A 45,888-nucleotide genomic window follows, 5' to 3' on the forward strand; every position below is an offset into this window, starting at 1 on the left:
GATGGTACTGCACGGGGGACCGTGTGGGAGAGTAGGACACCGCCGGACAATTATTGGTAAATGGGCCTTGTGAGAAGGTTTTTCCTTCTCACAAGGCCCATTTTCTTGTGCTCTGTTGTGCCCTGGATCGTGCCGTGGGCTCACAGCCTGCCGGATGCCTTGAGGGACAGGTAGGCGTCGGCGACCGCGGGGGGCAGGTCCTCCGGCGGGGCCTCGACCACGGTGACGCCGAACCGGCGCAGCCGTGCCGTCGTGTGCTCGCGTTCCTGTGCGTGCTGGGCGGCCGCCGCCGCCTCGTACACGCCGGGGACCGTACCGCGCGTGCCCGCCATTTCGGCGATGCGCGGGTCGCCCACCGCGGCCACCAGCACGGTGTGCCGGTGGGTGAGCTGCGGCAGCACCGGCAGCAGGCCGGCTTCGACCGGGGCGCGGTCCAGGCCCGTGAACAGCACGATCAGGGACCGGCGCGGGGCGCCCGCGAGGGCCGCCGCCGACATGGCCCGCATGTCGGTCTCCAGCAGCGCGGGGTGGAGCCGGGTCATGGCCGCCACCGTGGCGGGCAGCATGTCGCCGCCCGTTCTGCCGCGGACCGAGGCCCGGACCGTTCGGTCGAAGGCCAGGAGGTCGACGCGGTCGCCGGCCTGCGAGGCGAGTGCGGTCAGCAGCAGGGCCGCGTCCATGGCGGCGTCGAGGCGCGGGGCGTCGCCGACGCGGCCCGCCGAGGTGCGGCCCGTGTCGAGCACGAGGAGCAGGTGCCGATCACGCTCCGGGCGCCAGGTGCGGACGGCGACCGTGCTCTGCCGCGCGGTGGCCCGCCAGTCGATCGAACGGACGTCGTCCCCCGGCACGTAGTCGCGCAGGCTGTCGAACTCCGTGCCCTCACCGCGGGTCAGCAGCGTGGTGCGGCCGTCGAGTTCGCGCAGGCGGGCCAGTTTGGCCGGCAGGTGCTTGCGGCTGGCGAACGGCGGCAGGACCCGCAGCGTCCACGGCACCGCGTGGCTGCCCTGGCGGGCGGCCAGGCCGAGGGGACCGTGGGACCTGACGGTGACGCGCACCGCCAGGTGGTCGCCGCGGCGCGTCGGGGAGAGCACGGTCGTCAGCCGGCGCCGTTCGCCCGCGGGCACGGTCAGCCGGTGGCGGGCCGCGGCGAACTGGGTGCCGGGCCGCCAGCTGCTCGGAGGCCAGGCGTCGCGCAGCTCGGCGCGCAGCGGGCGGGCCGCCGGATTGGCCACGGTGAGCTGGACTTCCGCGTCCTGGCCGAGGCGCACCGAAGTGGCGCCCGCGCGTTCCAAACGCAGGGTGCGGACCGGCGCGGCGCGGGCCAGGTCGTACAGGACCGCGGCGAGCAACGGCAGGGCGACGGCCAGGACGCCGTGCCAGCCGGGCAGCAGGCCCACGACGAGGGAGCCGAGCGCGGCGAGCAGCGCGGTGCGGCCGGTCAGGGCCATCAGCGGGGAACCGGTACGCGGGCGAGCAGGCCGGTGATGACGCTGTCGGCGGTGATGCCCTCCATCTCGGCCTCGGGCCGCAGCCGGACGCGGTGGCGGAGGGTCGGCAGGGCGAGCGCCTTCACGTCGTCCGGGGTGACGTAGGCACGGCCGGAGAGCCAGCCCCAGGCGCGGGCGGTGGCGAGGAGGGCCGTGGCGCCGCGCGGTGAGGCGCCGAGGGCGAGCGAGGGCGATTCGCGGGTGGCGCGGCACAGGTCGACGACGTAGGCGGTGACCTCGGGGGAGACCGTGACCTGGGCGACGGCGGCGCGCGCCGCGGCGAGTTGGTCCGGGCCCGCGACCGGCCGGACGCCCGCGGCGGACAGGTCGCGCGGGTCGAAGCCGGCGGCGTGCCGGGTCAGGACGTCGATCTCCTGGTCGCGGGCGGGCAGCGGCAGGATGAGCTTCAGCAGGAAGCGGTCGAGCTGCGCCTCGGGCAGCGGGTAGGTGCCCTCGTACTCCACCGGGTTCTGCGTGGCGGCGACCATGAACGGCTCGGGCAGCGGACGCGGGCTGCCCTCGACGGACACCTGGCGTTCCTCCATGGCCTCCAGGAGCGACGCCTGCGTCTTGGGCGGGGTGCGGTTGATCTCGTCGGCCAGCATCAGGTTGGTGAAGACGGGCCCGGCCTGGAAGGAGAACGCGGCGGTGCGGGTGTCGTAGATCAGGGAGCCGGTGACATCGCTCGGCATCAGGTCGGGGGTGAACTGGACGCGTTTCGTGTCGAGTTCGAGGGCGGTGGCGAGGGTGCGGACGAGGAGGGTCTTGGCGACGCCGGGAACGCCTTCGAGGAGGACGTGCCCGCGGCACAGGAGTGCGACGACGAGGCCGGTGACGGCGGCGTCCTGGCCGACGACGGCCTTGCCGATCTCGGCGCGCAGGGCTTCGAGGGCCGCGCGCGGGCCTTCTGGTGTCGGTGCGGTCACGAGCGTGGGTCCTTGCCTTTCCGGTTCGTCTGCGGTGTGCCGGTGCCGTTCGTCCGGGGAGTGACGCGGCGTTCGAGGGCGTCGAGGTCGTCCGCGAGGCGGACCAGCGCCGTGTCGTCCGGCGGGGGCGGGCCGAAGAGCAGCGCGTGCACGGCCTGCGGGGTGTCGTCCGTGTGCGCGGCGACGGCGGCGGGCAGCGCCTCGGGGGCGTGCGTCCGGTCCGGGGGGACGCCGACGAGCGGGGCGAGTCGGCTCCTGGCCGCGGCGCGGAGGGCGTCGGCGGCGCGGTCGCGGGCGCCCGCCTGGTGGTAGAGGCGCGCGTGCCCCTCGGTGGTTTCCGCGGCGCGCGCGGAGACGGGCAGGGGTTCGGTGAGGACGGGGCCGAGTCGGCGCGCGCGCCAGAGGGCGGCGAGCGCCGCGGCGATGCCGAGTTGCAGTGCGGCCCAGCGCCAGCCGGGGTCGAGGAGGCCGGTGAGGCTTTCCTCGTCGCCCGCGTCCGGGGCCTCGTCGGGGGTGGGCAGGTACCAGACGAGGTGGGTGCGGTCACCGAGAAGCTGGAGGGCGAGGGAGGCGTTGCCGTGCTCGTCGAGGTGTTGGTTGTACAGGAGTTCGGGGGAGCCGAGGATGACGGTTTCGCCGCCGTCGGTGCCCGAGGGGAGTGTGGCGAGCGTGGGCAGGGCCGCGGCGTGGTAGCAGGCCGTGGCGTCGGCGAGGGCCGGGGCGGCGGTGAGGTCGTAGCGGTGGCCGCCGAGGAGAACGCTGCCGGCGCGCCGGGCGGGGCCGGCGGCGCAGTCGGGCTCGCGTTCCTCGACAGGAACGGAAGCCTCGGCGGTGACGCCGGGCGCGAACGCGTCGAGCGCGGCCTGGCCGGGCCCGAGGAGAACGGTGCGGCCGCCGCTGTCCGCCGCGGCCGGGGCGAGCGTGGCGCGGGCGCCGTCGGTGAGGGCCTCGGGGCGGGCGACCAGCAGCGTGGTGTCGGGCCCTGCCGCGGCGGCGGCCTCGCGGGCGGTGGTGACCAGGGTGGTGTCGATGCCGCGGTCGTCGAGGAGCTCGGCGATGGCGCGGCTGCCGGTCTGGGTGGCGGAGCGGGGGTGGAGGGTGCCGCTCTCGCCCGCGCCGAACAGGGCGATGAGCAGGCCCGCGACGATCAGCAGGGCGAACGCGATGACGAAGCCGCGGGCGCGGCGCACCAGTTGGCGGGCGGTGGGGGAGACGGCCGTGTCCGTGGTCGTCATGGCCGCGCCCAGGAGGGGGTGGCGGTCAGGTCGGGTTTGGTGCGGGCGAGGTCCTGGTCGAGGGTGCGCAGGTGCTCGTAGTCGGCGGGTGCGGCGGGCTGTGCGCCGTAGGTGACGGCGTCGAACGCGGCGGCGGCCGTGTGCAGGGCGGCGGTGAGGCCGGGCAGCGGGCGGGCGGCCTCGTCGGCGGCCTCGTGCGCGGTGCGGCCGGGGCGGGGGTCGAGCAGGGCACGTTCCTCAAGGGAACGGACGACGGCGCGCATGCGTTCCTGCACCGCGGGTGTCCAGTGGGCGGCGCGGGCGTGCTCCTCCGCGGCGGCGCGGTGCTCGGCCGCGGTGCGCGGGCGGTCGGTGAACACGGCGCCCGGGCGGCGGCCGGCGGCGTTGCTCAGGGCGCCGAGGCGCAGGCGGAGGAGGATGGCCAGGGCGACGACGACGGCGGCGATGACGAGGAGGCCGACCCAGCCGCCGGGGGTGGCGAAGGCGGCCGATTCGAGGACGCCGAAGATCCGCTCCCACAGCCAGTCCCAGACGCGGCGGGCCAGGCCCGGCTCGTGCTCGGTGTAGATCTGCCGGGACAGTTCGCGTTCCGCGTCCTCGGCGGCCGGGGCGCGGTCCACGACGACGGGGGGTCCCGGATCGTCGGCCCGCGGCAGCGCCATGGGGTCAGCTGCCCTGCGGCGGGGTGCCGACGCCGGCGGCGCGCGCCAGCTCGATGTCGAGGCCCTCGCGGCGGATGCGCTGGTCGATGTAGAGCAGGGCGGTCACGCCGGCGCTGACGGGCAGCGTGATGGTGGAGGCGATGACCGCGCCGATGCCGGAGACCGCGAGGTAGGTCCAGGACATGTCGCTGACGGTGCCCTCGAAGAAGCTGTCCGCGCCGTTGCCCGCGACGATGCCGGCGATCATCGAGGTCGGGAACTCGATGATGCTGCCGACGACGGTGAGCAGCACCACGACGAGCAACTGGATGCCGAAGACACGCCACCAGGAGCCGCGGACGAGCTTGGCGGACCGGCGCAGGGCGGCGATGACGCCCTGGCGTTCCAGCATGAGGGCGGGCGCGGCCAGGGAGAGGCGCACCCAGAGCCACACGGCGAGGACGATGCCGCCGATGGTGGTGAGGACCGTGAATCCGGCGCTGCCGGTGAGGACGCCGACGAGTACCGGGACGGCGACGGCGAGCGCGGCGATCAGCGGGACGAGGAGGACGAGGCCGAGGAGGCGGAGCAGGCGGCTGCGGGAGTCCTGCCACGCCTCGGCGAAGGAGACGCTGCGGCCCAGCACGGCGCGGCTGACGACGATGGTCAGCATGGCGGTGGCCAGGACGCTGCCGAGGATGGTGATGAGGCCGGTGACGGAGCCGAACGCGGCCAGGTCGCCGAGCGCGTCGCGCAGCTGTTCGTCGGTGGGGTTGGGGTTGTCCTCGAGGGCGGCGAGGCCGGAGGAGTCGCTGACCCACAGGCGCATGGCGACGGCGGCGATCAGCTGGGTGACGATGGCGATGCCGAGGGCGATCGCCAGGACGGTCCGCCAGTGGGCGCGGGTGGTGGAGACCGCGCCGTCGAGTATTTCCCCCACGCCGAGCGGGCGCAGCGGGATGACGCCGGGTTTGGCGGCGAACGTGTGCGGGTGCCAGCCGCCCCAGCCGCCGGGCTGGTGCGGGCCGCCGCCCCAGCCGGGCTGCGGCTGGGGGTGGTGGGGCTGGTGCGGCGGGGGCGGTGCGGCGCCCCAGCCCTGCGGCTGGGCCGGCGGCTGGGACGGGGGTGGTGACTGGGCTGGGGGTGGTGACTGGGGCGGCTGAGGCTGCGGCGCCTGCGGTGGGCTGCCGTCCTCCGGGCCGCGTTCCGGCGGGGGGGAACCGGGGGAAGCCCAGCCCGGCGTGTCGCTCACGGTTTCTCCTCGGTCGCTTCGCACCTTTGTTGCCGTCAGGTTCCTGGGGCCCCATCGTGCCATGGCGCTCCGTCCGGTGCGTCCGTGTGGTCCTGCCGTGCCCTGACCTTCTCTCGGCACTGCCCGGCGGGCAGACTGGGCCAATGGCTGATCTGAGACTCCCCGCCCTGCGCTGGGCAGAGCCGCCCGAAGGGCCCGTTCTCGTACTGCTCGACCAGACCCGGCTGCCGGCCGAGGAGGCGGAGCTGGTGTGCACGGACGTGCCGGGGCTCGTCGCGGCGATCCAGTCGCTCGCGGTGCGCGGCGCTCCGCTGCTCGGCATCGCCGGGGCGTACGGGGTGGCGCTCGCGGCGGTGCGCGGCTACGACGTGACGGAGGCGGCGCGGCAGCTCGCGGAGGCGCGGCCGACCGCGGTGAACCTGGCCTACGGGGTCGGGCGGGCCCAGGAGGCGTACCGTTCGGCGGGCGGGGACGGCGAGGCGGCGGCGCGGGCCGCGCTGGCCGAGGCGCGGGCGCTGCACCGCGAGGACGCGCAGGGCAGCGAACGGATGGCCGGTGCGGGGCTCGGTCTGCTGAGCGAGCTGCTGCCCGGCGGGGGCTACCGGCTGCTGACGCACTGCAACACCGGCGCGCTGATCTCCGGGGCGCACGGCACGGCGTTCGCCGTGGTGCGGGCGGCGCATCTGGCGGGCGAGCTGCGGCGGCTGTGGGTGGACGAGACCAGGCCGCTGTTGCAGGGGGCGCGGCTGACGGCGTACGAGGCGGCGCGCGAGGGGATGCCGTACGCGGTGCTGCCGGACGCGGCGGCGGGGTCGCTGTTCGCGGCGGGCGAGGTGGACGCGGTGCTGATCGGCGCGGACCGGATCGCGGCGGACGGTTCGGTGGCCAACAAGATCGGCAGCTATCCGCTCGCGGTGCTCGCGAAGCACCACGGGGTGCCGTTCATCGTGGTGGCGCCGGTGAGCACGGTGGATCTCGCGACGCGGGACGGCGCGGCCATTCAGATCGAGCACCGGCCGGGGCAGGAGGTGACGGAGGTGCGTCCCGGGGTGCCGGTGGCGCCGGTCGGGGCGCAGGCGTACAACCCGGCGTTCGACGTCACGCCGCCGGAGCTGGTGACGGCCATCGTCACGGAACGGGGCGTGGTGGCGCCCGTCGACCATGGAAACCTGACGAATGTGTGTTCCGAAACACGTTCGTCCGAGTCGGGAACAGGCAGTGGGATGATGAAGGCATGAAGGGACGCGTACTCGTCGTCGATGACGACACCGCTCTGGCGGAGATGCTCGGCATCGTGCTGCGCGGGGAGGGGTTCGAGCCGTCGTTCGTGGCTGATGGCGACAAGGCTCTGGCCGCTTTCCGCGAGATCAAGCCGGATCTGGTGCTGCTCGACCTGATGCTGCCGGGGCGGGACGGCATCGAGGTGTGCCGGCTGATCCGGGGCGAGTCCGGGGTGCCGATCGTGATGCTGACCGCCAAGAGCGACACGGTGGATGTCGTGGTCGGCCTGGAGTCCGGGGCCGACGACTACATCGTGAAGCCGTTCAAACCGAAGGAGCTGGTCGCCCGGATCAGGGCGCGGCTGCGGCGTTCCGAGGAGCCGGCTCCCGAGCAGCTGGCCATCGGCGATCTGGTGATCGACGTGGCGGGGCACTCGGTGAAGCGGGGCAGCCAGACGATCTCGCTGACGCCGCTGGAGTTCGATCTGCTGGTGGCGCTGGCGCGCAAGCCGTGGCAGGTCTTCACGCGTGAGGTGCTGCTGGAGCAGGTGTGGGGCTACCGGCACGCGGCGGACACGCGTCTGGTGAATGTTCATGTGCAGCGGCTGCGTTCGAAGGTGGAGAAGGACCCGGAGCGTCCGGAGATCGTGGTGACCGTGCGCGGCGTGGGGTACAAGGCGGGATCCAGCTGAGGTGAGCGACCGGGTGTGGTGGCACAGCCCCCGGCTGCTGTCGGAAGGTGCGACGGGCAGCCGGGCGCAGCCCGCTATCCGGATATTCGGGCGCTGGGCCCGTGGGCCGCTGCTGTCGGTGATGCGGCTGTGGCGGCGCAACATCCAGCTGCGGGTGGTGGCCAGCACGCTGCTGCTGTCGATGGCGGTGGTGCTCGTGCTGGGGGTGGTGGTGATCGGCCAGGTGCGCAACGGGCTGCTCGAAGCGAAGCGGCAGACGGCGCAGAGCCAGGCCGAGGGTGGTTTCGCGGTGGCGGAGGACTTGAGCAGGGCGGCCGGCGAGGAGGGGGAGGGCGCCGGGCAGGCGGAGGACGCGGGGAACTGGATGAACCAGCTCGTCGGGCAGCTCGCCTCCGGCGGCCAGGGCGTGTTCTCGGTGGTGGCGATGCCCTCGGAGCTGTCGGGCTCGCCGTTCGCGGAGGAGCCGGTGTCCGCGCCGCGCGGGCCGCGGGTCTCGCTGGAGCTGAACCTGCAGGAGAGCATTTCCGAGGAGCTGCGGCAGGCCCTCGACGGCAACCGGTCGGTGCACCGGCAGTACGGGTCGATCGTGCAGCAGGACGGCAGCTCGCAGGCCGGTCTGATCATCGGCAGGCGGCTGACGGACAACCAGGGCAACCAGTACCAGCTGTACTACCTGTTCCCGTTCACGCAGGAGGAGAAGTCCCTCAGCCTGGTCACGGGCACGATCGCGACGGCCGGGCTGTTCGTCGTGGTGCTGCTCGGCGCGATCGCGTGGCTGGTGGTGCGGCAGGTGGTCACCCCGGTGCGGATGGCCGCGCGCATCGCGGAACGGCTCGCGGCCGGGCGGCTCCAGGAGCGGATGAAGGTCAGCGGCGAGGACGACATCGCGCGGCTGGGCGAGTCGTTCAACAAGATGGCGCGGAACCTCCAGCTCCAGATCCAGCAGCTGAAGGAGCTGTCGCGGCTGCAGCGCCGCTTCGTGTCCGACGTCTCGCACGAGCTGCGGACGCCGCTGACGACGGTGCGCATGGCCGCGGACGTCATCCACGAGACGCGCGGCGACTTCGATCCGGCCACGGCGCGGTCCGCGGAGCTGCTGCTGAGCCAGCTCGACCGGTTCGAGTCGCTGCTGGCCGACCTGCTTGAGATCAGCAGGTTCGACGCGGGGGCCGCGCACCTGGAGGCGGAGCTGACGGACCTGCGGGACGTCGTGCACCGCGTCGTGGAGGGCGCGGAGCCGCTGGCGGACCGCAAGGGCGGCCGGCTGCTGGTGCGGGGCGGCGCCGTGCCGGTGGTCGCGGAGGTGGATCCGCGGCGGATCGAGCGGGTGGTGCGCAATCTCGTCGTCAACGCCATCGAGCACGGCGAGGGCAAGGACGTGGTGGTGCGGATGGCCGCCGCGCCGGACGGCGGGGCGGTCGCGGTCGCGGTGCGCGACTACGGCATAGGGCTGCGCCCCGGCGAGGCGGACCGCGTGTTCAGCAGGTTCTGGCGGGCCGACCCGGCGCGGGCCAGGACGACGGGCGGCACCGGGCTCGGCCTGTCCATCGCGGTGGAGGACGCGCACCTGCACGGCGGCCGTCTTGAGGCGTGGGGCGAGCCGAACGGCGGCGCGCAGTTCCGGCTGACGCTGCCGCGGAACGTGGGCGGCGCGCTGAGCGGCTCGCCGCTGCCGCTGGAGCCGGCGGATTCGCGGGCCCGCAGGGCGGCCGCGGCCGGTGCCGCGCAGCGGCCCGCCGCGGTGGCGGCGGGCGGCGGAGGCGTGGCGCCTGGCGCGGCGGGCGGCCGGGACGGCAGGGAGGGCGGCCATGGGGACTGACCGGATCGGGATAGGCCGGGCATCGCGCCGGGGGCGGGGCCGGGCGCGCCGCCGCCGGGTGGCCGTCGGCCTGTTGGCCGCGGTGCTGCTGCTGACGGGCTGCGCGTCGATGCCGGGCAGCGGGCCCGTTCAGGAGGTGCAGGTCACGCCGCGGCAGGAGGGCGAGTCGCAGGTGCTGGTGTACGGCGTGCCGCCGGAGGAGGGCATGCTGCCGCAGCAGATCGTGCAGGGCTTCCTTGAGGCCGTCACCAGCGACGACGTCAACTTCGACACCGCCAGGCAGTACCTGACGCCGGAACGGGCCGGGGAGTGGGACCCGTTCGCGCGGACGACGGTGCTCGCGGAGGGGCCGCTGCCCAGCAGCCCGGGCCGTGACCCCGCCCGGGTGGAGCTGACGGGCGACCGGCTGGCCACGGTGGACGAGACGCACGTGTACTCGCCGGAGGAAGGCACCTACCGCGCGACGTTCGGGCTGCGGCGGGTCGACGGCGAGTGGCGGATCGACGCGCTGCCGGACGGGCTGGTGATGGGCGAGCCGGACTTCCGGCGCATCTACCGGTCGGTGGACACGTTCCACTACGCGAACCTGGGCAGCGAGCAGCAGCGCGTGGCCGAGGGCGGGGACGTGCTGGTGCCCGACCCGGTGTACGTGCGCCGCCGGATCGATCCGGTGGGGGATACGGTGCGCGCGCTGCTCGACGGGCCGGGCGCCTGGTACGGGCCGGTGGTCGAGTCCGGGTTCCCCGAGGGCACGTCCCTGGCGGACGAGCCGCCGTCGATCGACGATTCGGGCGCGCTGAGCGTGCGCCTCGACGGGGTGCCGGCCGACTGGCCGCGGGAGCGCTGCGAGCGGATGGCGGTGCAACTGCTGCACACCGTGCAGGAGGTGGCGTCGCTGGAGCTGACCGAGGCGCGGGTGCTGTCCGCCGGGGGCTCGCGGCTGTGCGCCGTGAGCCGTTCGGAGGTGCCGGAGCCCGGCTCGCTGGACGGTGACGTGGCCCGCGCGTACTTCCTGGACGAGGAGAACCGGCTGGTGTCCGTGGTCGAGGACGGCACCGCGGTCCGGCCGGTCAGCGGGGCGCTCGGCAGCGTCGAGGCCGAGCTGCGCAGCGCGGCCGTCAGCCGGGACGGCGACACCGCGGCGGGCGTCTCGCTCGACGGGGCGCGGCTGCACGTGGCGTCGCTGGCCAGGGGCGGCGCGGAGAGCGACCTGGTGCTGGAGAGCACGTCGACTGGGGAGGACGCGGGGCTGAGCGCGCCGAGCTGGGACGGGCTCGGCGATCTGTGGGTCGCGGATCGCGGCCCTTCAGGTTCGCGACTGCTGCGGCTCGACGGCGGCAGCGGTGAGGCGCGGACGGTGCCGGTGACGGGCCTCGGACCCGACGAGCGGATCGAGTCGCTGCGGGTGGCGTCGGACGGCGTGCGGATCGCGCTGCTGATCAGCGACGGCGACGGGCTCACCACCCTCCAGATCGGGCGCATCGAGCGGGCCGACGGGGAGGGCGCCGGGGAGAGCGAAGGACCGGTCGTCGTCAATGCGCTGCGCACCGTCGCCCCGCAGCTGGAGGACGTGACCGCGGCGTCGTGGGCGGGCGACAGCCGTCTCGTGGTCGTGGGCCGGCCGTCGGACGGCGTTCCGCAGCTCCAGTACGTGCTGACCGACGGTTCGTCGTCGAACGCGCCGGCGATTCCCGGGCCTTACGACGTGACGGGGGTGGCGGCGGCCGAGGACGAGTCGCTGCCGCTGCTGGCGGAGACCGGCGAGGACGTGGCGCAGCTGCGGGAGGACGCGCAGTGGAAGCTCATCACGAACACGGGTACCGGCTCGGCGCCGGTGTACCCGGGCTGAGCCCCACCCGTCCGGGTCGTACTCCTGCGGAGGGGGCGCGCTCCTGAGGGGATCTCACTCCTGAGGGGAATGGGCGCGGGCGTTCCGTTCCGGCAGGGTTGGCGGTGTGCTGCGGGGATGGTGGCGGGAGGTCGGCCAGCTGGTGCTGCCGACGGAGTGCGCGGGCTGCGGTGCCGCGCGCGGCGTGCTGTGCGCGGCGTGCCGTGCCGCGCTGTGCGGCGGCCCCGCGCGGCGGGTGCGGCCCGTTCCCGAGCCGACCGGGCTACCGCCGGTATACGCGGCGGCGTGGTACACGGACCAGCCGCGCGCGGTGCTGCTGGCCCACAAGGAGCGCGGGGCGCTGCCGCTGGTGCGCCCGCTGGGCCGGGCGCTGGCCCTCGGCGTCCGGGCGGCCGCGCGGGGCTCCGGCGCGGCCGGCGCCGGGGGCGGGCGGGTGCTCGGCCTGGTGCCGGTGCCGTCGGCGCGGTCCGCGGTGGCCGGGCGGGGCCACGATCCGGTGCGCAGGATCGCCCTGGCGGCGGCCGGGCAGCTGCGCCGGGAGGGGTGCGCGGTGCGGGTGCGGCCCGTGTTGCGGCAGGTGCGCCGCGTGGCCGATCAGAGCGGGCTCGCGGCGGAGCGGCGCCGGGCCAATCTGGCGGGCGCGCTTGCGGTGCGTTCCGGGGCGCTGACCTCGGGTGATGCGGTGGTGCTCGTGGACGATCTGGTCACCACGGGCGCCTCGCTCGCGGAGGCGGCGCGGGCGGTCCGCGCCGCGGGCGGGCGGCCGGTCGGCGCGGCCGTGATTGCCAGCCCTCCGATCGGGTGGATTTTGCGTACGCGTGGGTAGGGGTCCCGTTCCACGGCTCGCGGAGGTACGTTCGGTGGTAGGGAGCATGCTCGCCATTCCGGCATAAGTGCAGAGAGATCCCATTTCACACCTGACCGCCTTCCGATCTTTACCCCCGTGATGCAGGTGGGTGTTGATCTTCCTCTCGGGGGAAGAGGAGGTGAAAGTCGTAACCCCGTGGTAACGCCGGGTTGGCGCCGAGGACACCGGCGCCTCCGGACCAAGTGCACGAAGGGCGCGCCCGGCCATCGACGCCTGGGCCGCCCGGGAACGGAGTTCTGCGTGGACATCGTCGTCAAGGGCCGCAAGACAGAGGTGCCGGAGCGATTCCGGCGGCACGTGGCCGAGAAGCTGAAGCTGGAGAAGATCCAGAGGATCGACGGCAAGGTGACCCGCCTCGACGTGGAAGTGTCCAAGGAGCACAATCCGCGTCAGGCAGACCGTTCCGACCGGGTGGAGATCACGCTTCGCCACCGCGGTCCGGTCGTCCGGGCGGAGGCTTCGGCCGCCGATCCGTACGCCGCGCTCGACCTGGCCGTGGAGAAGCTGGAGTCGCGGCTGCGCAGGCAGCACGACAAGCGCCGCACGCGCCGCGACCGCACCCCGGCCAGCGAGGTCGCGGCGCTCATGCCGGACGCGGCCCAGTTCAACGGCAACGGTGAGCTGGCGGCGCGCGAGCCGGAGCAGTCGGCGCCGCGGGTGCGGCGGCAGGGCTCGGTGGTCGTCGAGGGCGATGGGCCCCTGGTGGTGCGGGAGAAGACCCACCGGGCGGGCCTGATGTCCTTGGAGCAGGCGCTGTACGAGATGGAGCTGGTCGGCCACGACTTCTACCTCTTCGTCGACAGCGAGACCAAGCAGCCCAGTGTCGTGTACCGCAGGCACGCCTACGACTACGGTGTGATCCACCTGGAGACCGACCCGCTGGCCGATGTCGCCCCTGAGCAGGCGGGAGGCGCGCTCGGCGGCTGAGCCCGGGCACGTCCCCGGGTGCTTCCCCTGGCCGGATCACGGGTCTGGCCAGGGGTGTCGCCATGGAATCATGGGGTTGCCGACGGTGGCGGTCGTGTAACGAACGGCAGGGGGAGGAACCATGGTGGACACCTTCGGACCCGCGATGTCCCAGGGGCGGCGGCACATCGAGCGTTCCGGTCCGGTGCGTGAGCAGCGGGAGCCGATCCGGGTCCTGGTGGTGGACGACCACGAGTTGTTCCGGCGCGGTCTGGAGATCGTGCTCGCGCAGGAAGAGGACATCTCCGTCGTCGGGGAGGCGGGGGACGGCGCGGAGGCCGTGGAGAAGGCGGCGGACCTGCTGCCGGACATCGTGCTGATGGACGTGCGCATGCCGCGGCGGGGCGGGATCGAGGCGTGCACCTCGATCAAGGAAGTGGCGCCGAGCGCGCGCATCATCATGCTGACGATCAGCGACGAAGAGGCCGATCTCTACGACGCGATCAAGGCGGGGGCCACCGGCTATCTGCTGAAGGAGATCTCGACGGACGAGGTGACCGCGGCGATCCGGGCGGTGGCGGACGGCCAGTCGCAGATCAGCCCGTCGATGGCGGCGAAGCTGCTCACCGAGTTCAAGGCGCTGATCCAGCGCACGGACGAGCGCCGTCTGGTGCCCGCGCCGAAGCTGACGGACCGCGAGCTGGAGGTGCTCAAGCTCGTCGCCACCGGCAAGAACAACCGGGACATCGCCAAGGACCTGTTCATCAGCGAGAACACCGTGAAGAACCACGTGCGCAACATCCTGGAGAAGCTGCAACTGCACTCCAGGATGGAGGCCGTGGTGTACGCGATGCGGGAAAAGATCCTCGACCTCGGCGGCGGCTAGGCCAGGCGACGGGGCCTGGCGGGTGGGAGCGGCCTGGTGCCGCCGGGCCGTGGTGCGTTTCAGATCGTCACGCGGCGCACCTCCCCGGACAGCGCGTCGTGCAGCTCGACGGGGGTCGTCCGTTCCACTTTGATCTCCGTGCAGCCCACCCAGCGGGCGGCCTCCGCCAGGGCCTCGGCCATCGCCGGTATCGATGTCGCCGCCCGGGCCGGCCCGCCCTCGAAGGCGGCGTGCCTGGCGACGAGCGTGGTGCCCTCGCGGGCCGGGTCCACCCGGCCGAGCAGCCTGCCGCCGGACAGCAGCGGCATTGAGAAGTAGCCGTAAATGCGCTTGGGCCTGGGGACGTACGCCTCCAGCCGGTGCACGAAGCCGAAGATCCGCTCCGTGCGCGGCCGGTCCCAGATCAGGGAGTCGAACGGCGAAAGCAGCGTGGTGCGGTGCCGCCCGCGCGGCGGGGTGGCCAGGGCCGCCGGATCGGCCCACGCCCGGTGCCTGCCGCCCCGCCCCTCGGGGCCGTCCCAGCCCGCCACATCGACGCGGACCAGGCCGGTGTCCTCGATCACCGACTCGACCTGCGCGGCCGACAGCCGGTGGTAGTCGGCGAGATCGGCCTGCGTGGCCACGCCCATGGCCGCCCCGGCCTGGGCGACAAGACGCCGCAGGCACTCCGCGTCGGTCAGTGTGTCGTGGTAGAGGCCGTCCGGCACGGCGCGCTCGGCCAGGTCGTACACCCGCTTCCAGCCGCGCCGCCGCATGCACACCACGTCGCCGAGCATCAGCGCCCGCTCGACCGCGATCTTGGTGTCGCTCCAGTCCCACCAGGGGCCGCCGTTCTTCGCGCCGCCGAGGTCGGTGGCGGTGAGCGGGCCCTCGGCGCGCAGCTGGTCGAGCACCCTGTCGTAGGAGCCGGCCGGCAGGTCGTCGTGCCACGGCCCGCGCGAGCGGTAGGCGCGGCGGCGGAACGCGAACAGCGGCCACTCCTCGATCGGCAGCACGCAGGCGGCGTGCGACCAGTATTCGAACGCACGGTCCCCCGACCAGTACGCCTCCTCCACCGCCTGCCGGCCGACCGCGCCGAGGCGGGCGTACGGCAGCAGCTCGTGGGAACGGGCGAGCACCGAGATGGTGTCCAGCTGGACCGCGCCGAGGCGGCGCAGCACGCCCCGCACCCCGGCTCTGCGGTCCGCGGCCCCGAGCAGTCCCTGGGCGCGCAGGGCGATCCTGCGTGCCTCGTCGGCGGCGAGTGGCAAAACGGCGGAAGTCATGCGAGGGATCGTAGAGCCGACCACTGACACTCCTTGCGGCACTCGCATACCATGGCCGGTGCGGCGGGGCCATCTCGCTGTACCCGCGCTTTCCCCCAGACCGCGCTAGGGCCTGTCGTTCGGATCTTCGTGGACCAGGTCGCGTTGTCAGGTGCGGTGCATCGCAAGGCGGAGGATCGCAGCTCGTACTTGGCCGTACTTGCGCGATGCGACAACGCAGCGAGGTGCCGTAGCTGGCAGCGCGGGCCCGCGAAGATCCGAACGACAGGGCCTAGGCCCGACCGGCAAGGAGACCAGCCCTCGTGTCCGTCTTCAACAAGATCATGCGTGCAGGCGAAGGCAAGATCCTGCGCAGGCTCCAGCGCATCGCCCGGGATGTGAACTCCATTGAAGACGATTTCCTCGATCTTTCGGATGCCGAGCTCCGGGCGCTGACGGACGAGTACCGGCAGCGTTATGCCGACGGGGAGAGCCTGGACGACCTGCTGCCTGAGGCGTTTGCCACCGTGCGGGAGGCGGCCAAGCGCGTGCTGGGCCAGCGGCACTACGACGTGCAGATGATGGGCGGCGCCGCGCTGCACCTGGGCTACGTCGCGGAGATGAAGACCGGTGAGGGCAAGACGCTGGTCGGCACCCTCCCCACATATCTGAACGCGCTGTCGGGCGACGGGGTCCACCTGATCACGGTCAACGACTACCTGGCGCAGCGCGACTCGGAGTGGATGGGCCGGGTGCACCGTTTCCTCGGTCTTTCGGTCGGGTGCATCACCGCGGGCATGACGCCGGCCAAGCGCCGTGAGCAGTACGCCTGCGACATCACGTACGGCACCAACAACGAGTTCGGCTTCGACTATCTGCGCGACAACATGGCGTGGTCGAAGGAGGAGCTGGTCCAGCGCGGGCACAACTACGCGGTCGTCGACGAGGTCGACTCCATCCTGATCGACGAGGCGCGGACGCCGCTGATCATTTCGGGCCCGGCGGACCAGGCGACGAAGTGGTACGCGGACTTCGCCAAGCTGGTGAAGCGCCTGGAGCGGGGCGAGCCGGCGGTGCCGACGCGGCAGGAGCCGGAGACCGGCGACTACGACGTGGACGAGAAGAAGCGGACCGTCGCGATCCACGACGCGGGCGTCACCAAGGTCGAGGACTGGCTGGGCATCGACAATCTCTACGAGTCGGTGAACACGCCGCTGGTCGGCTACCTGAACAACGCGATCAAGGCCAAGGAGCTCTACAAGAACGACAAGGACTACGTCGTCCTGGACGGCGAGGTCGTGATCGTCGACGAGCACACCGGCCGCATCCTGGCGGGTCGCCGCTACAACGAGGGCATGCACCAGGCGATCGAGGCGAAGGAGGGCGTCAAGATCAAGGACGAGAACCAGACGCTCGCCAAGATCACCCTTCAGAACTACTTCCGCCTCTACGGCAAGCTGTCCGGAATGACCGGTACGGCGATGACGGAGGCCGCCGAGTTCCACCAGATCTACAAGCTCGGCGTGGTGCCCATCCCGACCAACCTGCCGATGGCGCGCGCCGACCGGTCGGACCTGATCTACCGCACGGAGGTCGCGAAGTTCTCCGCGGTCGTGGACGACATCGCCGAGAAGCACGAGAAGGGCCAGCCGGTCCTGGTCGGCACCACCTCGGTGGAGAAGTCGGAGTACCTCTCCCAGCAGCTGAACAAGCGCGGTGTGCGGCACGAGGTGCTGAACGCGAAGAACCACGAGCGGGAGGCCGCGATCGTCGCCAAGGCGGGCCGCAAGGGCGCCGTCACGGTCGCGACGAACATGGCGGGCCGCGGTACCGACATCAAGCTCGGCGGCAACCCCGACGAGATCGCCGAGGACGAGCTGCGGGGCAAGGGCTTCGACCCGGTGGAGAACGCGGAGGAGTGGGCGGCCTCGCTGCCGCAGGCGCTCGAGCGGGCGCAGAAGGCGGTGGAGACGGAGTTCAAGGAGGTCAAGAGCCTCGGCGGGCTCTACGTGCTGGGCACGGAGCGGCACGAGTCGCGGCGCATCGACAACCAGCTGCGCGGCCGTTCCGGCCGCCAGGGCGACCCGGGCGAGTCCCGGTTCTACCTGTCGCTCGGCGACGATCTGATGCGGCTGTTCAAGGCGCAGATGGTCGAGCGCGTGATGTCCATGGCCAACGTGCCGGACGACGTGCCCATCGAGAACAAGATGGTCACCCGCGCCATTGCCTCGGCGCAGGGCCAGGTCGAGCAGCAGAACTTCGAGATCCGCAAGAACGTTCTGAAGTACGACGAGGTGCTCAACCGGCAGCGCGAGGTGATCTACAGCGAGCGCAAGCGCGTGCTGGAGGGTGAGGATCTGCACGAGCAGGTGCGCTTCTTCATGGACGACACGATCGAGGCGTATGTGCGCGCGGAGACCGTGGAGGGCTTCGCCGAGGAGTGGGACATGGACCGGCTGTGGGGCGCGTTCAAGCAGCTCTACCCGGTGCACGTGACGGTGGAGGAGCTGGAGGAGGAGGCCGGCGGACGGGACGGCCTGACGCCGGAGTTCATCGTCGACTCCATCAAGGAGGACGTCCACCAGCAGTACGACAAGCGCGAGGAAGAGCTGGGCTCCGAGGTGATGCGGGAGCTGGAGCGCCGCGTGGTGCTCTCGGTCCTGGACCGCAAGTGGCGTGAGCACCTGTACGAGATGGACTACCTCCAGGAGGGCATCGGCCTGCGCGCGATGGCGCAGCGGGACCCGGTGGTGGAGTTCCAGCGCGAGGGCTTCGACATGTTCACCGCAATGATGGAGGGCATCAAGGAGGAGTCCGTCGGCTATCTGTTCAACCTGGAGGTCCAGGTGGAGCGGCAGGTCGAGCAGGTGCCGGTGCAGGGCGGGGAGAAGCAGCCCGCCGAGGAGGCGCAGGACGCGGTGCCCGCCGGTGCGGGGCGCAGGGCCGCGGCCCCGGCGATCAAGGCGAAGGGCCTCGAAGTGCCCAAGCGGGCGGACCGGCTGCACTTCTCGGCGCCGAGCGTGGACAGCGCGGGCGGGGTCGTGGAGGGCGATTTCGCCGCGGATGCCGCCGCCGCCGAGGACACGGGCGCGAACGCGGGTGCCACGACGGGCGGGCGCGCGGAGCGGCGCAAGGCGCAGAAGGGCGGCCGTCGGCGCAAGAAGTAGCCGCCGGAGCGAGGACGGTGCGCGGCGCCCGGGGCCTGACGGTCCCGGGCGCCGCGCGTTGTCAGGGCACGGTGTCCAGCTCGACGGCGCAGCACTGCCAACGGCCGTCGCCCGGCCTGCGTTCGAGGCGGAAGGCGAGGGCCCGCGTGCGTTCCCCGGCGCTGATGCGGGCGAACGCCTCGATGGCCTCGTCGCTCGGCCGGCAGACGCCGACGCCGCCGACCGCGGGCGCCCGGCCGCCGGGGGGCGGGCGCAGGGGCGCATGCGGCGCGAGGGCGCTCAGCTGCTCGTACGCCGGCGCGCGGGCGTGGCCGAGGAGGACGTGCACGGGACGCTGCCCGCTGAGCACCAGAACGAGCTGTTCCGCGAACCAGTCCTGCGGTCCGCGGCCGCGCGGACGTGAACGGCGGCCTGGGCCGCGGGAGTCGGTGCGTGCGTCGGTGCGGCGCCGCGGTCCGCGGCTGCCGGGCTTGGTCATGTGTCCCACCCCGATTGAAGCTACCGGTCGGTAACTAGAGCGGAGTGTAATGATGCAGTCACGGAGAGGCAAGGCGGGGTTGCCTGGTACAGTGAGCCAGCTCTGGGGTCGGACAGAAAGTCGGACGGAAAGTCAGGCAGAAGGCAGTAGTTCATGCGCGTCTACGTTCCGCTCACGCTCTCCCTGCTCGCCCGGGTGCACAAGGACGGGCAGATCGGCCCGGCGCCGCTGACCGCGTACGCCGTCACTCCCGGGCTGCGCGAGTGGTACCTCTCGGGTAACGAGGAGGAGTTGGAGTACGCGGCCCTCAGCCGCGCCGCCCAGTCCTCGCTGCGGCTGCTCGCGATCGATCCCACGGTGCCGAGGCGGCGCGTGGTCGTCGCCGCGGACGTGCCCGACCGCACGGCGGCCGCCGATCCGGACCGCGCGCTCGAGCCGGACGCGCTGGGCGAGGTACGGCTGACCGAGCCCGTTCCGCTGGCGGTTCTCGCCGCCGTGCACGTGGACGCGCCGGATGCGGAGCCCGACGTCACCGCGGCCGCGGCGGCCGTGGGCGCGGCCGATCTCGGCGACGACGACGCCCGGTTCACGGTGGACGGCGCGGCCGACCACGAGCTGTTGTGGTACGGCGTGCAGGAGATCGACAGCCTGGTGTAACCCGTTGTCAGTGGCGCGACGTACCGTCTGCGGCATGGGTGCGCACATCGTCTGGGACTGGAACGGAACGCTGCTGCACGACATCGAGGTCGTGATCGCGGCCACCAACGCCTCGTTTGCCGAGATAGGCATGCCGTCGATCACCCTGGAGCGGTACCGCGACCTGTACTGCGTGCCGATTCCCCGCTTCTACGAGCGACTTCTCGGCCGTCTTCCCACGGACGAGGAGTGGGCGGTGATGGACGCCACGTTCCACCGGCACTACTTCGCGCGGGCCGACACGGCGGCGCTCGCCGAGGGCGCGGCGCGGCTGCTCGCCGACTGGCAGGCGGCCGGGCGCACTCAGTCGGTGTGCTCGCTCGCCCCGCACGAGCGGCTGCTCCCGTGGGTCACGCGGCTGGGTATCCAGGGTCATTTCCTGCGCGTCGACGGGAGCACGGGAGACAGCATCGTGACCGGCAAGGCCGCGCAGATGGCCCGCCATCTCGCGGCCCTCGGCGGCGTGCGCCCGGAGCACGTGGTGGTGATCGGCGATGCCACGGACGATGCGACGGCCGCGGCGCACGCCGGGGCGCGGGCGGTGCTGTACACGGGGGGTTCGCACAGCAGGCGCAGCCTGCTCGTGGCCGGGGTGCCGGTCGTCGACAGCCTCGCCGAGGCCGTGGCCGTGGCGGAGGAGCTGGCCGCCCAGGTCTGAGGCGCGCGCCGGGCGTGCGCTGCCCGCGCGGAGGGCGCGCAGCGGACAGTCCGCTTTTCATCCGGCGGTGAGGCGTTCGTCAAGCGCGGAGCGTAGCCTGGCCCAGTGATCAGTGCGATATCGGCCGCGACGCGGGCCGGAGGCGGCGCCGCCTCCTCTCGGTACCCGGTGCCATCCGGGCCGGCCATGCCGCTGGTCCGCATCTCCGGGCGGGGCCGATCCATGGACCAGCGCTGCCCGGTGACCGTTTCTCGACGTCACGCAACGGCGCGCGACACAGGAGCCAGAGGACAATGCACACCAAGCCGGATGAAGCCAAGTCCGAACTACTGACACGGGCCGCCCGCGTGGCGGAGCAGGGCACAGCAGGGGGGCCGCCCGGGCACGGCATGGACGCTTCGGCGATCCGCGCCTATCTCCAGCGCTACTACCTCTACATCCCCCTGGAAGACCTCGCCGACCGGGAGCCGGTCGACCTGTACGGCGCGGCCTTCGCGCACTACCGGCTCGCCGCCCACCGGCCGCAGGGCACCGCCGACGTGCGCGTGCTGACGCCGACCGTCGAGGAGCTGGGCTGGGCCTGCAGCCACACGGTCGTCGAGATCGTGACCGACGATATGCCCTTCCTCGTCGATTCCGTCACCAACGAGCTGTCCCGGCAGGGCCGTGGCATCCACCTCGTCATCCACCCGCAGATCATCGTCAGGCGGGACGTCACCGGCCGCCTGCTCGAAGTGCTCGACGCCGGCCGCGATCCGTTCGGTCCCTCCGCCACGAGCCACGATCCGGACGACCTCCCCGAGGACGCCATCGTGGAGTCCTGGATCCATGTGGAGACCGACCGCGAGACCGACCACGACGACCTGCGGCAGATCGAGGCCGATCTGCGCCGGGTGCTCAGCGACGTCCGCGAGGCCGTCGAGGACTGGCAGAAGATGCGCGGCACCGCGCTGCGCATCGCCGAGAGCCTGCCCGAGGAGGCGCTGCCGGACCGGCTGCCCACCGAGGAGGTCGAGGAGGCGGGAGAGCTGCTCCGCTGGCTCGCCGCGGATCACTTCACGTTCCTGGGCTACCGCGAGTACGAGCTGGACCGCGAGGACAACGGCGGCTCCGGCGACACGCTGCGCGCGATCCCCGGCACCGGGCTCGGCATCCTGCGCTCCGATCCGAAGCACGACCGGGACACCGACGACCCGGCCGCCTCCGCGGCCTTCGGCCGCCTCTCCCCGACCGCCCGCGCCAAGGCCAGGGAGCAGCGGCTGCTCGTCCTCACCAAGGCCAACAGCCGGGCCACCGTGCACCGCAGGTCGTACCTGGACTACATCGGCGTCAAGAAGTTCGACGAGCAGGGCCGCGTCGTCGGCGAGCGTCGCTTCCTCGGGCTGTTCTCCGCCGCGGCCTATACCGGCACCGTGCGACGCATCCCCGTCATCCGGCGGTACGTCGCCGACGTGCTGGCCGCGGCCGGTTTCGCGCACGACAGCCACAGCGGCCGGGACCTGTTGCAGATCCTGGAGACCTACCCGCGCGACGAGCTGTTCCAGACACCCGTCAGGACGCTGCACAGCATCGCGACCGCCGTGCTGCACCTTCAGGAGCGGCGCCGGCTGCGGCTGTTCCTGCGGCAGGAGGAGTACGGGCGCTACTACTCGGCCCTGGTCTACCTGCCCCGCGACCGGTACACGACGTCCGTGCGGCTGCGGCTGACCGGCATCCTCATGGAGGAGCTGGACGGCACCAATGTCGACTTCACCGCGTGGAATACGGAGGGCGTGCTCTCCCGGCTGCACTTCGTGATCCGCGTCGAGCCGGGCACCGAGCTGCCCGAGCTGACCGACGCGGACGTGGACCGCATCGAGGCCAGGCTGGCGGAGGCGTCGCGCAGCTGGAACGACACGTTCACCGACGCGCTCGTCGCCGAGTGCGGCGAGGAGCACGCCGCCGAGCTGGGCCGCCGTTTCCACGGGGCGTTCCCCGAGGGGTACAAGGCGGACTTCCCGCCGCGGGTCGCCGTCGCCGACCTCCAGTACGTGAACCGGCTGCGCACCGACGCGGACGGCGACTTCGCGCTCTGCCTCTACGAGCCGGTCAACGCGGGTCCTGGCGAGCGGCGGTTCAAGATCTACCGCACCGGTGAGCCGGTGTCGCTGTCCGCCGTGCTGCCCGTGCTCCAGTACCTGGGCTTCGAGGTCGTGGACGAGCGGCCCTACGAGCTGCGCCCCGCGGGCGGTGCGACGGCCTGGATCTACGACTTCGGGCTGCGCCTCCCCGAGCAGCTGGCCGGCGGTCTCGGCGGCGACGCCCGGGAGCGGCTTCAGGACGCGTTCGCCGCGGCCTGGACCGCGGCGGCGGAGAACGACGGGTTCAACGCACTGGTCCTGTCCGCCGGGCTGACCTGGCGGCAGGCGACGGTGCTGCGCGCCTACGCCAAGTACCTGTGGCAGGCGGGCGCGCGGTTCAACCAGGAGACGATGGAGGCCACCCTCAGGAAGAACGCGCACACCACCCGGCTGCTGGTCAGCCTCTTCGAGGCCAGGCTCTCCCCGCAGCACCAGGGCGCGGGACGCGAGCTGACCGACGGGCTGCTGGAGGAGCTGGACGGCGCCCTGGAGCACGTGGCCAACCTGGACGAGGATCGCGTCCTGCGGGCGTTCCTGACGGTGATCAAGGCCACCCTGCGGACCAACTACTTCCAGCAGGACAGCACGGGCCGCCCGCACGCCTACCTGTCGATGAAGCTCGAGCCCAAGGCCATTCCCGAACTGCCGCAGCCCCGCCCCGCGTTCGAGATCTGGGTGTACTCGCCGCGGGTCGAGGGCGTGCACCTCAGGTTCGGCAAGGTCGCGCGCGGCGGGCTGCGCTGGTCGGACCGCAGGGAGGACTTCCGCACCGAGATCCTGGGCCTGGTGAAGGCCCAGGAGGTGAAGAACACGGTGATCGTCCCCGTCGGCGCCAAGGGCGGGTTCGTCGGCAAGCGGCTGCCCGACCCGGCCGCCGACCGCGATGCCTGGCTCGCCGAGGGCATCGCCTGCTACCGCACGTTCATTTCCGGCCTGCTCGACATCACCGACAATCTGGTGGACGGCCAGGTCGTGCCGCCCGCCGACGTGGTGCGGCACGACGGCGACGACACGTACCTCGTGGTCGCCGCGGACAAGGGCACCGCCACCTTCTCCGACATCGCGAACGAGGTGGCCGTCTCCTACGGCTTCTGGCTCGGCGACGCGTTCGCCTCCGGCGGTTCCGCCGGCTACGACCACAAGGGCATGGGCATCACCGCCCGCGGCGCCTGGGAGTCGGTGAAGCGGCACTTCAGGGAGCTGGGGCACGACACCCAGACCGAGGAGTTCACCGTCGCCGGCATCGGCGACATGTCGGGGGACGTCTTCGGGAACGGGATGCTGCTGTCCGAGCGCATCCGGCTGGTCGCGGCGTTCGACCACCGGCACATCTTCCTCGACCCGGACCCGAATGCCGCGCGTTCCTTCGCCGAGCGCAGGCGCCTGTTCGCGCTGCCGCGCTCCTCCTGGGCCGACTACGACAGCGCGCTGATCTCCAAGGGCGGCGGCGTCCACCCGCGCAGCGCCAAGTCCATCCCGCTGACCCCGCAGGTCCGCGCCGCGCTCGGCATCGAAAGCCGCGCGTCCGCGATGACGCCCGCCGAGCTGATGCGGGCCATCCTCGCCGCTCCCGTCGACCTGCTGTGGAACGGCGGGATCGGCACCTACGTGAAGGCGTCGTCGGAGTCGCACGCCGACGCGGGGGACAAGGCCAACGACGCGATCCGTGTCAACGGCCGTGACCTGCGCGCCAGGGTCGTCGGCGAGGGCGGCAACCTGGGCCTCACCCAGCGCGGCCGCATCGAGTACGTCCTCGCGGGCGGCCGGTGCAACACCGATGCCATCGACAACAGCGCGGGCGTCGACACCTCAGACCACGAGGTCAACATCAAGATCCTGCTCAACTCGGTGGTCGGAAACGGCGATCTGACCGTGAAGCAGCGCAACGAGCTGCTCGCGCGCATGACGGACGAGGTCGGCTCGCTGGTCCTGCGCAACAACTACGCGCAGAACGTCGCCCTGGTCAACGGGGCGAGCACCGCGCCAGGTCTGGTGCTCGCCCACCAGCGGTACATCCGCAGGCTCGGCGAGGACGGCAGGCTGAACCGGGAGCTGGAATTCCTGCCGGACGACGACGAGTTCCGCGAGCGCCGCGCCGCCGGCCGGGGCCTGACCGAGCCCGAGCTGTCGGTGCTGCTCGCGTACGCCAAGCTGGCCGTCACCGAGGAGCTGATCGGGACCGACCTGCCCGACGACCCGTACGTCAGCCGGCTGCTGCACGCCTACTTCCCGAAGGAGCTGAACGAACGGTTCGCCGACCGCATCGACGGCCACGCGCTGCGCCGCGAGATCATCACGACCCTCCTGGTCAACGACACGGTCAACGTGGGCGGCTCCTCGTTCGTGCACCGCATGCAGGAAGAGTCGGGCGCCTCCACGGAGGAGGTCGTGCGGGCGCACACCGCCTCGCGCGCCATCTTCGGGCTCGCCGCCATCTGGGACGCCGCGGAGAGCCTGGACAACCAGGTGGAGGCCGACCTCCTCACCCGCATCAGGCTGCACAGCAGGCGTCTGGTCGAGCGCGGTGCCCGCTGGCTGCTCAACAACCGCCCGCAGCCGCTGAAGCTGACCGACACGATCGACCTGTTCGCCGAGCGCGTCGGGCAGGTCTGGGAGGAGCTGCCGAAGCTGCTGCGCGGGCAGGACCTGGAGTGGCACGCGACCCTGCTGGACGAGCTGGTGGCGGGCAAGGTGCCCGCGGAGCTGGCGCAGCAGGTCGCCGGGTTCTCGGGGGCGTTCCCCGCGCTGGACATCGTCGCCGTCGCCGACCGCACCGGCCGCAAGCTGCTCGACGTGGCCCGCGTGTACTACCACCTCAGCGACGAGCTGGGGATCTCGCGCCTCCAGGACCGGATCAGCGAGCTGCCGCGCGCCGACCGGTGGCAGTCGATGGCCAGGACCGCGATCCGCGAGGACCTGTACGCGGCGCACCAGCTGATCACCGCCGATGTGCTGGCGGTGGGCGACGCGGACTCCTCCCCGGAGGAGCGGTTCGCCGACTGGTCCCGGCGGAACGCGGCGGTGCTCGGCCGGGCCCGCGGGACGCTGCGGGAGATCCAGTCCTCCGACAGCTTCGACCTGGCGAACCTGTCGGTGGCGATGCGGACGATGCGTACCCTGCTGCGCGCCAACCGGTAGGCGCGCGGTCCGGCGGGGGCGGTCGGCCCCCGCCGGACCGGGGGGCAGGGGTCAGCGGCGGCCGGGGCGGCTGGGGCGGGCGCGGACGTGCATGCGTTCGCCCTGGGCGCCGAAGAGGCTGAGGATCTCCACCGGCCGTTCGTCCGCGCTGCCGAACCAGTGCGGCAGCCGCGTATCGAACTCGGCGGCCTCGCCGGGCCCGAGCACCAGGTCGTGCTCGGCGAGGACCAGCCGCAGCCGCCCGGCCAGCACGTACAGCCACTCGTAGCCCTCGTGCGTCCTGGGGTCGGGGGCGGGCCGGTCCGGCGGCGACCCCGGAATGATCATCTTGAACGCCTGGAGGCCGCCGGGCTGCCGCGTCAGCGGCAGCACCGTCCGGCCGCCGAGCGCCTGCCGCGGCGCCAGCCGCACCCGCGGGTCGCCGGTCTCCGGCGCGCCGATCAGCTCGTCCAGCGGCACCCGGTGGGCCTGGGCGATCGGCAGCAGCAGTTCGAGGCTGGGTCTGCGCAGACCGGACTCCAGCCGCGAGAGGGTGCTCTTGGAGATGCCGGTCGCCGCCGCGAGGGCGGCCAGCGTCACGCCGCGCTCGGTCCGCACCCGCCGCAGGCGGGGGCCGACCCCCGCGAGTACCTCGCCGATCTTCGTGGGCTGCTCGTCCGTCATGGTTGCCATTCCAGCGCATCCGTCCCGCAAACGGCAACACGAGTTGCCAAGCAGGGGTGGCCGGGCGCAGGCTCCGGAACGAGGCGCCCGCGTGGCGCCGATCCGAGAGCGCGAACCGAGAGCGCGAACCGAGGAGTCCCGAGTGCACGCACATCAGCACGACCACGCCGCCACCGACGAGATCGACTGGGAGGCCATGGGCGACCATCTGGAGCGGGAGGCCGATATCCAGTCCCCGTTCCTGACCGCGGCCGTGGCCTGGCTCGCCGAACGGCTGCCCGGCGCCCGCCGTGTAGTGGACGTGGGCAGCGGACCAGGCGTCGCCGCCTGCGAGTTCGCCGGGCGGCTGCCACACGCCGAGGTGGTGGCCGTCGACGGCGCGCCGGGACTGCTGGCGCGGGCCGCGGCCCGCGCCGAGGCGGCGGGCGTCGCGGACCGGCTGCACACCCGGCACGCCGACCTGTCCGAGAGCCTGGCCGGTCTCGGCCCCGCCGACCTGATCTGGGCGGGCCGCTTCGTGCACCACCTGGGCGACCAGCAGGCGGCGCTTGGCGCGCTCGCCGCGGCCCTGCGCCCCGGCGGCCTGCTGGCGCTGGTCGAGGGCGGGCTGCCCGCCCGGTTCCTGCCGCGCGACATCGGCCTCGGGCGGCCCGGACTCCTCACGCGACTCGACGCGGTGGAGGAGGAGCGGTTCGCACAGATGCGCGAGGAGCTGCCCGGCCGGACCGAGACCGTCGAGGACTGGCCCGGGATGCTGGTCTCGGCCGGCCTGACCGGCGCGCTCAGCCGCACGTTCCTCGTCGACACGCCCGCTCCGCTCGGCGGCGCGGCCCGCGCCCACCTGCACGGGCGCCTGGTCCGGCTGCTCCACGGGTGCGGCGACCGGCTCGACGCCGAGGACCGCGGTGCCCTGGAGGTGCTGACCGACCCCGAGGCGGCGGAGAGCATCCTCAGGCGCCAGGACGCGTTCTACCTCACCGCCGTCACCGTGCACACCGCTCAGCGGCCGCTGTAGGCGGGGCGCGCGGAGCGGGGCCTGGGCGCGCCCGCGGCCCGCAGCGCCACCGCGCCCGGCGCGGGGCGGCGGGCCTCGGGCGGCACGGCGGGCGGCACGCGCCGGCCGCCGAGGAAGACCTGCCGGACCACGCGTTCGGCGGCGAAGCCGTCGGCGTACGGGCAGAACTGCCGCCGGAACGCGGCTCGTTGCGCCGCACCGCGCGGGTCGGTCCACAGCCGGTGGCCGGTCAGGACCGCCGTCAGCTCCTCCTGCGTGCGGGTCACGGGCCCCGGGGCGGCGGCGGGCAGGTCCAGGTAGACGCCGTGCACGGCCCGGTACACCTCCCAGTCGTCGGCGTGCAGGACGATCGGCCGGTCGAGGCCCGCGTAGTCGAACAGCACGGGCGCGTAGTCGGTGACCAGGGCGTCGGCGGCGAGGCACAGCTCCTCGATTCGCGGGTGCGCGGTCACATCCAGCACGCCCGCGCCGGTGCGCCCGTACCCCGCGGTACCGCCCGGGGCACGGAGCAGCAGCAGGAAGCCGGGGCCGAGATCGCGGGCCAGCCGTGCCGGATCGACGCCCGGCAGGTGCCCGCGGTCGTATCCGCGCCGCGCGGGCGCGTACAGCACGGCCAGCACGCCGTCGGGGATGCCGAGCCCGGCGCGGACGCGCAGCACGTCGGCGGCCGTCGCGGTGTGGAAGACGTCGGCGCGCGGCGAGCCGTACTCCAGCGTCAGGTAGGTGGCGGGGTAGGCGCCCTCCCAGGCGAGGGTGGTGTGGCGGTTGGCGGACAGGCAGTAGTCCCAGCGGTCGATCTGCCGCAGCAGGCGCGGGATGTCGCGGTGCGGGACGTCGAGGCCGACGTGGGCCAGTGGGGTGCCGCCGTGGGTCTGTAGGCGCAGCTGTCCCGGGCGCTTGACCAGCGTGTCGGGGAACGCGGCGTCGCTCACCAGGTAGCGGGCGCGCGCCACCGCGCGGAGGTAGCGGCGGGTGCCGGGGGTGAGCGCGGGTACGCCCTCGGGCAGCGGCCCGGGGCCCGGGCCCGGCCGGGTGATCCAGGCGGTGCGGACGGCCGGGGCGAGTTCGCGGAGCTTGGCCTCGATCGCGGCCGGGTGCCCGGTGTAGCCGCCGCTTTCCGTGCTGAAGACGGCGAGTTTGCGGTCGAGCGGACGGCGCAGCTGGAGCCGGTAGTGCACGCGCAGCAGTCGGCCGCGCAGCCGGCCGCGGGTCCGGGCGCGGAGCCGGCCGGCCACGCGGTGGGCGGAGAGCAGCAGATGGAAGGCCCGGCGGGCGCCGAGGCGCAGCAGCAGCTGCCGCAGGCCGGCGGTGCGGCGCCGCCCGCCCAGGGCGGTCGCGCCCGCGGCGGCCCGGTGCCTGCGGCACAGGGCGCCGGAGCGCCGGAAGAACTCGGCGCGGTCGGCGGCGGGCAGCCGCCCGGGCATGCGGTAGACGGCGGTGAGGTGGTCGACCATGCGGCGGTGGATCGCGGCGCGCCAGCGGTCGCCGCCCGGCAGCGTGGCCAGCTGCGCGAAGACGCGGTCGTACTGGGTGAGGACGTCGAGGTGGCCGCGGCCCGCGGCGCGCGCCCGGCCGCCGGTGCGGCGCTCGCGGTGGTGCACGCAGGAGCGGTCGAGGACCGCCACCGAGGCGGCGGCGGTCAGGGCCGGGTAGACGAACGGCAGGTCCTGGTAGTGGCCGGGCGGGAAGCGCAGGTCGAGCCCGTCGATCAGGTCGCGGCGGTAGGCGGCGGCCCAGGCGACGGGCGGCAGGCGCAGCAGGGCGGGGCGTTCGGCGAGGGTGAACGTCCGCGGACCGCGTTCGGCGAGCGCGCCGGGCGGGGTGCCCGGGGTGACGGCGCCGTGCCAGGCGGCGCGGGCGTGGCCGAACAGCAGCAGCTGCGGGTCGCCGGTGGCGGCCAGGCGCGCGGCGATCGCGGCCAGGGCGCCGGGGGTGAGGGTGTCGTCGCCGTCGAGGAAGAGCAGGTAGTCGCCGGAGGCGTGGTCGAGTCCTGCGTTGCGGGCGGGGCCCGGGCCCGCGGTGCGGGGCAGCCGCAGCCCGGTGACCCGGGGGTCGGCCGCGGCGGTTTCGGCGATGATGTCGCGGCAGGCGTCCGGCGAGGCGTCGTCCACCGCGATCAGTTCGACGTCCTGGAAGTCCTGGGAGAGCACGGACGTCAGGCAGGCAGGGAGGTACGCCTGCACCTGGTGGGCGGGGACGATGATGCTGAAGCGGGGCACGGTGACATCCAGGGGGCAGCCGGGGACAGCGCATCGGATCGATTACACGGACCATCCGACAATCGCTTCTCGGCGGGCCGTTTCCCGGGACGCCGGAGGTGTCGGGGCTCCCGCACCGGGCGTTTTCCCCCGTTCGGCGGAGGCGGCCCGCCGTCGTGGCCCGCCGCCTCCGCTCACCGCCTCCGCGGGCCGCCTCGGCCCGCTTCTCACCGGCTCACTTCACGGCGCCCGCCATCACGCCGGACACGAACTGCCGCTGGAAGGCGAAGAAGATGGCCAGCGGGATCAGCATGGTCAGGAACGCGCCCGGGGCGAGCACGTCGAAGTTGCTGCCGAACTGCCGCATCTCCTGCTGGAGCGCCACCGTCATGGGCGGCGAGCCCGAGTCGGCGAAGATCAGGGCCACCAGCATGTCGTTCCACACCCACATGAACTGGAAGATGGCCAGTGCCGCGATGGCCGGGCCGCCGAGCGGCAGCACGACGCGGGTGAAGAGCCGCAGCTCGCCCGCCCCGTCCAGCCGCGCGGCCTCCAGCAGCTCGCGCGGGATCTCGGCGAAGAAGTTGCGCAGGAGGAAGACGGCGAACGGCAGGCCGAACGCGGTATGGAAGATGATGACGCCGAGGCTGGTCTCGAAGATGCCCAGGGTGTTGAACAGCCGCGCGACCGGGATCAGCGCCACCTGCACCGGGACCACCAGCAGGGCCACGACCACCAGGAACCACCAGTCGCGGCCCGGGAAGTCCAGCCAGGCGAACGCGTAGGCGGCCAGCGCGCCCAGCACGACCACCAGGAACGTGGACGGCACGGTGATGACCACGCTGGTCCATATCGATCCGGTGAAGTTGTCGTTCGACAGCAGGGCGTCGTAGTTCGACCAGGTCAACTGGTCGAGGTCGGTCAGGACTTCCCACCAGCCGGTCGAGGCGATGTCCCGCGAGTCGCGGAAGGACGACGCGAACAGACCGGCCGTGGGCAGCAGCCACACCACGGCGAGCACGACGAGGACGACCCGCACCGTGCCACCGGCGGCGAAGGAGGCAAGCCGCGAGACGACCGACGGCCGGGGCGGCCCGCCGGCCTCGGACGACGGGACCCGGGCCGGGTCCGGCAGTTGGGCGGTCTTGGTGGGAGCGGTCACCGCTGGTTCTCCCGTCGCAGCCTGCGTACGTTGATGATCATTACCGGCAGCACCAGTACCAGCAGGAACACCGCGATGGCGCTGCCGACGCCCTGGTGCGAATCGGTGCCGAAGGACGACAGGTACAGCTGGAGGGCCAGCACGTTCGCCTCGTCCTGGGTTGAGGTGGGCGCGATGACGTAGACCAGGTCGAAGATCTTCAGCACGTTGATCATCAGCGTCACCATGACCACGGCGAGCACGGGGGCGAGCAGCGGGATGGTGATGCGCCGGAAGACCTGCCATTCGTTGGCGCCGTCCACCCGCGCCGCCTCCAGCGTCTCCCGCGGCACCCCGGCGAGCCCGGCGGCGATCAGCACCATCGCGAAGCCCGCCCACATCCACACGTAACTGCCGATGATCGCGGGCGTGATGAGGCTGGGGCCCAGCCACTCGGCGCCGTTGTAGGGGGCTTGGAAGTCGCTGCCCGCCAGCCGCACCTGGGCGCCGTCGGCCTCGGCCGGCAGCGCGAACGTGCCGTCCTCGGCCGTCGTGGTCTCCGCGACCACCTCACCGTCGGCCACCGCCTGGACGGTGATGCCGGACAGACCCTTCTCCTCCGGGTCGACCGCGCCGTCCGTGCCGCCGCCGCCCCGCGTGAAGTCCATCCACACCGTGCCGGTGACCTGGTCACCAGAGGCCTGGGGCACGGCGGCGGGCGCCGCGTCCGCAAGCTCCGGCTGCGGCACCGCGACCAGCGGCAGCATCGCGGGGGAGCCCACCTCGGCCGGGGAGGTCAGCAGGTACGAGCCGTCGTCCTGGGCCTCGACCGGGCCACCGGGCCGCGGCTGCGCGTCCGGCCAGGCGGGGCTGTCCGCGAACGAGTCGTGCACCGTGGTCATGACCGCGTTGGCCACGCCCCGGTCCGGATTCTGCTCGTAGACGAGGCGGAAGATGATGCCCGCCGCGAGCATCGAGATCGCCATGGGCATGAAGACGATCAGCTTGAACGCGGTGGCCCACCGTATCCGCTCGGTCAGCACGGCGAAGATCAGGCCGAGCGCCGTCGCCACGGTCGGCGCGACGACGATCCAGATCAGATTGTTCTTGAGGGCCGTCCTGATGCCGTCGTTGGTGAACAACTCCTTGAAGTTGTCCAGCCCCACGAACGAGTCGCCCGAGGCATCGAACAGACTGCGCCAGATCGAGTACCCGATGGGGTAGACGACCAGTGCGCCGAGCAGCAGCAGCGCGGGCAGCAGGAAGCTCGCGACCGCCCACGGCCGTGCCCTGATCACCGCCACCTTGCCGGAAGCCATGGAAAGTCAGTCTCCGTCCGTCTGGTCGTCAGTCGCCGTAGGCGTCGGCCGCCTGGGACTCCAGGTACTCCTGGGCGCCCCGGACGTCGTCCGGGTTGCGCAGGAAGTCCTGGAGGCCACGCCACATGCCCTGCCCGGTTGTTCCGCCGAAGGCGGCCGGCGTCTGGTCGGACATGTCGAACCGGAAGTCGTCGCCCGCGTCGATCAGCGCCTCGGCGATGCCGCGCTGCACGTCGTTGGGGTAGGCGTCGAATTCGAGTGACTTGTTGGGGGAGACGAAACCGCCGGGCTCCGCCCAGATGCGTGCCGCGTCCGTGGACGCCAGGAAGGTGAGCAGCGCCTCCTGCGCCTCGCTCGCCTCGCCGTCCGGCGACACCGCCACCGCGGCGTCGCCCGCGCTGACCACCGGCGCCTCGCCCCCGCCGACCTCGGGGAACGGGAAGACCAGCGCGTCCTCGCCGATCACCGCGTCCGTGCTGTCGGTGATGACGGCGCCCACGAAGTCGGCCTCGAACACCATGCCGGCGTCCGGCGCCGTCAGGTTGATGAAGGTCTGGGTGACGGAGTCGGGGAACAGCGTCTGGAGCGAGCCGTTGGTGCCGTTCGCCAGGAGGCGCGGCTCGCCGAACACCTCGCCGAGCGCGGTCAGCGCGTCCGCGACGCTCGGGTCCGTCCACGGGATCTCGTGCGCCGCCAGCCGGTCGTACATCTCCGGACCGGCCTGGGAGAGATAAATATTCTCGAACCAGTCGGTCAGCGTCCAGCCGTCGCCGCCCGCCACGGAGAGCGGCGTCGTGCCCGACTCCCACAGCGTCCACGCGGTGGTGACGAAGTCGTCCCAGGTCGCCGGGGGTTCGACACCGGCGTACTCGAACGCGGTGGCGCTGTACCAGACCAGCGACTTGTTGGCCGCCTTCACGTAGACGCCGTACCGCACGCCCTCGTGGGTGCCGAGATCCTGCCAGCCCGGTGTGTAGTTGGCGTCCAACTGCTGCTGAACGGAGTCGCCCAGCGGCGCTATCCAGCCATTCTCGGCGAACTCGTGCAGTACGCCGGGCTGCGGCACCATCACCACGTCCGGCGGCGCGCCGCCCTCGATCTTGGTGCCGACGAACTGCGAGACATTGTCCCCGCTCGGCACGTAGCTGACCGACGCGCCGGTGCGCGCCTCGAACTCGTCCAGGACCCGGACGAAGTTGTCCCGCTCGACACCCGTCCACACCGCGGCGACCTCCAGCTGCTCGCCGCTGAGGTCGGGCAGCTCGATGGTCGCGGGAACGTCGCTCGCGGCTCCCGTCTCCTCGTCGCCGCACGCCGTCAGCGTCAGCGCGCCGGCCGCGATCACCGCAAGCGCCGCGCGAGTCGCCCGTCGCCGGGACACCTCTCCCGAACCGTGCATGAGCACCGCCCTCACCACCCCTCTGGTGCGGCAACGCCCCTACCAGGCGCAGGGCCTGCCACGCCGCATGTCCTACGCCGAATGTTCCTACGCTGTGGCGAAGGAACCGGCAAGACCGCCGTCGGCGCAGGCCCCCTTTGTGATCGTCATGTTACCGGCTGGGCATGACCATGATCGGAAAAGTCCGGAAGCGGAGGTCACAGCGGTGCCCGGCCCGCGGCCGCGGGGCCCGGGCGGGCGACCGGGCCCCGCGGCTCAGACGAGCGTCGCGGTGGCGGCCCGGCCCGCGTGATCCGTCCGCGCCGCGCGGGCCGCCGCGCTCGCCAGCAGTGCCACGTCGGTCGGCCCGTTCCCCAGCTCGCGCACCGGACGCCGGGCCGGCGGGTCCCCGGCACGCGTCCAGTCAAGGCGCGACACCGTCGGTCGCAGCGTCGACGTCCGCGGAATCCGGGCCGTCACCCGGCCCGCCTGGAACGCGGTCACCGCGCCCGAGGCCGGCCGCAGCTCGGCCCGGCCCGGCGGCCGGCCGCTCAGGGCCACGCGTATCTCCGCGCCCGGGACGTCACCGGCCGCGATCAGCCGGACCCCGAGGCGCTGCCCCTCCCGCGCCGCCGTCTCCAGCGCCCGCACCACCGAGCCGGCCGCCGGTCGGCCAGGGGCGCCGAGCGCGGGCGAGGTCAGGGCGTCGTAGTCGTCGACGAGGACCACGAGCCAGGGCAGCGCGCCGATCTCCGCGGCGGGCGCCCCCTCCTCCGCCGCGGACCGCAGGGCCACCACCCGGCCGCCGCGGCGGCGCGCGGCGGTGAAGTCCACCTCGCCGAGCAGCGCCGCCCGCCGCTTCAGCTCGTCCCGCAGGGCCTGCGCGAAAGCGCGCATCCGCACCGGGTCCGTCGCCCCCAGGTAGGAGGTGACGTGCGGCAGCTCGGCGCACGGCCGCAGGCCCTCGCCGGAGCCCTCGACCAGCAGCAGCGACAGCGCGTCCGGCTCCTGGGCGGCGGCGAGCGAGGCGGCGAGGGCGCACAGCAGCTCCGTGCGCCCCGTGCCCGCGCCCCCGTCGACGGCCAGCGGGCCGCGGGCCTCCGCCAGGTCGAGCGCGGCCGGGCCCTGCGTCCCCGTGCCCAGGACGAGCGGCAGACCGGAGTGCCGCGACCACCGCTCCCGCAGGGCGGCGGGCGTGACGCGGGACAGCTCCAGGGCATCGAGCAGCCGGCAGGTCTCCGGCAGCGCCGTCACCGCCGGGGCCGGCGGCGCGCCCGCGGTCTCTTCGCCGACCGGCGCGAGCGCCCGCGCGAACCGCTCGGCCCAGGCGGGCGACACCGCGTCCGCCCCGGCCGTCGGGCCCGCGTCCCCCGCGGGCCCGGTCAGCCGCAGGGCCGTGGCCACGGGACCGCTGAGCACGGCCACCGCGCCGCAGGAACGCAGCAGCGGGGCCGCCACATGGGCCGCGGCCAGCGTCTGCCCCACGGGAAGACCGCCGGGCTGCGGGGTCTCGCCGAGCACCAGCAGATGAATCCCGGCCGCCGGGCCCTCGGCCGCCAGCCGGGTCAGCGCGGCCCGCGCCTGGGCGTCCCCGGGGTCGCCGTCGACCAGGACCACCGTGCGCCGGCCCGGGTGCGGGCGCGCCAGCAGCTCGGTCAGCTCCCGCGTCCTGGCCGCGGCCTGCCGCGGGTCGAAGGCGAGCAGCAGCCGGCAGTCCTGCCCCGCCGCGGGGCGCAGGTGCGGCAGCCAGCCGAGCCAGGACCAGTCCCGCGCCCGGTCCACGGCCAGCGCCACCAACTGGAGGGCGCCGGGCGGGTGCAGGCCCGCGAGCTGGGCGAGCACCGAACGGGCCACGCCGGTGATCCGCTCCCGCGGTCCGGCGAGGCCGAGGGAGCCGGCCCGCGGCAGGGCCACCGTCACCGGGGGCAGCACGCCGGGCGCCTGCTGGACGGTGCCGAGCCGGACGGTGAACGCGTCGGGGTGTGCCGCGCTCCGCTCCCACAGCCGCGGGCCCGCGTCCAGCGCGGTCAGCAGCAGCGTGGCCGGATCGGGCCAGCGGGACTCCGCGGGCTCCGCCTGCGGCGGGGCCGCCGCGGGCCCCTGCGGCACGTCCGCCTCCTGTCCGCCGAGCCGCCCGAGTGCCCAGCCGGCCAGGCCGCGTCTGGCGCCCCGCTCGGCGGGAGCGGCGGGCGGCGGCTGGTCCGGCGCGCCCGTCGTGACGACGCGGAGCACGGACTCGCCCAGCCGCAGCAGCGAGCCGGAGCGCACGGGCTGCGGGCCGTGCCGGACGGGCGCGCCGTTGAGCAGGGTGCCGTTGGTGGAGCCGAGGTCGGTCACCGTGACCGTGCCGTCGGGCGCGAAGGCGAGCGCGCAATGCACGCGGGAGACGTCCGGGTCGTTGAGCGGGATGTCGGCGTCGGCGGATCTGCCGATCCTGGCCTCGCCGCCGCGGAGCAGATGGACGCCGCCCGCGTCGGGACCCGAGACGACGAGCAGCGTGGCGGGCACGGGCTCGTCGCCGGGGCCCTCCAGCGGCCGGTGGAAGGCGAGCACCGCGCCGTCCACCAGCGGCGGCCTGCCGAGGAGGGCCTGCCGCGGGTCGAGCCGCTGGTCCTCGCAGTACACCGAACCGGGCGCGGCCGAGCCCGGCGCCACCGTGGCGGCGAGCGAGCCGAGGACGGCGTCGAGCGGGGTGTCGGCGGGAGCGGCGACCTCCACGTCGACGCCGGTGGCGGCATCGCCATGTCCGAGAACGGTCAACCTGATGTGAAGCGGCATCGGCCCTCCCGGTCACCTCGCCAGCCCGGCTGCCACGGTCTCGACCGCGCGAGTCGTCGCATCGGATGCTGATGCTGAAAGCATCCTCGCACCCGCCACTGACAGCTCGTCGCGCCACCGGCGCTTAATGATCTTGATTGGTCATATCTGACCAGAACTGATCGGTGCCGAGCGGCAACTCCGCCCCGCGCACCGGTCTTCGCGGACCGCACAGCGCCCCACGGTAGCCAGCGGCAACCGAGCACGCCACGGGTGCGTCCCTGCCCGTACGCGCCCCCGTTCCCTCGGCCATCCGCCACCCGGGGACGGCGCCACTACAGTAGGTGGCTCGGGTCTCGTCACCACCAGCGAAGCATCAGGGAGCACACGTGCGGCCGGTAGGCAGCAAGTACCTGCTTGAAGAGCCGCTCGGGCGCGGCGCCACCGGCACCGTCTGGCGCGGGCGCCAGCGGGAGGCCGCGGGCGACGAGGCCGCGGTCGCGGGGCAGCCGGGTGAGCAGGTCGCCGTCAAGGTTCTCAAGGAAGAGCTGGCCCACGACCCCGACGTCGTGATGCGCTTCCTGCGGGAGCGCTCCGTCCTGCTCCGGCTCGGCGGTGACGGCCACGACAACATCGTGCGCACCCGCGACCTGGTCGTCGAGGGTGACGTGATCGCCCTGGTCATGGACCTGATCGACGGTCCCGACCTGCACCGTTACCTGTACGAGAACGGCCCGCTCACCCACATCGCCGCCGCGCTGCTGACCGCCCAGATCGCCGACGCGCTCGCCGCCGCGCACGCCAAGGGCGTCGTCCACCGCGACCTGAAGCCGGCCAACGTGCTGCTCGCGGGCGCGAACGACGACAACAGGCCGCTGCGCCCGATGCTCACCGACTTCGGCATCGCACGGCTCGCCGACTCCCCGGGCGTCACCCGGGCCCACGAGTTCGTGGGCACTCCCTCCTACGTGGCGCCCGAGTCGGCCGAGGGCCGCGCGCAGACCTCGGCCGTCGACATCTACAGCGCCGGCGTCGTGCTGTACGAACTGATCACCGGGCAGCCCCCGTTCAGCGGCAGCAGCACCCTCCAGGTCCTCCAGCGCCACATCACCGAGGAGCCGAGGCGGCCCGACGGGATGCCGGGCCCGCTGTGGACCGTGCTCGACTGCTGCCTGCGCAAGGCCCCGGACGAGCGGCCCGGCGCCGCCGCGCTGGCCCGCGCCCTGCGCACGGTCGCCGCCGGCATCAACGAGAACGCCAGCGACCGCCAGCGCAGCGCCGCCCTCGGCGTGACCGCGCTGCTGGTGCCCGACGCCTCGCCGGTGAAGGTGCCGGGCACCGGCATCTCGCCGCCCGGCTCGGCCGAGCCGACGCAGGCGCTGCCCGGCGGCTCGGGCGGTGCGGGCGCCGCGGGCGGCGCCGACCCGTTCGCGGCCACCGGCGTGCTGCCGCCGCAGGGGTCGCCCGACCCCGGCCTCGACTCCACCCGGGCCATGCCGATGCCGGGCGCCTCCGAGCCGGACGGGCCGCACCCCTGGCAGGACCAGATGCGGGCCGCGCGCGACCGCAACGAACCGACCCGCGTGCAGCCGGTGGACCCGGCGCAGGACCCCCTGTACCGCGCCCCCCGCCGCCAGCCGCAGCAGTCGCCGCCGCAGCGCCGCCCGCAGCGGCGGCCCGTTCCGCCGCCGCAGCAGGCGCAGCCCCCGCAGTACGGCTACCAGCAGCAGCAGTACCAGCAGCCGCAGCCCCCGCCCCAGCAATACCCGCAGCCGCAGCCGCAGCAGCAGTACCAGCGGCCCGTTCCGCCGCCCTACCAGGAGCCGCAGCCCCGCCGCCGGGAGGAGCGGCCGCGCCGCGAGCCGCGCGAGCCGCGGCGGTCACGCAGCGCAAACCCCATGCGGATTCCGGGACTCGGCTGCCTGAAGGGCTGCCTGTTCATGGTGCTGATCCTGGTGATCATCGGCTTTCTTGTGTGGAACTTCACACCGCTCCAGGACTGGATTGCCGACGGCCGGAGTTTCTGGGACACCGTCACGGAGTGGTTCGACGACGTCCGCGAATGGATGGGACTCATCGACGAAGCCCAGCGGCAGGGTGAAGAGATCCAGGAGAACATCCCGAATAGCGAATGACCTCGGAGATTTATCGACTTCCGAGGGGGTAATTTCAACGGGGCATGCGAGTAAACCCGGGCAACCCGGGCGCCGGGCCGCCGTTGGTGTCACAGCGGCGTCGTAGCCTCACGCCATGGCACGGAACATCGGCAGCCACTACACCACCCACCGCGTGCTCGGCCGCGGCAGCGCCGGAACGGTGTGGCTCGGCGAGGGTCCTTCAGGCCCCGTCGCCGTGAAGGTGCTGCGCGAGGATCTCGCCGCGGACCCCGACCTCGCCGAGCGCTTCGCCCACGAGCGGCACACACTCCTCGGCCTGGAGCACCCCAACATTGTGGGCGTCCACGACCTGGTCATAGGGGGCCCCGACGCCCGCGACATCGCCCTGGTGATGGATCTCGTCCGCGGCCCCGACCTGCGCAGCCACCTGGAGCGCGAGCGCCGCCTGCGCCCGCACGCGGCCGTGGCGATCGTCGCCGAGGTGGCCGGCGGCCTCGCGGTCGCCCACGCCGCCGGCATCGTGCACCGCGACGTCAAGCCGGAGAACATCCTGCTCGACACCACCACGCCCAGGACGCGTGCGCTGCTCACCGACTTCGGCGTCGCCAAGCTCATCGACGAGCCGCGGCACGGCGGCAAGGGCGGCGTCGTCGGCACCCCCGACTACATGGCCCCCGAGATCGTCGAGGGCCTCCCGCCCCGCGCGGCCGTGGACATCTACGCGCTGATCACCGTGCTGTACGAACTGCTGGCCGGGTTCACGCCGTTCGGCGGCGGCCACCCCGGCGCGGTGCTGCGGCGGCAGGTCACCGAAACCGCGGCCGAGCTGCCCGGCATCCCGCGCGACCTGTGGGAGCTGATGCAGCAGTGCCTGGCCAAGGCGCCCGCCTCGCGGCTGCGTGCCGTCGAGCTGGCCTCGCGGCTGCGCGAGCTCCTGCCCGCGCTCGAAGAGCTGCCGCCGCTCGACCTCGGCGACCCGGCCCCCGCCGACGGCGCGAGCCGGGCGGACGGGGCGGCGGGAGCGGCCGTCGACGCCGCGGACCCGGCCGCCGCGCCCGGCACCCCGGCCCGCGCGGCGGTGCCGCTCGTCCGCGGCGCCGCCCCCGACTCCGAGCGCGCGACCCACACCCGGATGCGCGTGCCGGACGCGGACGAGCTCGCCGGGGGCGCGCACGGCACGGCGCGCGTCATCAGGCCGGTCGGCCAGCCGCGGGCGGGCTCCGCGCGGCACGGCGCGGCGGCGCGCCGCAGGCGGCGGCTCGCGGTGACCGCCGCGGGGCTGCTGGGGGCGGGCGCCCTGGGCGGATGGCTGCTGTTCTCCGGTGGCGAGGACGACGGGGCCGACGGCCTCGGCCCCGCCGGGCCGGGCGTGGAGCAGCCGGACGACTCGGGTGCCCCCTGAGCGGCAGCGGTTACGCTGGGGGCGTGGCAGTCGTCGACGTATCCGAAGCTCTGAAGTCCCTCAGCTCCACCATGGAGTCGATTGAGGCCGTGATGGACCTCGACCGGCTGCGGGCGGACATCGCCGTCCTGGAGGAGCAGGCCGCCGCGCCCACACTCTGGGACGACCCCGAGCGCGCCCAGCAGGTCACCAGCCGGCTGTCCCTGCTCCAGGGGCAGCTGCGCAAGACCGAGGAGCTGCACGGCCGCATCGACGACGTCGAGGTGCTGTTCGAGCTGGCGGAGACGGAGAGCGACGACGACGCCAGGCGCGAGGCCGAGGCCGAGCTGGAGGCCGTGCAGAAGGCGGTCGCCGAGCTGGAGGTCAGGACCCTGCTGTCCGGCGAGTACGACCAGCGCGAGGCCATGGTGTCCATCCGCGCGGAGGCCGGCGGCGTGGACGCGGCCGACTTCGCCGAGCAGTTGCAGCGCATGTACCTGCGCTGGGCGGAGCGCCGCGGCTACTCGACCGAGGTGCTCGACACATCCTTCGCGGAGGAGGCCGGGATCAAGTCCACGACGTTCACGGTCAAGGCGCCCTACGCGTACGGCACGCTGTCGGTCGAGCAGGGCACCCACCGGATGGTGCGCATCTCCCCGTTCGACAACCAGGGGCGCCGCCAGACCTCGTTCGCGGGCGTCGAGGTGCTGCCGGTGGTGGAGCAGACCGACCACATCGAGATCCCGGAGAACGAGATCCGGGTGGACGTCTTCCGCTCCTCGGGCCCCGGCGGCCAGTCCGTCAACACCACGGACTCGGCGGTGCGGATGACCCACCTGCCGACCGGCATCGTCGTGTCCTGCCAGAACGAGAAGTCCCAGATCCAGAACCGCGCGGCCGCCATGCGCGTCCTCCAGGCCCGGCTGCTGGCGCACCAGCGCGCGGAGGAGCAGGCGAAGATGGACGCCCTGAAGGGCGACGGGGGCAACTCCTGGGGGAACCAGATGCGCAGCTACGTTCTCCAGCCATACCAGATGGTCAAGGACCTGCGTACGGAACATGAAGTCGGAAACCCGCAGGGCGTTTTGGACGGGGATATCGACGACTTCCTCGAAGCCGGAATCCGGTGGCGGAAACAGAGCGAGAAGTAACCATCACACAACTTCCACCGTCAGTCCGGCGTTTAGTGGACATCCTGCTTGACGCCTGTCCGTTCAGCGGGAAAGCTGTTCGCCTGGCATGCCTATGATCTGGGGTGCGTGTCGTGCGAGGGGCCAGTGAGAGTCACAGGAGATCCCCTGCCGCCCCGCTGCCCTTGCGCGAGGCTGCCCCAGATACAGGGACATTGTCACCTAACGAACAGCTACAGGGGGTAGTGGATACATGGCCAGTCCCAAGACCCGGGCCAACATGGCGCGCGTGGCCGCGGCTGCGGTCTTCGCGGCGGGGGCGTCGCTCGCCGTCGTCGGCACCGCTTCTGCGAGTGACCCGGCGAGCAGCCCGAAGGCGCAGCCCGAGGTCCAGGCGAACACCATTGTGGGCGTCATCGAAGGCTCCGAAGGCGGGGTCCTCGGCCTCGTCGAGGGCGCCGAGGGCGGCAACGAGGAAGGCGGCGGCGACGAGGGCGGTGTCGACGGCGACGAGGGCGGCGTTGACGGCGACGAGGGCGGTGTCGACGGCGACGAGGGCGGCGTTGACGGCGACGAGGGCGGCGTTGACGGCGACGAAGGTGGCCAGGACGGCGACCAGGGTGGCCAGGACGGCGACCAGGGTGGCCAGGACGGCGACGAAGGTGGCCAGGACGGCGACCAGGGCGGCCAGGACGGCGACCAGGGCGGCCAGGACGGCGACCAGGGCGGCCAGGACGGCGACCAGGGCGGCCAGGACGGCGACCAGGGCGGCCAGGACGGCGACGAAGGTGGCCAGGGTGGCAGCGTCCAGGGCGTGAACGAGGGCGGCTCCACCGGTGGCCTCGACCCCGACACCGAGGGTGGCAGCAGCCCCATCGAGCAGGACGACCCGACCGAGGAGATCACCGACCAGGTGCCGGCCGAGGAGGAGGGCGGCGAGGAACTGGCCGAGACCGGCTCCTCGACCAACCAGACCCTGCTGATCATCGGTGCCGCGACCATGATCGCCGGCGGCGTTGGCTTCCGTTACCTGCCGCGTCTGATCAACAAGGGCGCCACCCCCGCCTGATGCGGGGACGGTAGTCCGCAGCACAGCACAGCGTAACGGGCCCGGAGCAATGCGTTGCTCCGGGCCCGTTCGTCGTGTCCGTGGGCCTCAGGCGGGCCGTGTCGCCAGGAAAGCGACGGCGGCCAGCGTCAGCAGCAGGGCGACCAGCGCCGTCGGGCTGCCCAGGGCCGCCCACGGCCTGCGCTCCTGGCGCAGCCGGGCCAGCTCGGCCCGGCAGACGCCACAGCGGCCCTCGCTCACCCGCCCCGCGCAGTTTGCGCACACCAGCCAGTCGGCGATCATGTGATCGTCTCCTCTCATCTCCCCCTCACTCTCTACTGTGCCAGGCTCCGGGGGCGGGCGCAGAACCCTGATGGGGACAAAGGGGATGGCTTGGGACGCTGCCTGCGGACCGCGCGTCGCTTCGCGTATGGTCTGCCCCAGCGCGGAGGGAGTCCTTCGCATGTACCCGGCCACGACATGGTGTAACCGTGATCCGATTCGACAACGTCTCCAAGACGTACCCCCGGCAGAACGCGCCGGCGCTGCACGACGTCTCGCTGGAGATCCAGCGGGGGGAGTTCGTCTTCCTCGTCGGCTCCTCCGGCTCCGGTAAGTCCACATTCCTGCGGCTCGTCCTCCGCGAGGAGCGGGCGAGCATCGGCACGGTGCACGTGCTCGGCAAGGACCTCGGGCGGCTGTCCAACTGGAAGGTGCCGCAGGTGCGCCGCAAACTGGGCACCGTCTTCCAGGACTTCCGGCTGCTGCCGAACAAGACGGTGGGGGAGAACGTCGCGTTCGCCCTCGAAGTCATCGGCAAGTCGCGCGGCCAGATCCGCAAGACCGTTCCCGAGGTCCTCGATCTCGTCGGACTCGGCGGCAAGGACGACCGGATGCCGGGCGAGCTGTCCGGCGGTGAGCAGCAACGCGTCGCCATCGCGCGGGCGTTCGTCAACCGTCCCATGCTGCTGATCGCCGACGAGCCGACGGGCAACCTGGACCCGCAGACCTCCGTGGGCATCATGAAGCTCCTCGACCGCATCAACCGCACCGGCACCACCGTGGTCATGGCGACCCACGACTCCCAGATCGTCGACCAGATGCGCAAGCGCGTGATCGAGCTTGAACGGGGACGGCTGGTGCGCGACCAGTCCCGTGGCGTCTACGGCTATCAGCACTGACCGGTTCTCACCGGGTATCGACCGAGTACTGAAAGGACGCCATGCGCGCCCACTTCGTCCTGTCGGAGATCGGCGTCGGTCTCCGCCGCAACGTCACGATGACCTTCGCGGTCATCGTCTCCGTCGCCCTATCGCTGGCGCTGCTCGGCGGCTCCCTGCTCGCCCGCGAGCAGGTCAACAGCATGGAGGACTACTGGTACGACCGGGTCGAGGTGTCGATCTTCCTCTGCAACGCCAACGACGCGGAGTCCGGCGACCCCAACTGTTCGCGCGGCGCGGTCACCGAGGAGCAGAAGGAGGAGCTCGAAGCGGAGCTGCGGGAGCACAATCTCGTCGAGGAGGTCTACCACGAGACGGCCGAGGAGGCGTACGAGCACTACCAGGAGCAGCAGAAGGAATCGCCGATCGCCGCGGTGGTGACCCCGGACCAGATGCAGGAGTCGCTGCGGGTCAAGCTGACGGACCCGACGAAGTACGACGTCATCTCCTCGGCGTTCGCCGGCCGCGACGGCGTCCAGTCGGTGACCGACCAGCGCTCGCTGCTGGAAAACCTCTTCAACCTGCTGAACGGCGTCAACTACGCGGCGCTCGGCCTGATGGCGCTGATGCTGGTGGTCGCGCTGCTGCTGATCGTCAACACCGTGCGCGTCTCCGCGTTCAGCCGCCGCCGCGAGACCGGCATCATGCGGCTGGTCGGCGCCTCCAGCTTCTACATCCAGCTGCCGTTCATCCTGGAGGCGACGATCGCGGGCATGCTGGGCGCGGTGTTCGCCTGCCTGCTGCTGGTCGGCGTCAAGTACTTCGCCATCAACAACTTCCTCGCGGAACGGATTCCCGCGATCGACTTCATCGGCTGGGACGCGGTGCTCTCGGTGCTGCCGTTCGTCCTGGTGGTGGGCGCGCTGATGCCCTCCATTGCAGCTTTCTTCGCACTGCGCAAGTACCTGAAGGTGTAAGAGGGGTGTGATTTTTTCCCCGCCCTGCCGTGATGTTCATCTCCCGTACGCCCCCGGGATGTGTCCTACACTCCGCACCATGTCACGTCCGTGTCACGACATTTCGTCCCGCGCCGCACGGCGCGGGACGGCTCTCGCGTTCGTCTTCGCGGGGGTGCTCATGACCGGCGCCGCCACCGGCGCGTGGCCCGAGGCGGCGGGCGGCAGCGAGCCCGGCCCGCCACCGACGCACGGCACGGCGGACGGCCGGGGGGACGCCGACCGGATCGTGAGCGAAAGCGGCGACCAGTGGGCATCCGCCTACTCCGCCGAGGAGTACGCGGAGATGGCCCAGAGCCTCGCCGGGGAATACGTCGGTACCGGCATAGCGGTCGTCCGCACCTCCGCCGGGCGCATCGAGGTCAGCGACGTGCACGCGGGCAGCCCCGCGGAGCGGGCCGGCATCCGGCCGGGCGACGAGATCCGCACGATCGACGGCGCCGGCCTCGACGGCAGCCCCGTCACCGACGCCGTGAGCCGCCTGCGCGGCAGCGACCGGCCCGAGCGGGCGGGGCCCGGCAGCACCGTGCGGCTCGGCCTGGAGCGGGACGGCCGCACGTGGGAAACCGAGGTCGAACGGGCCAGGCTGTCCATCCAGCCGGTCACCGTCGAACGGGACGCGCCCGGTGCCGCGCGTATCCACGTCAGCGCGTTCACCCGCGGCTCGGCCGACGCGCTGCGGGCCGCCGTCGCCGAGATCCCCGCGGAGGACGGCATCGTGCTCGACCTGCGCGGCAATGCGGGCGGCCTGCTCGCGGAGGCCGCGGCGGCCGCGGGCGTCTTCCTCGACGGCGGCCTCGTCGCCACCTACGACGTGCACGGCAGCCAGGAGGCACTGCACGCGGAGCCCGGCGGCGACAGCGCGCGCCCCCTGGTCGTGCTGGTGGACGGCGGCACCATGAGCTCGGCGGAAATGCTGACCGGCGCGTTGCAGGACCGCAACCGCGCGGTGGTCGTCGGCTCGCGCACGTTCGGCAAGGGCACGGTCCAGCTGCCGAGCGAGCAGCCGGACGGCTCCGTCGCGGAACTCACGGTGGGCCACTACGCCACGCCATCGGGCCGGACGGTCGACGACGACGGGATCACCCCCGACCTGCCCGTGACACCGGGCGCCGACGCGGAGGCAGAGGCGTACACGGTGCTGGGCGGCCTCGCGGCCGGCGGTTAGGTCCTTAACTCCCGGGCCCGCGGGCGCGCGGCCCAGTAGAGTGGTCAGGTCATGGCTAAGGGGAAAGAGACGGGGCGCAAGCTCATCGCGCAGAACAAGAAGGCGCGACACGACTATCACATCCTGGATACGTACGAGTGCGGACTGGTACTGACCGGCACCGAGGTCAAATCGCTGCGCCAGGGGCGGGCCTCGCTGGTCGACGGCTTCGCGCAGCTGGACGGGGCCGAGGTCTGGTTGCACAACGTGCACATTCCGGAGTACGCGCAGGGCACGTGGACCAACCACAGCGCCCGGCGCAAACGGAAACTGCTGCTGCACCGTTCCGAGATCGACAAGCTGATCGGCAAGATCCAGGAGAGCGGCCTCACGCTCGTGCCGCTCGCGCTGTACTTCAAGGGCGGGAGGGCCAAGGTCGAGGTCGCGCTGGCGCGCGGCAAGCGGGAGTTCGACAAGCGGCAGACGCTGCGCGAGAAGCAGGACCGCCGGGAGGCGGAGCGCGCGATGTCGGCGGCTCGCCGCAAGCAGCGGGCGTGACGTACACTCGGGGGTGGCGCCGTCATCGGTGATCCGTGTCAGGAATGACCGGGACGGGCTGTTTGTTAACTCAACATGGGGATGATCGGTTTCGACAGCGGCTGTCGAAGCAGGGGAAGCGAGCCGAGGAACGCGGCAATGATCTCGTTAACCATGTGCCGCAAAAAAATAATCGCCAATCAGAAGCGCGATTCCTTCGCCCTCGCTGCATAAGCAGCGAGCTGTGAAGTGTCAGCCCGGGGGTGTTCCCTCCCCGGTGTCTGGCATCAGCTAGGGGACTCACCAAAGGTTTCGGTCACGGGAGCCTGAGGGACAACACACAGTGACTGAGCCCGTCGGAGACTTGTCCGCGTGATCTCCGGGGCCGAGAAAAGCACAGCGGACTGCGCTCGGAGAAGCCCTCCTTCCACTCCGTTGGACGCGGGTTCGATTCCCGCCATCTCCACGAAGACGACAGGCGACGTATGCCCGCGGACCACGCGGGCCGCGTCGCCTTCGTCGTTTCTGCTCGGCTTCGCCTCGCGGGCGGGGGCTTCGCCACCCGCACCCCCGTGGGGGCCGCGGACCGCGCGGGCCGC

34 protein-coding genes and 1 other RNA gene are annotated in these 45,888 nt (G+C 72.9%); 21 read left to right on the top strand and 14 right to left on the bottom strand.

The window, feature by feature from the left end; translation table 11 throughout:
- Positions 1 to 140 precede the first annotated feature (140 nt).
- Genes STBA_RS23100 through STBA_RS23120 form a run of 5 tightly spaced genes read right to left on the bottom strand, consistent with a single transcriptional unit; the run spans position 141 to position 5,541 of the window.
- A complete protein-coding gene (locus tag STBA_RS23100) occupies positions 141 to 1,448 on the bottom strand; it encodes a DUF58 domain-containing protein (protein WP_077061072.1) in 1,308 nt (435 codons plus the stop codon).
- On the bottom strand, positions 1,448 to 2,413 hold the full coding sequence (locus STBA_RS23105) for a MoxR family ATPase (RefSeq protein WP_077061073.1): 966 nt from the start codon (positions 2,411 to 2,413) through the stop codon (positions 1,448 to 1,450). Before STBA_RS23105 ends, STBA_RS23100 begins: the two co-directional genes overlap by 1 nt.
- Positions 2,410 to 3,648 carry a DUF4350 domain-containing protein gene (locus STBA_RS23110; RefSeq protein ID WP_077061074.1) on the bottom strand — a complete coding sequence of 413 codons (1,239 nt, stop codon included), beginning with the start codon at positions 3,646 to 3,648 and terminating at the stop codon, positions 2,410 to 2,412. The genes STBA_RS23105 and STBA_RS23110 overlap by 4 nt, the downstream gene beginning before the upstream one ends.
- On the bottom strand, positions 3,645 to 4,310 hold the full coding sequence (locus STBA_RS23115) for a DUF4129 domain-containing protein (RefSeq protein ID WP_077061075.1): 666 nt from the start codon (positions 4,308 to 4,310) through the stop codon (positions 3,645 to 3,647). Before STBA_RS23115 ends, STBA_RS23110 begins: the two co-directional genes overlap by 4 nt.
- Before the next feature lie 4 nt (positions 4,311 to 4,314).
- Positions 4,315 to 5,541 carry a hypothetical protein gene (locus tag STBA_RS23120; RefSeq protein ID WP_077061076.1) on the bottom strand — a complete coding sequence of 409 codons (1,227 nt, stop codon included), beginning with the start codon at positions 5,539 to 5,541 and terminating at the stop codon, positions 4,315 to 4,317.
- Between the two features lie 143 nt (positions 5,542 to 5,684).
- Here STBA_RS23120 and mtnA point away from each other — a divergent pair, with 143 nt between their 5' ends.
- The 7 genes from mtnA (at position 5,685) to STBA_RS23155 (ending at position 13,781) form a co-directional block, all read left to right on the top strand.
- Positions 5,685 to 6,779 carry an S-methyl-5-thioribose-1-phosphate isomerase gene (mtnA, locus tag STBA_RS23125; protein WP_077061077.1) on the top strand — a complete coding sequence of 365 codons (1,095 nt, stop codon included), beginning with the start codon at positions 5,685 to 5,687 and terminating at the stop codon, positions 6,777 to 6,779.
- Positions 6,776 to 7,453, top strand: coding sequence for a two-component system response regulator MtrA (mtrA, locus tag STBA_RS23130; protein WP_077061078.1), 678 nt, complete (start codon positions 6,776 to 6,778; stop codon positions 7,451 to 7,453). The genes mtnA and mtrA overlap by 4 nt, the downstream gene beginning before the upstream one ends.
- A 121-nt stretch (positions 7,454 to 7,574) precedes the next feature.
- Positions 7,575 to 9,272, top strand: coding sequence for an MtrAB system histidine kinase MtrB (gene mtrB / locus STBA_RS23135; protein ID WP_079252456.1), 1,698 nt, complete (start codon positions 7,575 to 7,577; stop codon positions 9,270 to 9,272).
- Positions 9,262 to 11,121: an LpqB family beta-propeller domain-containing protein gene (locus STBA_RS23140; protein WP_079252457.1), complete on the top strand. Its 1,860-nt coding sequence runs from the start codon at positions 9,262 to 9,264 to the stop codon at positions 11,119 to 11,121. The genes mtrB and STBA_RS23140 overlap by 11 nt, the downstream gene beginning before the upstream one ends.
- Before the next feature lie 109 nt (positions 11,122 to 11,230).
- A complete protein-coding gene (locus tag STBA_RS23145) occupies positions 11,231 to 11,947 on the top strand; it encodes a phosphoribosyltransferase family protein (protein WP_077063528.1) in 717 nt (238 codons plus the stop codon).
- 126 nt (positions 11,948 to 12,073) lie between these two features.
- Entirely contained in the window at positions 12,074 to 12,916 is an 843-nt protein-coding gene (gene raiA, locus STBA_RS23150; RefSeq protein ID WP_253195269.1) for a ribosome-associated translation inhibitor RaiA, read from the top strand.
- Between the two features lie 145 nt (positions 12,917 to 13,061).
- The gene (locus tag STBA_RS23155) at positions 13,062 to 13,781 is read left to right on the top strand and encodes a response regulator transcription factor (protein WP_366510925.1); all 720 of its coding nucleotides are present in this window, start codon (positions 13,062 to 13,064) and stop codon (positions 13,779 to 13,781) included.
- Between the two features lie 59 nt (positions 13,782 to 13,840).
- Here the strand turns inward: STBA_RS23155 and STBA_RS23160 are convergent, their stop codons facing one another.
- A complete protein-coding gene (locus STBA_RS23160) occupies positions 13,841 to 15,046 on the bottom strand; it encodes a crosslink repair DNA glycosylase YcaQ family protein (RefSeq protein ID WP_077061081.1) in 1,206 nt (401 codons plus the stop codon).
- Positions 15,047 to 15,348: 302 nt separating this feature from the next.
- Between STBA_RS23160 and secA the strand changes: the two genes are divergently transcribed.
- Positions 15,349 to 18,192 carry a preprotein translocase subunit SecA gene (gene secA / locus STBA_RS23165; protein ID WP_077061082.1) on the top strand — a complete coding sequence of 948 codons (2,844 nt, stop codon included), beginning with the start codon at positions 15,349 to 15,351 and terminating at the stop codon, positions 18,190 to 18,192.
- 61 nt (positions 18,193 to 18,253) lie between these two features.
- On the opposite strand, the gene STBA_RS23170 is transcribed toward secA, so the two are convergent.
- Positions 18,254 to 18,670 carry an Rv3235 family protein gene (locus STBA_RS23170; protein WP_077061083.1) on the bottom strand — a complete coding sequence of 139 codons (417 nt, stop codon included), beginning with the start codon at positions 18,668 to 18,670 and terminating at the stop codon, positions 18,254 to 18,256.
- 153 nt (positions 18,671 to 18,823) lie between these two features.
- Here STBA_RS23170 and STBA_RS23175 point away from each other — a divergent pair, with 153 nt between their 5' ends.
- The 3 genes from STBA_RS23175 (at position 18,824) to STBA_RS23185 (ending at position 25,282) form a co-directional block, all read left to right on the top strand.
- Entirely contained in the window at positions 18,824 to 19,327 is a 504-nt protein-coding gene (locus STBA_RS23175) for a hypothetical protein (RefSeq protein ID WP_077061084.1), read from the top strand.
- 34 nt (positions 19,328 to 19,361) lie between these two features.
- Positions 19,362 to 20,024, top strand: a complete 663-nt coding sequence (locus tag STBA_RS23180) for an HAD family hydrolase (RefSeq protein ID WP_077063530.1) — start codon at positions 19,362 to 19,364, stop codon at positions 20,022 to 20,024.
- 293 nt (positions 20,025 to 20,317) lie between these two features.
- Positions 20,318 to 25,282: an NAD-glutamate dehydrogenase gene (locus tag STBA_RS23185; RefSeq protein WP_077061085.1), complete on the top strand. Its 4,965-nt coding sequence runs from the start codon at positions 20,318 to 20,320 to the stop codon at positions 25,280 to 25,282.
- Between the two features lie 51 nt (positions 25,283 to 25,333).
- On the opposite strand, the gene STBA_RS23190 is transcribed toward STBA_RS23185, so the two are convergent.
- A complete protein-coding gene (locus tag STBA_RS23190; RefSeq protein ID WP_171987768.1) occupies positions 25,334 to 25,945 on the bottom strand; it encodes a helix-turn-helix domain-containing protein in 612 nt (203 codons plus the stop codon).
- A gap of 142 nt (positions 25,946 to 26,087) precedes the next feature.
- On the opposite strand from STBA_RS23190, the gene STBA_RS23195 reads away from it, so the two are divergent.
- Positions 26,088 to 26,960 carry a class I SAM-dependent methyltransferase gene (locus tag STBA_RS23195; protein WP_253194931.1) on the top strand — a complete coding sequence of 291 codons (873 nt, stop codon included), beginning with the start codon at positions 26,088 to 26,090 and terminating at the stop codon, positions 26,958 to 26,960.
- Here the strand turns inward: STBA_RS23195 and STBA_RS23200 are convergent.
- From STBA_RS23200 to STBA_RS23220, 5 genes are all read right to left on the bottom strand, one after another.
- Positions 26,945 to 29,179 carry a CDP-glycerol glycerophosphotransferase family protein gene (locus STBA_RS23200; protein ID WP_077061087.1) on the bottom strand — a complete coding sequence of 745 codons (2,235 nt, stop codon included), beginning with the start codon at positions 29,177 to 29,179 and terminating at the stop codon, positions 26,945 to 26,947. The two genes, STBA_RS23195 and STBA_RS23200, sit on opposite strands and share 16 nt — an antisense overlap.
- A gap of 214 nt (positions 29,180 to 29,393) precedes the next feature.
- Entirely contained in the window at positions 29,394 to 30,293 is a 900-nt protein-coding gene (locus STBA_RS23205) for a carbohydrate ABC transporter permease (protein WP_077063533.1), read from the bottom strand.
- 23 nt (positions 30,294 to 30,316) lie between these two features.
- Positions 30,317 to 31,618 (bottom strand): ABC transporter permease subunit, encoded by a 1,302-nt coding sequence (locus STBA_RS23210; protein ID WP_077061088.1) that lies wholly within the window; start codon positions 31,616 to 31,618, stop codon positions 30,317 to 30,319.
- Positions 31,619 to 31,646: 28 nt separating this feature from the next.
- Positions 31,647 to 33,017: an ABC transporter substrate-binding protein gene (locus tag STBA_RS23215; RefSeq protein WP_077063532.1), complete on the bottom strand. Its 1,371-nt coding sequence runs from the start codon at positions 33,015 to 33,017 to the stop codon at positions 31,647 to 31,649.
- Between the two features lie 255 nt (positions 33,018 to 33,272).
- Positions 33,273 to 35,774 (bottom strand): FHA domain-containing protein, encoded by a 2,502-nt coding sequence (locus STBA_RS23220; protein ID WP_077061089.1) that lies wholly within the window; start codon positions 35,772 to 35,774, stop codon positions 33,273 to 33,275.
- 368 nt (positions 35,775 to 36,142) lie between these two features.
- On the opposite strand from STBA_RS23220, the gene STBA_RS23225 reads away from it, so the two are divergent.
- The 4 genes from STBA_RS23225 (at position 36,143) to STBA_RS23240 (ending at position 41,450) form a co-directional block, all read left to right on the top strand.
- Positions 36,143 to 37,888 carry a serine/threonine-protein kinase gene (locus tag STBA_RS23225; RefSeq protein WP_077061090.1) on the top strand — a complete coding sequence of 582 codons (1,746 nt, stop codon included), beginning with the start codon at positions 36,143 to 36,145 and terminating at the stop codon, positions 37,886 to 37,888.
- 115 nt (positions 37,889 to 38,003) lie between these two features.
- Positions 38,004 to 39,272 (top strand): serine/threonine-protein kinase, encoded by a 1,269-nt coding sequence (locus STBA_RS23230; protein ID WP_077061091.1) that lies wholly within the window; start codon positions 38,004 to 38,006, stop codon positions 39,270 to 39,272.
- Between the two features lie 23 nt (positions 39,273 to 39,295).
- Positions 39,296 to 40,402 (top strand): peptide chain release factor 2, encoded by a 1,107-nt coding sequence (gene prfB / locus STBA_RS23235; protein ID WP_077061092.1) that lies wholly within the window; start codon positions 39,296 to 39,298, stop codon positions 40,400 to 40,402.
- Between the two features lie 232 nt (positions 40,403 to 40,634).
- Positions 40,635 to 41,450 carry an LPXTG cell wall anchor domain-containing protein gene (locus STBA_RS23240; protein WP_077061093.1) on the top strand — a complete coding sequence of 272 codons (816 nt, stop codon included), beginning with the start codon at positions 40,635 to 40,637 and terminating at the stop codon, positions 41,448 to 41,450.
- An 87-nt stretch (positions 41,451 to 41,537) separates the two neighbouring features.
- On the opposite strand, the gene STBA_RS23245 is transcribed toward STBA_RS23240, so the two are convergent.
- The gene (locus STBA_RS23245; RefSeq protein WP_077061094.1) at positions 41,538 to 41,732 is read right to left on the bottom strand and encodes a hypothetical protein; all 195 of its coding nucleotides are present in this window, start codon (positions 41,730 to 41,732) and stop codon (positions 41,538 to 41,540) included.
- A 188-nt stretch (positions 41,733 to 41,920) separates the two neighbouring features.
- Here STBA_RS23245 and ftsE point away from each other — a divergent pair, with 188 nt between their 5' ends.
- The 5 genes from ftsE to ssrA all read left to right on the top strand — a co-directional run bounded on the left by ftsE (position 41,921) and on the right by ssrA (position 45,758).
- On the top strand, positions 41,921 to 42,610 hold the full coding sequence (gene ftsE, locus STBA_RS23250; RefSeq protein ID WP_077061095.1) for a cell division ATP-binding protein FtsE: 690 nt from the start codon (positions 41,921 to 41,923) through the stop codon (positions 42,608 to 42,610).
- A 41-nt stretch (positions 42,611 to 42,651) separates the two neighbouring features.
- Positions 42,652 to 43,566, top strand: coding sequence for a permease-like cell division protein FtsX (gene ftsX / locus STBA_RS23255; protein WP_077061096.1), 915 nt, complete (start codon positions 42,652 to 42,654; stop codon positions 43,564 to 43,566).
- 79 nt (positions 43,567 to 43,645) lie between these two features.
- On the top strand, positions 43,646 to 44,773 hold the full coding sequence (locus STBA_RS23260) for a S41 family peptidase (RefSeq protein ID WP_079252118.1): 1,128 nt from the start codon (positions 43,646 to 43,648) through the stop codon (positions 44,771 to 44,773).
- A 51-nt stretch (positions 44,774 to 44,824) separates the two neighbouring features.
- Positions 44,825 to 45,310 carry an SsrA-binding protein SmpB gene (gene smpB / locus STBA_RS23265; protein WP_077061098.1) on the top strand — a complete coding sequence of 162 codons (486 nt, stop codon included), beginning with the start codon at positions 44,825 to 44,827 and terminating at the stop codon, positions 45,308 to 45,310.
- Positions 45,311 to 45,387: 77 nt separating this feature from the next.
- Positions 45,388 to 45,758: a transfer-messenger RNA gene (ssrA, locus tag STBA_RS23270) on the top strand.
- The last annotated feature ends 130 nt before the right edge of the window (positions 45,759 to 45,888 follow it).

Origin of the sequence: Streptomyces sp. MP131-18 (genome assembly GCF_001984575.1) — a bacterium.
Lineage (GTDB): Bacteria > Actinomycetota > Actinomycetes > Streptomycetales > Streptomycetaceae > Streptomyces > Streptomyces johnsoniae.

What these genes read in the sequence shown, in the direction of transcription:
- STBA_RS23110 (WP_077061074.1), bottom strand. Translation starts at nt 3,648, where the DNA reads ATGACGACCACGGACACGGCCGTCTCCCCCACCGCCCGCCAACTGGTG.
- STBA_RS23115 (WP_077061075.1), bottom strand. Translation starts at nt 4,310, where the DNA reads ATGGCGCTGCCGCGGGCCGACGATCCGGGACCCCCCGTCGTCGTGGAC.
- smpB (WP_077061098.1), top strand. Translation starts at nt 44,825, where the DNA reads ATGGCTAAGGGGAAAGAGACGGGGCGCAAGCTCATCGCGCAGAACAAG.
- STBA_RS23240 (WP_077061093.1), top strand. Translation starts at nt 40,635, where the DNA reads ATGGCCAGTCCCAAGACCCGGGCCAACATGGCGCGCGTGGCCGCGGCT.
- STBA_RS23220 (WP_077061089.1), bottom strand. Translation starts at nt 35,774, where the DNA reads ATGCCGCTTCACATCAGGTTGACCGTTCTCGGACATGGCGATGCCGCC.
- ftsX (WP_077061096.1), top strand. Translation starts at nt 42,652, where the DNA reads ATGCGCGCCCACTTCGTCCTGTCGGAGATCGGCGTCGGTCTCCGCCGC.
- STBA_RS23155 (WP_366510925.1), top strand. Translation starts at nt 13,062, where the DNA reads ATGTCCCAGGGGCGGCGGCACATCGAGCGTTCCGGTCCGGTGCGTGAG.
- STBA_RS23230 (WP_077061091.1), top strand. Translation starts at nt 38,004, where the DNA reads ATGGCACGGAACATCGGCAGCCACTACACCACCCACCGCGTGCTCGGC.
- STBA_RS23140 (WP_079252457.1), top strand. Translation starts at nt 9,262, where the DNA reads ATGGGGACTGACCGGATCGGGATAGGCCGGGCATCGCGCCGGGGGCGG.
- STBA_RS23180 (WP_077063530.1), top strand. Translation starts at nt 19,362, where the DNA reads ATGGGTGCGCACATCGTCTGGGACTGGAACGGAACGCTGCTGCACGAC.
- STBA_RS23210 (WP_077061088.1), bottom strand. Translation starts at nt 31,618, where the DNA reads ATGGCTTCCGGCAAGGTGGCGGTGATCAGGGCACGGCCGTGGGCGGTC.
- STBA_RS23245 (WP_077061094.1), bottom strand. Translation starts at nt 41,732, where the DNA reads ATGATCGCCGACTGGCTGGTGTGCGCAAACTGCGCGGGGCGGGTGAGC.
- STBA_RS23185 (WP_077061085.1), top strand. Translation starts at nt 20,318, where the DNA reads ATGCACACCAAGCCGGATGAAGCCAAGTCCGAACTACTGACACGGGCC.
- mtnA (WP_077061077.1), top strand. Translation starts at nt 5,685, where the DNA reads ATGGCTGATCTGAGACTCCCCGCCCTGCGCTGGGCAGAGCCGCCCGAA.
- STBA_RS23100 (WP_077061072.1), bottom strand. Translation starts at nt 1,448, where the DNA reads ATGGCCCTGACCGGCCGCACCGCGCTGCTCGCCGCGCTCGGCTCCCTC.
- mtrB (WP_079252456.1), top strand. Translation starts at nt 7,575, where the DNA reads ATGCGGCTGTGGCGGCGCAACATCCAGCTGCGGGTGGTGGCCAGCACG.
- STBA_RS23175 (WP_077061084.1), top strand. Translation starts at nt 18,824, where the DNA reads ATGCGCGTCTACGTTCCGCTCACGCTCTCCCTGCTCGCCCGGGTGCAC.
- STBA_RS23160 (WP_077061081.1), bottom strand. Translation starts at nt 15,046, where the DNA reads ATGACTTCCGCCGTTTTGCCACTCGCCGCCGACGAGGCACGCAGGATC.
- STBA_RS23260 (WP_079252118.1), top strand. Translation starts at nt 43,646, where the DNA reads ATGTCACGTCCGTGTCACGACATTTCGTCCCGCGCCGCACGGCGCGGG.
- mtrA (WP_077061078.1), top strand. Translation starts at nt 6,776, where the DNA reads ATGAAGGGACGCGTACTCGTCGTCGATGACGACACCGCTCTGGCGGAG.
- STBA_RS23170 (WP_077061083.1), bottom strand. Translation starts at nt 18,670, where the DNA reads ATGACCAAGCCCGGCAGCCGCGGACCGCGGCGCCGCACCGACGCACGC.
- STBA_RS23190 (WP_171987768.1), bottom strand. Translation starts at nt 25,945, where the DNA reads ATGACGGACGAGCAGCCCACGAAGATCGGCGAGGTACTCGCGGGGGTC.
- STBA_RS23215 (WP_077063532.1), bottom strand. Translation starts at nt 33,017, where the DNA reads ATGCACGGTTCGGGAGAGGTGTCCCGGCGACGGGCGACTCGCGCGGCG.